Source organism: Micromonospora zingiberis, assembly GCF_004331455.1.
GTDB lineage: Bacteria > Actinomycetota > Actinomycetes > Mycobacteriales > Micromonosporaceae > Micromonospora > Micromonospora zingiberis.
Map to the genome: position 1 here is coordinate 1 of NZ_SJJR01000027.1, position 55,846 is coordinate 55,846.

Below are 55,846 nucleotides of genomic sequence, written 5' to 3' on the forward strand. Positions count from 1 at the left end.
GAGTGGAGTTCGGAGGTGTGCTGTTCCGGTCTGGGGCGCGGGGCGCGGGGCGCGGGGCGCGGGGCGCGGGGCGCGGGGCGCGGGGCGCGGGGCGCGGGGCGCGGGGCGCGGGGCGCGGGTCAGCGGCGGGCGGGACCGGCGGTGCGGTAGTGGGTCTTGTCGTCGGCGGCGAGGCTGAAGGTCTCGCGGCGCTCGGGCAGCGGGGCCACGACCAGGCCGGGACGGTCGACCAGACGGGTCGTGTCGGGCGGCACCGACAGGGTGGTGTCCTTGGTGGACCGCCAGCTGAGCACCACCAGCGGCCGTCCGGGCACCGGCAGTTCGTAGACCTGCAACGGATTGGTCCGGTCGGCGGGGGAGAGCACCACCGGGCCACCGTCGGCGGGCCGGTAGACCACGGCGGTCATGGTGCCGTCGGCGGTCTCCCAGGTCAGCTGCTCCAACTCGGCCGGCTCGCCGTCGTCGAGGGCGACCTCGCCGAGGGTACGGACGGCCAGCTTCGCCTTGGGCCAGGAGGCCGGTACCGAGGCCGGGGTGTCCCGGTCACCGACCCGTCGGGTGACGCTGGCGAACGGACCGTCCTCATCGGCCAGCTGACAGGTGTCGAGGTCGGTCAGCGCCCGCCGGCCCGATCCGCTCTCGTCGCGGACCAGCGGATACCGGGGGGCTGCGGTGCCGGTGCCGAGATCGAGCAGCCGGTCGGCGGCCCGGCCCCGGGGCAGCGAGGTGGTGGACCGCAGGGTGGCGGTCACCGTCACCGCCCGGCACTCCGGCACGTCGACCGGGCCGGTGAGTCCGTCGGTGACGGACATCGTGCGGCCGTTCGGCCCGACCAGGCGCCGGACCCGCTCGGAGGTGAAGTAACGGCGCCCGTCGGCGGCCTGCACCGGCAGTACGTCGGAGTAGACGAGGTAACCGGGATCGGTGTACTCGGTGGCGTGGCTGACCTGGTAGCCGTCGCCGTCGCCGGTGAGCTGGAGCAACCAGGAGGCGGCCTGCCCGGGCACCGAGGCGGCGACCAGGGCCAACGGTGCTCCGCCGACCTGACCGGAGTAGAGAATGCCGGACGACGGTACGTGCACCCGGTCGTCGATGGGGGAGCGCCATTCGCGTACCGCCCGGGTCACCGCGGCCGTCGCCGCCGGGTCCTCCGCCAACGAGCCACGCGGTGGCCAGACGGTCAGCGCACCGTCCATGCTGTCGTAGCCGACCCGTAGGTCCTGCGGCCGGCGCTCGGCGACGGGCCCGCAGGCGGTGACGGTGACCAACAGGGCCGACAGGCCGGTGGCCGTCAAGCCGCGCCAGCGGACTGGACCCACCTGTTACGCCCCCGATCGCATCGGTCGTCGTGTCGGAGGGCAATAGTACGAGATGTCCCGCCGATGCTTTTCTCCGCCTCACGCTGCGTCGCACCGGGGGCACACCGACCACAGGGGACGGCCCGTCAACTTTGGGGCTATTTCTCCACTCGGGTAGACTCCGCCGACTGTGACGCCTGCTGAGACCCGCGCCGCATTCCCGCCGAAATCCGACGTCACCCCAGGTCCGCCGGCTGAACCCGTCACTCTGGGTGAGGGTCTGCGGGGTACCGCCGCGTCCACCGGCGTCCCTGCGGACGCCCGTACGACGCCTGCGGCCACACCCCAGCCAACCCCAACGGCCCCGGCCCCGGCGGACGTGGATACGGCGGCCCCGGCTCCGGCGGACACGTCGCCGGTTACCGAGGCGCCGGGCAGTGGCGCCGCCGCGTCGACGAGCGCCGGGGCGGCTGACCGGGGCACCGGGTCGAGCCCGACCGCCGCAGCGGAATCGACTGTGGACAGTGGTGCGGCCGGGGACGGGTCGGATCAGACCGGGGCCGCTCCGAAGCGCCGCTTCCGGTGGACGCGCCGTCGGCTGGACCTGGCCGTCTTCGGTGGGTTCCTGCTCGTCGCGGTCTGGGTGACCAGCCAGATCTGGGTGGACCCGGCGGGCCGGGTCGCCTCGCTCTACAGCAGCGACCCGGCGCAGGTGCAGTTCTTCCTCGCCCACTCGGTACGGATCGTGCTGCACGGTGAGTTTCCGTTCTTCACCGAGCAGTTCAACTATCCCGACGGGGTCAACCTGATGGCCAACACGGCCATCCTGGCGCTGGGTATCCCGATGGTGCCGGTGACCCTGCTGTTCGGGCCGGCGGTCACGTTCGTGGTGCTGGTCACGATGGCCCTCGCCGGCACCGCGTCGGCCTGGTACTACGTGCTGTCCCGGCACGTGGTGAGCAACCGGCTGGCCGCCGTGGTGGGTGGTTGGTTCTGCGGCTTCTCCCCGGCGATGTTGTCGCACGCCAGTTGGCATCCGAACATCATCAGCCAGTTCCTGCTGCCGTTCATCGTCTGGCGGGTCATGGTGATCACCCGGTCGACCCGGCCGTACCGCGACGGGGCGCTGCTGGCCCTGCTGGTCACCGCGCAGGCGTTCATCAACGAGGAGATCCTGCTCTTCACCGCGATGGGCTGCGGGATCTTCCTGATCGCGGTGGTCGTCCAGCGTCCCGCGCTCTGGTCGACGGCCTGGCGTCCGCTGGGCAAGGCGGTGGCCACCTGCACCGTCATCGCCGGCTCGCTGCTGGCGTACCCGCTGTACATCCAGTTCGCCGGGCCGATGGCGTACCACGGGCTGAGTGACGCGGTGCGCGACTACGGCAACGACATCGCCGCGTACTTCGCCCCCGGCTCGCCGACCATCGGCGGCAACCAGCGGGCGAACGTCAACCTCGCGCCGAACTACTCGGAGGAGAACGCCTTCTTCGGCTGGAGCCTGGCGCTGATCGCCGTCGGCATCGTGCTCTGGCTGCGCCGGGAGGTGCTGGTCCGGGCGCTCGCCGCGACCGCCGCCTTCTACACCGTGCTCTCCCTCGGTGAGCGGATCACCTGGTGGGACCGGGAGTTGATCGTCGGGCCGTGGGAGTGGTTGGTCCGGTTGCCGCTGCTCGACGCGGTGGTGCCGACCCGGTTCGGCATGATCACCAGCGTGGTGGTGGCGGTCCTGCTGGCCCTGGCCATCGAACGCAGCCGGGCGTTGCCGTTGGACCGGCGGACCCTGCGTACGCTCACCGCCGGTGGGCTGGTCCTCGCGCTGCTGCCGATCGCGCCCATGCCGTTGCCGATGACCTCCCGGCCACCGGTGCCGGAGTTCATCACCTCCGACCGTTGGCGTGCCTACGTCGGGCCGGACCAGACGCTGGTGCCGATCCCGGTGCCGAGCATGGGCAACACCCACAGCATGCGCTGGGCCGCCGCCACCAACCTCGACTTCAAGATTCCCGGCGGCTACTTCCTCGCCCCGCGCAACGGCAACACCGGCGACCCGGGCCGCTTCGGTGGCCGGCCGAGCGGCATCGGCCGGCTGCTGGAGGAGGTCGCCACGACCGGTCGTACGCCCGAGTTGGACGACCGTCAGCGGCGCCGTTCGCTCGACGAGTTGCGCCACTGGCGGGCGGCGGTGCTGGTGCTGCCGGTAAGCCAGCCGCATTCCGAGCCGCTACGGCAGACCGTCGAGCAACTGGTCGGCCCGGCCCGCCTGGAACTGGATGTCTGGGTGTGGGACGTACGGACGTTGACCGACCGGACGGCCTGATGCCGTTCGGCACAGCCGAGCTCTCCGTGCAGGTCGCCACCCGCCGTCGGTCGCTGGCCGCCCGTGCCCCCGATGGGGCGGTGGTGGCCGGATACCTGGCGCTGGCCGCGTGGCTGACCAACCGGCAGTGGGACCGGCCGGACCGGATGTTCCATCAGGCCGGCGACCAGATCCTCTTCGAGTGGATGCTGGCCCGGACGGCGCGGGCCGTGGTGGCGGCGGAGAACCCGCTGTGGAGCGGCGCGTTGAACGTCCCCGACGGGGTGAACCTGATGGCCAACACCTCCGTGCTCGGGCTGGGCGTGCCGCTGACCCCGGTGACCCTGCTGTTCGGCTCGCAGGTGGCCTTCGTGGTGGCGGTGGTGGCGTGCCTTGCCGGCACCGCCACGGCCTGGTACGTGTTGCTGCGTCGGCGCCTGGTCCAGTCCCGGGTGGCCGCCGCGATCGGTGGACTGATCTGCGGCTTCGCCCCCGGCATGGTCGCCCAGGCCGGCGCGCACCTGCACATGGCCGCCCAGTTCCTGGTGCCGGTGATCCTGGCGCTGGTGTTCCGCCCCGCACCAGGTGACCGGGAGTGGCGGTACGGAATCCTGCTCGGGCTGGCCGTCACCTACCAGGCTTTTCTCGGTGAGGAGGTGCTGCTCTTCGTGGCACTGGCCGCCGGTGTGTTCGCCGTCGGATACGCGTTGGCCGATCGGGTGGCGGCCCGGCGACTCGCCCCGGCCACCGCCGGGCGGATCGTGGTCGGCGCGGTGGTGGCGGCAGTGCTGCTCGCGTACCCGTTGTGGTTCCAGTTCTTCGGCCCCGGCCACTACCGGGGAATGCCCTTCCACGCGTACGCCTACCAGCTCGACGCGGCGTCCTTCACGGCCATGGCGCGGCAGACCGTGCTCGGCGACGGCCGCCCACCGGCCCTGCTGGCGCCGAACCTGACCGAGGAGAACTCGTTCTTCGGGCCGGGGCTGCTGGTGCTGGCCGTGGTCGTCACGGCCTGGTGGTGGCGGCGACCGTTGGTGCGGGCGCTGGCCGGGTGTGGGGTGCTGTTCGCGCTGCTCTCCCTCGGCGCGCGGATCCGCCTGAACGGAGAGTCGACCGAACTGGCCGGACCGTACCGGCTGATCTCCGGGCTGCCGCTGCTCGACCACGTGGTGCCGGCCCGGTTCTCGCTGGTCTGCGTACCGGTGCTGGGCATCCTGGTGGCGCTGGCCGTGGACCGGGTCCGGCAGTCGCCCGCCATCCGTCCGGTGGTGCGGCTGCTCGGGGCTGGTGTGCTGGCCGCCGCGCTGCTGCCGCTGGCCCCGACCCCGATCCGCACCGTGCCGGTCGGGCCGGTGCCGGCGTTCGTGGCCGACGGGACCTTCCGGGCGTACGTGCCGGCCGGGCGGACCCTGGTGGCGGTGCCGCCGGTCACCAACCACGGCCGCAGCCCGGCCATGCTCTGGTCGGCCCGGACCGGGTTGGCCTTCACCGCCCCGGGTGGTTTCTTCATCGGCCCCCGCGCCGGGGACGACCCGACGGCCCGGTGGGGCGCCCCCGACCGGCCCACCTCGGTGCTGCTGCGCCGGGTGGCCGACACCGGTGAGCTGCCGTCGATCACCGATGCGGACCGCCGGCAGGCGGTCGCGGATCTGCGGCACTGGCGGGCCGCGGTGGTGGTGCAGGGCGACCTGCACCACGGCGACCCGGTGCGGCGTACGGTCGAGGCGCTGCTCGGACCCGCCCGGCAGCTCGACGGCGCGCTCGTCTGGGACGTTCGCCCGCTCGTCGGCTGAGGTCGTTAATAAGGGGCCCTTCCTCTACCGCAGGCGTTAATAAGGTGCCCTTCCTTACACCCGGTCGCGGACGTCCCAGAGCCAGACGTCGTCGACCTGCTGCGGCTCGCCGAGCAGGGCGGTCATCAGGTCACGCAGCACGGCCTCCTTGGGGTGGGCGCCGAGGACCACCACCGATGCCCGCCAGAAGCGCAGGTCCTCGACCGCCTGCCGGCGGTCCTCGTCGGTCAGCTCGGGCAGTTCACCCGCGTCCATGCTGCGGTAGATCAGCGTGCTGGTGTTCCGGTTCGGGGCGCCGAAGACGCCCTCGCCGTCGAGGTTGGGGCCGATGAAGTAGCCGGCCGGGATCGGGAACTGGTGCTGGGTCAGCGCGCTCCAGCGCAGCGTGGAGAGCCCGTGCACGTTGCTCGGGATGGGCACCGGCACCAGGGTCCGACCGTCCGGCACGTACGACCGCCAGGCGCCGGAGGTGATGAAGGTCGGCGGCGGGTCGACCGGCTCGGCCGGCAACGGGGTGGGGATCAGCGGCAGCACGGCCAGCGCGATGGCGGCGTACCCGATCGTCCGTTGCCAGCGGGGCCGCAGCGAGCGGGCGACGCCCGCCGAGGCCGGGGCGGTCGCCGACTCCGGGGCGCGGGGTGCCGGCACCGGCGGGCGACCCCGGCCGGCCACCGCGTCCCAGGCCAGCGCGAGCAGCACGCCGAGCGCCGCGGTGGTCACCAGCGTCAGCCGGGTCGGCATCATCATCTCGACCAGCGGCAGGTCCTCCGGAATGTACGACCACGGGCCGGGGATGCCGGTCAGCGCGCCGTTGAACCGGATCTCCGGTCCGAGTGACGCCACGGAGAAGAGCACCGCCAACACCGCGAGGATCCGGGCCACCAGCGACCGACGGACCAGCAGCGCCAGGGCGACCACGGACAGCAGCACCAGCGGCCAACCGAACCAGGTGTTCTGCTCGGTCAGCCCGATGGTCGCCTCCACCGCCTCGGTGCCGGCGATGGTGTCGCGGGGGAAGGTGACGAAGGCGACGACGTCCTCGCCCCAACTGTGGAACACCCCGCCCTGCAACCCCCGGTAGGACTGCGGGCCGTTGAACTGGAACCAGATCGGGTAGGCGGTGAGCAGCAGAGCCAGCCCACCGCCGACGCCCAGCCCGGCGGCGAACGCGCCGGCCCGCTCCCGGGCGGCGCGCGGCCGCATGATCGCGTACGCGATCACGATGACCAGGCAGGCCAGCGCCGTGAGCAGCAGCATCTCCTCGTTGATGAAGATCTGGTACGCCACCAGCAGGCCCAGCACCAGCCCGTTGCGCCGCCACCGGCCCGGCTCGGACAACCGGAACACCCGCACCACGATCAGCGGGAGCAGGAAGTTGGAGACGAAGTTGGGCTGGCCGTTGGCGTGGTGCACGATGCCGGGGGCGAAGCCGAGGAACCCGCCACCGATGAAGGCCGCGGCCCGCGAGCGCACCAGGTGCCGGGACAGCATCCAGTACGCGGTGCCGGCCGTGGCGGCCAGCGCACCGCCCAGGTAGAGCGCGTACACCACCTGGGGGCCGAGCAGCCAGGTCAGCGGGGCCAACGGCAGGGTCACCCCGAGCAGTGAGGTGTTGGCCATCATGTTCACCCCGTCCGGGGCGTTCTGCTGCGTACTGAACAGCGGGTTCTCCAGGTTGCGCACCGAGTACGCGCCGTGCGAGAAGAGCCACTCGAACCAACTGTGGTCGGTGGGCAGATGGGAGGAGACCCGGTTGTTCACGTCCACCCAGTAGTTGAGGCAGACGACGACACCGAGCAGCACGTAGGCTCCGATGGCCAGCAGGTCGGCGCGGGCCGGTCGGCGTCGGGGCGCTCGTGTCGTTGATTCCGCCTCGACGGTCGAAGAGACAGGATTCAGCGAGGGATTTACCACCGGCACAGCCACGACGGGCCATCGTACAGGCGCGTGTTGGCGGGCCGTGCAAGCGCGTACCTGGGGGAGGGCGAGCGTGGCCGCTCCTGGCGCTGGTGGGGCTGGTCGCCGCAGCAGCTCACTCCACTGTGCCGGTCGCCCATCAGGTCCGCTCAGCTCATGGCGGCCGGCAGGTGGACGATTCTGAGCTGGTGCTCTCCCTCTTTCGTCCGAACGGTGCGGTCGGCAACTGCCGGTGTCGGGAGGACCCGATCGTGTGCCGCCGCAAGGACGGCAAATTTCGGGCTGTGGCAGCTACGCGACTGACCGCAACTCTCCTGGGACGGCCGCTGCCTGCGGCGCTAGGCTCCGGTGACCAGCACGGTGCGTGGCGGAGAGGACGAGCGTGACGTTGATCGACCTCGGCGAGCTGACCGCGCCGACCGACCCGCAGCCGCCACGCCGGCGGCGTCGCAGCGGCAGCCGGCGCTGGCCGGTCGCGCTGGTGGCGTTGGTCGTGCTGGTGGCGCTGGCCGGCGCCGCACCCCCGGCCACGCGGGTGCACGCGACGGTGCCGGCCGGCCTGGGGTCCGAGCTGTTTTTCACCGAGGAGCACATCCTCACCGTCAGCCCGGCACCGGGAGTGACCGACGGCTCGCAGGAACTCACCGCGTACGCCCGGCCGAAGCGGGCCACCGTCGCGCCGCAGCGACTCACCCCACTGTGGCGGGTACCGGTGTCGCCGGGTATCCGGTTCTTCCGGGTGGCATCGGTCGCCGGCGGCGGACTGATCGTCGCCATGGTCCCGTCACAGAACATGGGCCGCGCCACCGAGACCATGCTGCTGGACGCCCGCACCGGTCGACAGCGCTGGCGGGTCGCCGGGTTCGGCATGCCCGACGCGTCGGATCGGGTGTTGCTCCAGACGTTCGCCCTGGACGAGCCGCACACGCTGCGCTCGGTCGAGTTGGCCACCGGCCGTGAGCTGTGGTCGACGACGGTGCCGCCGTCCTGGGTGGCGTACCACCAGCGCGGCGGGGTGGTCGAGGCCCTCGTGGTGTCCACGGACGCGGGGGGCGTCGACGTGCTCGACGCCCGAACCGGCAGGCTCCGCGACCGGCTACCCGCCACCGACGCGACCCCGGCCGGCTACCAGCAGTCCTCGGTGGTCGGCGACCTGCTGCTGGTGGTCCGCAACTCGCGGACCATCACCGCGTACGACATGGCCGGGCTGGTGCGTCGCTGGCAGACCACCGTGCCGCTGGCGGACTTCGTGAACCGCTGCGGCGCGCTGCTCTGCGCCAACGCCAACAACGGCGACACGTACGTCCTCGAACCGACCAGCGGGCAGGTGCGGTGGAGCACCAGTGAGGACGCCAACCTGTTGCGGGTGACGGAGACGGGGGCCCTGGCAGAGTTGCGCACCCGGACGGACGGTCCCGGGCTGGTCGCGCTCGACGCGGCAACCGGGCAGGTAGTGACCGAGTACGGCTCCTGGGAGGCGGTCGCCAGGTACGAGGAGGAGTCGCACTTGCTCGGCATCCACCTGGTGCGCGACGTGGGTGCCGTGCTGGCCCGGCTCGACCCGGCCGAGCCACAGCCCCGGCGCCTCGACCTGCTGACCGGCGTGATCGGCGGGTGCCAGAGCGGGTACGACCTGATCGCCTGCCTTCAGCAGGGCGACACCTTCGGGGTGTGGCAGCTGCCCGGCTGAGCAGTCACCAGGTGTCGTCCGGGGCCGCCCGTCGACTACTGCCCGGAGCGTGGCCCGCACCGAAGGTTTCCGGCAACACCGACCGGGGCGCTGGGTCGACTTGGCCGGCGGCGCTAGGTTGTCGAGTTGTCGTCGGCGGAAAGGGCTGGACATGCGGGTACTGGTGGTCGAGGACGAACGCAACCTCGCCGACGCGATCGCGCGTGGCCTGCGCAAGCGCGGCATGGCGGTGGACGTCGCGTACGACGGCGACAGCGGTCACGAGATGGCCTTCGTCACCCGCTACGACGTGGTGGTGCTCGACCGTGACCTGCCGGGGATACACGGTGACCAGATCTGCGCCGACCTGGCCGCCTCCGGCGCGCTGACCCGGGTGCTGATGCTCACCGCCAGCGGCACCGTCGCCGACCGGGTCGAGGGCTTGCAGCTCGGCGCCGACGACTACCTGCCCAAGCCGTTCGCCTTCGACGAGTTGGTGGCCCGGGTGCAGGCCCTGGGCCGGCGGGCCACCCCGGCGGCCCCGCCGGTGCTGGAACTGGCCGACCTGGTCGTCGACCCGGCCCGCCGTACCACCACCCGGGGTGGGGTGCCGGTGGAGCTGACCAACAAGGAGTTCGGCGTACTCTGCGAACTGCTCAAGGCGCGCGGTGCCGTGGTCTCCAGCGAAGAGCTGCTGGAGCGGGTCTGGGACGCCAACACCGACCCGTTCACCACAATCGTCCGGGTCACCGTGATGACCCTGCGCCGTAAGCTCGGCGATCCGCCGCTGATCGAGACCGTGGTGGGAGCGGGCTACCGTACCGCCGAGGTGCCGGCGTGACGGGCGCCTCGCGGCGCCGGCTCAGCCTGCGCCTGCGACCCACCCTGCGGCTGCGGCTGACCCTGCTCAACGGCGTGCTGCTGGTCGGTGCGGGCGCCATCCTGGTGCTGCTGGCCTGGCTGCTGGTCCGCGACGCGTTGCGGCCCACCGACGAACTGCTCCCGGGCACCACGGTGCTGCTGGCCGACGGGCGCTCCATGGACGCCGCCTCGTGGCAGCGGCAACTTGTCGACTCGGCCTCCGGGGAACTGCTGGCCAAGGGGCTGGCCGCGCTGCTGGCGATCGGCACCGTCGGGGTGGTCGGGGCGTACGCCGTCGCCGGTCGGGCGCTACGGCCGCTGCACCAGGTCACCGCGACCGCGCGTCGGCTCGGCGAAACCACGCTGGACCAGCGGATCTGCTACTCCGGGGCGGACGACGAGGTGGCCGAGCTGGCCGACACCTTCGACGAGATGCTGGACCGGATCGCCGCCGCCTTCGAGGCGCAGAAGCGGTTCGTCGCCAACGCCTCGCACGAGTTGCGTACGCCGCTGGCGGTGATGCGTACCGAGATCGACGTGACGCTCAGCGACGACGAGGCGGATGCCGCCGAGTACCGCCGGATGGCGACCGTGGTGCGCGACGCCTCCGAACGGGCCAACAGCCTGGTCGACGCGCTGCTGGTGCTGGCGCGCAGCGAGGCGCAGACGGGCCGGCGGCTCGGCCGGCGTACCGAATGTGACCTGGCTGGCGGCACCGTCAACGCGTTGTCCGCGGTCCGCCGCGAGGTGGAGCGGATCAAGCTGGACGTGCAGACCTCGCTGGAGCCGGCGCCGGTCGTCGGTGACCCCGGCCTGCTGGACCGGTTGGCCGGCAACCTGATCGAGAACGCGGTCCGCTACAACCACCTGCACGGCCGGCTCTGGGTACGGACCGGTTCGGACGGACAACGGTCCTGGCTGGTGGTCGGCAACACCGGGTTCGAGGTGGATCCGGCCGACGTGCCGGGGCTGTTCGAGCCGTTCCGGCGGGGCGGCCGGGAACGGACCGGGGCCCGCGGTTCGGGGCTCGGCCTGTCCATCGTCCGGGCGGTCTGCGATGCCCACGGCGGTACGGTGACCGCCGTGGCTCAGCCCGGCGGCGGCCTGGAGGTGACGGTCAACCTGCCGGCAGCCGACGCCGTGTCGGTGGCGGACACCGTGTCCCGCTGACCGAGCGCGGATCTTCCCGTCCGAGGCGTTGGTGTCATTTTTTGCGGCCCTGGCTCTGGCCCTGGCCCTGGCTCTGTCCTCTGACCGGTCCGGAGGGAATTGCACCTGTCGGCTGCTGGCGTGACCCTGCCACGGGCCGTCTCGGGATGCCGTGAAGGCTCGGCTGGTTTGCGGCGTGCGCTCTGTCCCCTCGTGACCCTCGCTCTGCCCGCGTCTGCGGCGGGACGGCGGGTATGGCTTCCTGTTGCAGGTGGTCGTGTGCCTGAGAGGTCCACGGGCCGGAGGTTTCGTAGGTGTCTGCCTGAGCGGAGATCGACACGCCGGAGGTCATGGCCTCTCGTCGTTGGTGGATGGGTGCCGGAGGGGGCACCCATGGGTCGCGCAGCGTGGCCTGTTGTTGCTGGAAGGGGTGGACCCCGCGGTTTGCCGTCCACGGGCCGGGGGTTATGACCTCTGATTGGTCGTAGGCGTCTGCCTGGGCGGAGATCGACACGCCGGAGGGCATGGCCTCTTGTTGTTGATGGCTGGGTGCCAGCGGCAACGGCCACCCGCCGGCCATCATGCCTTGTTGTTGTTCGGGGGTGTAGACCCCGGGGTTTGCCGTCCGGGTCTGCGCTGGGCCCTCGGGCTGGATGACGGGGGAGACCGGTGATAGCTGGGTCAGCTCAGGCGAGTCGGCCTCGTAGTGCGAATATTCAGTGGGGTACGACAAGAGCTGCGGGTCATTCCCGTACCGTTTCGCGGCCCAGTCAGCGAATTCGAAGGTGTTCGCGACATCCTGCAACTGTCGAGGGTCGGCGTAGAGTCGCTGTAAGCCACGGTCACCGGAGACGAGATACGCGGCGCCGATCGCCTTCTCGAGGCCGTGCCGCTCGTGTTCGCGCAGGTCGCCCCGGTCGAGGGTGTCCTGCCAGCTCTTGATCTGTTCTGCGGTGATGGGTTCCCGGGGCATCTGTGCCGCCTGGCCGGACCAGGGCGCCGCTTGTGCTGCTTGGTCAGACCAGGGCGCCGCTTGTGCTGCTTGGTCAGACCAGGGCGCCGCTTGTGCTGCTTGGTCAGACCAGGGCGCCGCTCGTGCCGCTTGGTCAGACCAGGGCGTCGAGTCGTAGCTGCTGTTCGGGGCCGGCGGGGCGGCCGCCTGCGCCCAGTTGTCGACCTGCTCCCCGGTCGGGGTCAGCCGAGGCTTGGGTGCCGACTCACTGACGTCGTTGCGACGCAACATTCGCCGCAACCAGTTCCAAGCTACGCGTAGCTGTCCGAACTGGCTCGCCCTCAGGTGATCGTTGACCAAATTCGCCGTGACGTTACGAGCATTCCTGATCTCGGTATTGGTCAGTGGCGGCACAGGACCGACCAGTCCGCGGCCGGTCCGGCGATTCGCGCGGTTTCTCTCGATCGCGATCCGGAGATCCCTGTCCAGTTCCTGCTGCGCGTCGCGTAGCCCACCGTTGGATACCTTGGAGGGCAGCCCCTGCATCCGTGTCCACATGACGTTCCCAACGTGGGAACGGGGCGCTTGGTTCAGGACTCCGGCTGGGTTTGGTGCGGCGCCGGGAAGTCCGGCTGCGGGTGGCGTGCTGGCCCGGACCGGCAGCTACGGTTGCGGGGGAGCCGGCGAACTATCCGCCCTCCGTACCGCGTTCGGCGAGGTGTTTGAGGGTGAGCAACTGCCGTCGGGCCATGACCAGGTCGCCGACGGACAACCCGAGCGCGACCACGCGATTGGTCCGCATCACGACCTTGAGCAGTAGCCGTGTGGCGCGGGGCCCCTGGGGCACCAGGACGTAGGACAAGCAGGCGTTCATGATCGTCCCCGTCAATTGTCTGCCGGGCTCGACCGAGAGGATTCTGCCCCGCTTGTGCCCCCCGACGGTGGTGAACGCCTCTCCCACCCGGGGCTCGGGGAGACCGACCAACTGCCGGGGAGAGCGCCGGCCGAGGTTGTCGATCCAGTCATAGGAGTACGGCGCCAGCCGTATCTGGGTGACCCACGGCCAGAGGACTGCGGCAGGCGCGTGCACCCGCACCCCTCGCCATGCCTGAAGTGTGGGTGAGACGACGAAGTCGTCACATGGATAGGTGCGCCGGACCTCGCTCTCGGTTACGCCCCACCGGTCACCGAGCATGCGTCCGGCCCCTGGGCTGCCCCAGCACCAGCGTGGTACGCAGGTCGAGGACGACGGTGCCGCCGAAGTCGTCGACGAGCCGGCCGAGCATGGTCAGTCCACGCTGTTGCTGTTGCGGCGACCGGGACAGGTATTCCCCGAAGCTGCGCACCAGGCCGAGATAGCGTTCCTTGTCGAGGGGCAGGTCGCGCCGGAAGACCTCCTTGCGTACGTTGACGAACTGCCCGTGGTCGACGATGTCCTGGTGGAACCAGTCCGTCGGCCGCTGCCGGACGGTGGGATCGATGGCGTGCAGCGCGGATTGGATCGCCGCTCGTTGCGCGGACTCGGTGTAGTCGAACCGGTGTCCGAAGATCGCCAGGGTGCCGCCGGGTGCGAGTGCCCGCCAGGCGTGCTCGTTGCGGGTGGCCGGGTCCATCCAGTGCCAGGCCGTGGCGCAGGCCAGCACGTCAACCCCACCGGCGGGTGGCGACCACTGTTCGAAGGTGCTGGCGCAGATCTCCAGGTCGGGAAAACGTGTGGCCAGCAACGCCGCCATCCGCGGATCGGGTTCGAGGCAGGTCAGCGGTGCGCCGATCCGGGTGAGTACCTCGGTCCCCTTGCCAGTGCCGGCGCCGATCTCGACCACCGAGGCTGGCGTGCCGCCGTGGTACGCGACGATCTCGTCGGCGATCCGGGGTGGATAGCCCGGTCGGACGGTTTCGTACAGGTCAGCTACCGGTCCGAAGACGTCCACCAGCTCACTCCTCGCAATCACGGTCGGTATGCGCTGCCGCGCCGAAACGCCATGGACGGCACGGGGCGTTCACCCGGTCGCCGCCGTGGCCCGCAGCGAGTCGATCGCGGCCTGACTGCCCTCGCTCAGATCCATGCCCAACGCCTGCAACATCACCACCAGCGCGCCGAGGGCCAGCGTGCCGCGCAACTCCTGCGGCCCGGCCGTGGACAACTGCTCAGCCTCGTCCAGAATCCCGCCGATCAACGCCCGGCAGCGCGCCGCGACCGCCTCGTCGGAGCGAGCAGCCGCGCAGGCCTGCAACCACAGGCCGGTGACGACGCCGTCGGCGATCAGCGCCCGGAACCCGGCGCGCATCGCCGGCAGCGGGTCATCCGGACACTCGACCGCCGTCTGCCGGAGCACCTGCCGGATGCGGGCCTCCATTTCGTCCAGACAGGCCAGGAAGAACTCGCGCTTGCTGCCGAACAGCCGGAAGACGTACGGCTGGGACACCCCCATCTGGTCGGCGACCTGCTGCACCGATGCCGTGGTCAGGCCATGGTCCGCGAAGACCCGCATGCCGATGTCGACCGCGTCGGCCCGTCGCCGTGGTGCCGTACTGCGCTGCGTTGCCACTCCGGTAGCCTTACATTAGTAACCACTTACATACAAGGCCGGCGGTTAGATGGAGGTCGCGCTCGATGATCCCGGCGCTGATCGTGTTTGGCCTGCTGTTCGGACGTTGGTGGCGGTCGGCGCTCATCGTCGCCGCTCTGGGGTGGCCGGTTCTGCTGGTCGTGAGCGGTGTGCTGGGCGTCGAGCCGGGGCTGCTCGGCGCCGCCGCGCTGGCCGTGGCCAACACCGCGGCCGGCGTGTTGATCCATCAGGGCGTCCTGCTGGTGATCCGCAAGCTGCGAGCGTCCTGACCGGCGCCGAGTGGGGGCAGCCCGCCACCGTCACCGGATAATCACTTGATCGCGGTGAGAGATTGGGCCCATGACTTCGAGAGTGCGCTGGATCGACTTCGACTGCGCCGATCCGTTCACCATGGCGATTTTCTGGTCCGAGGCGACCGGGCTGCGCCCCCATCCGGAGAACGCGCCGGGTGAGCCGGAGTGCGTGTTGCTGTCGGGCGCGGACATCGCCGAGGGCGGGATGCTCTTCCAACGGGTGCCGGAGGGCAAGACGGCGAAGAACCGGGTGCACCTTGATCTCCAACCGACCGACCGGACCCGCGACGAGGAGGTCGAACGGTTGCTCGGGCTGGGCGCGTCGCTGGTCGCCGACCATCGCAACCCGGACGGTACGGGGTGGGCGCTGCTCGCCGACCCGGAGGGCAACGAGTTCTGCGTGGAACGCAGCACGGCGGAGCGGGCCGCGACCGGCGGCTGACGGTTCTGGACGCCGGCTCCGACCGCGTGTGGCTCCCGCGTCAGCCCCGCAGCCGCGTCGCGTCCTGGCTTGGCGGGATGCCGAACTGGCGGCGGTACTCGCGGCTGAACTGCGAGAGGCTGCCGTAGCCGACGCGACGGCTGACCGCGGCGATGTCGTCGGCGTGCGCGGCGAGTTGCAGGCGGGCGTGCTGGAGCCGGATCTGTTTCTGGAACTGGATCGGGCTCATCGCGGTGACCGCGTGGAAGTTGCGGTGGAAGGCCGACACGCTCAATCCCGCCTGCTGCGCCACCTCCTCGACGCGGAACCGCTGCGTGTAGTTGTCCCGGATCCAGCGCACGGCCCGGGCGATGTGACTCAGGTTGCTGTCGGGCAGGCCGAGTTGGCGGACCAACGCGCCCTGGTCGCCGGTGACGAGCCGCCAGAGGATCTCGCGTTTGACCAGCGGCGCGAGCACCGGGATGTCGCGTGGCTGATCGAGCAGGCGGACGAGCCGGAGGACGGCGTCGAGGAGTTCCGTGGAGGCGGTGCTCACGGCGAGCCCGGCCGGCACGTCGGTGCCGACCCCCGACCGGTCACCGGGGGGCATCTGCCACAGCAGGTCGGCAACGGCGGCCGGGTCGAGGTTGAGACCGACGCCAAGGCCGGGCGCCTCCGGGCTGGCCTCGGTGAAGTGGCTGCTCACCGGCAGGTCGACCGAGGCGACGAGATACTGCCCAGCCCGGTACTGGTAGACCCGGTCACCCAGCGCCAGCCGTTTGGTGCCCTGGGCCACCAGGGCGAGCACCCTGCCGTAGATGGCCGGCGTCGGCGGATAGGGCGCATCCGCCCTGATGATCAGCACATCGTCGATGGCGGTCGTCAGGTCGGGTCGGGCGTGGCGGGCCAGCAGGCGGCGTAGCTCGTCGAGGGCCATACGGGTGATTAAACCCCTGCCACCTCGGCGGGCAGGACCAGGCGCGGTCGTTCGGGTCCCGGCCACGCCCCGGCCGAATCGGGCAGGATCAGGCCACACTTCGCGACTTCTGGGCAAGCCGCTGCCAGCCTCGGGCTGGTTCTATATGTCTTCCAGGGCGGGCGGTGTCTGAGGAGCAGAGGTGACCGACGATCGGTGCCGTACGCGGCGGATCGACCTGATGCGACGACCCGCCGGGCGCGGTCGTGGGGCATCGCGCCCCGGCGCCGTGAGGCGGACGTGACCGCCACCGGACTCGTCGGCCGCCACGCCGAGCTGGAGCAGCTCTCCGACTTCGTGACCAACGCGCGGAACCGCGGCGACGCGCGGCTGATCTGGGGCGAGCCCGGCGTCGGCAAGTCCGCCCTGATCGCCGCCGCCGCCGAGCTGGCTGCCGTGGCTCAGCTGCGGCTGCTGCGGGCCTCCGGATCCGAGTTCGAGGCCGACGTCAGCTACTCGTGCCTCAACCAGTTGCTCCTGCCGGTGCACGGCGACCTTGAGCGTCTTCCCGCCGGCCCCCGGGAGGCCCTGGCGGTGGCGCTCGGTTTCCGCGCCGGCCCGCCGCCGGACGCCCTGCTGGTCTGCAACGCCGCGCTGCTGCTGGTCAAGACGATCGCCGCCGACGTGCCGGTGGTGCTGCTCGTCGACGACATCCAGTGGATCGACCGGGCGAGTGCGGTCGTGCTCGGGTTCATCGCCCGGCGCCTGGACGGCTGTCGGGCTGGCCTGCTGGCGTCGGCCAGGACGGGCACGGCGAGCCTGCTCGACCCTCGGGGACTGGCCGAGATCGTCGTCCCGCCACTCGACGACGAGTCGGCTGGCCACCTGGTCGACGCCGGCTTTCCGCAGCTTCCACGGCGGATCCGGCAGCGGACGCTGGACCTCGCCCAGGGCAATCCGCTGGCCCTGATGGAGCTGCCGGCCAGCCTGGTGGGTGCCGTCGACCGTACGGCGGGACCCGAGGTGGTGCCGCTCAGCGACCGGCTGCAGGCGATGTTCGCCGCCCGCCTCGCCGAACTGCCGGCGCCGACCCGCCAACTGCTGCTGCGGGCGACGTTCGAGGGCACCGGTGACATCCGGGTGCTGCGCGCCGTACCCGCCGACCAACCTGGTCTCGCCGACCTCGCCCCGGCGGAGCGGGCGCAGCTCGTCCGGGTGGACGACGCCGCTGCCCGGATCGGGTTCCGGCACCCGCTGATCCGGTCGGCGATCGTGGCGATGTCGACCCACGAGGAGCGCCGGAGCGCGCACATCGCCCTCGCCGACGCACTGGGCGGGCAGCCGGAACGCCGGGCCTGGCACCTGGCGGCAGCCGCCGTGGGGCCGGACGAGGCGGTGGCGGCGCTGCTTGAGGACGCCGCGCACCGGGTGATGCTTCGAGGGGACGCGTTCGCCGCCGTCGCGGCGTTGGTCCGGGCCGCCGAGCTGAGCGTGACGAGTTCCGGTCGGGGCCGGCGCCTCGCCGAGGCCGCGTACATCGGCGCCGAGGCCAGCGGTGCCCTCGACGACGCCAAGACGTTGCTGACCGATGCCCGCCGGGCAGCGCCGGACGGCACCGGCTCCCTGCACGCGGCCAACGCGGCCGCCTTCCTGATGCTCAACGGCGACGGTGACGTGAACACCGCACACCGTCTCCTCGTCGGCGCCATCGACACCGGCGATCATGGCTACCGGGCCGAGGATCCGGCCCTGATCGAGGCCATGCACACCTTGCTGCTGTTGTGCTGGTACGGCACCGCCGAGGAGTACTGGAAGCCGTTCTACCAGATCCTGGGCCGGCTGCGACCACAGCCGCCCGACGTCCTCGCCCTGGCGAGCAGGACCTTTCCCGACCCCGTACGCACCGGGGCGTCGGCCCTGCCGCAGATCGACGCGATCCTCGCGTCGCTGCCCGACGAGGCCGATCCCACCCGGATCGTGCGGATCGGCACCGCGTCGGTCTACCTGGACCGGCTGCGCGACTGCCGAGAGTCCTCCTGGCGGCTCGTGCAGCACGGACGCAACGGGGGACCGCCCCGGCGACATCTCGGCGCCCTGATGCACCTGTGCCTGGACGGCTACCTCGTCGGCCGTTGGGACGAAGCCGAGGAACTCGCACGGGAGGGGCAGCGGGTCTGTGCCGCCAGCGGCTTCTCGTTCTTCGCCTGGTACTTCCGCTACAACCGGGCGCTGATCGCCGCCGGCCGGGGTCGCTTCGACGAGGCGTACGCCCTCGCCGACGAGATAAGCCACTGGGCGCTTCCCCGCGGTGTGACGGCCGCCGCACTGTTCGCCCACCATCCGCGTACCCTGGCCGCGCTGGGCCAGGGCGACTGGGACGCCGCCTTCCGTCATGCCGCCGCCATGAGTCCGCCCGGCGTGCTCGCCAGCCACGTGCCGCACTGCACCTGGGTGATGTTCGACCTGGTCGAGGCGGCGGTCCGGACCGGGCGAACGGTCGAGGCCAACGCCCACCTGGCGGCGATGCGCTCGGCCGATGTCGCCGCCCTGTCGCCCCGGATGGCGTTGATCGTGGCCGGCGCGGAGGCCCTCGTGGTCGAGGACGACGCGGCAGCGACGCGGCTGGAGGACCTGCTGGCCGGTCCCGAGGCGGCGCGGTGGCTGTTCGAGGCGTCCAGGATCCGGCTCGCCCTCGGTGAGAAACTGCGCCGGACCAGTTCGGCCTCGCGAGCCCGCCGGCAGCTGCTCGCCGCACGCGACGGATTCGCGGCCATGGCCGCGACACCGTGGCTCGACCGCACCCACGTCGAACTGCGCGCCACCAAGTACCGGCTCACCGACGTACCGTCCGGCGGTCCGTTCGCCCTGACCGCCCAGGAGGCCCAGATCGCCGAGCTGGCCGCCAGCGGTCTGACCAACAAGCAGATCGCCGAGCGCCTGTACCTGTCGCACCGCACCGTGGGCGCACACCTGTACCGGATCTTCCCCAAGCTCGGGGTCGCCTCGCGCGCCGGACTCAGGGACGCGCTGTCGACTGAGCCCCGGTAGGCCGGCTCGCGGCGCCTCGTCATGCCTCCGATGGTCGAACGCGCGTCCCCGCCGTACATCTGTCAAACGACCTAACCGTGGCGGCCGGTGCTCCCGTGCCCTGCTCGCGCAGTCGGGTCGGCTCGGACCCGATCCGGATCCGGCCGGCCACCGCTGACGCCGCCCGCCCGTTAGGTCGTCGCCGTCGGCGCTCCCGGCAAGTCGCAGACAGATGACTGATGAGCGCGACCCGGCCAAGCCGAACAGTGGAGGGCAACCGAATCGGCCCGGCCGAGCGAAACAGGATCAAGGAGACGTACGCCATGACTGTCAACCATGGATTCCACGCCGTCATGACAGCGCAGCCGGGCCGAGGTGACGAGCTGGTCGCACTGCTGCTCGCCGCACCGTCCCTGCCGCACGAGGACTGCCTGGTCTTCCTGGTCAGCCGCTCCGGCAGCAACCCGGACGTCGTCTCGGTGGCCGAGGGGTGGACCAGCCAGGAGGCGCACGCGAGGTTCTTCGCGGACGAAGCGGCGCAGGACTTCGTCGCGCAACTGCAACCGCTGCTGGCCGGCGAATCGCAGCTCACCGACGCCGTTCCCGTCGGTGGCAAACCCACCTTCTGAGCAGCCATCGCCATCATCTGAACCCGCGCAGGAGCCGACCATGACCCTGACCCGACCCGACATCGATCCCGAGCTGCGTGCCCTGCTCGCCGACATGCCGCTCTCCTCCCAGCTCAGCCCCGAACTGCTCGCGCAGATCCGGCAGCTGCCCAGCACCCCGGTCGACGCCCACCTGGCCGGTCGCGCCGTCGAGCGGCGCGAGGTCACCGTCGCCCGCCCGGACGGCGCCCAGATCCCGTTGTCGATCCTCAGTCCGCTACGGGCGGAAGTCACCGCCGGGGCGCCCTGCGTCTACTGGATTCACGGCGGTGGCATGGTCATGGGGGACCGCTTCTCCCAGATCGACATCCCGCTGGAATGGCTCGACCGCCTCGGCGCAGTCGTGGTCACCGTGGACTACCGGCTGGCACCCGAGGCGACCGGCACGACCCTGGTCGACGACTGCTACCACGGGCTGCTCTGGACCGTCGAGAACGCCGAGCAGCTGGGCATCGACCCCGCCCGCCTCGTCGTCGCCGGGATCAGCGCCGGTGGTGGCCTCGCCGCCGGCGTCACGCTGATGGCCCGGGACCGGGGCACCCCGGACATCGCCGCGCAGATGCTCATCTGCCCGATGCTCGACCACCGCAACACCACCACGTCGAGCCGGCAGTACTCCGCCGAACCAGGGGTGTGGACCCGCGAGATGAACGAGTTCGGGTGGCGCTCGGTGCTCGGCGACCTTCAGGACGCCGAGGTGCCGGGCCACGTCTCGCCCGCCACGGCCGAGAATCTCGGCGGCCTACCGACCACCTACGTCGACGCGGGTACGGCGGAGGTCTTCCGCGACGAGGACGTCGCCTACGCCAGCCGCATCTGGGCCGCCGGTGGCCAGGCCGAACTACACATCTGGGCCGGTGGGTGCCACGGCTTCGACGCCCTCTTCCCCCGCGCCCGCGTCTCCGCCGCGGCCCGCCGCACCCGCCTCGACTGGTTGACCCGCGTGTTGACCACCCTGCCCGGCGGTCAGCCCGACGCCCTGGCCACGCCGTCCAGCGAGCCCCGCGCAGTGGAAGCGGGCGTCGCGTCATGACCGCCCTCGCCGCCACTCAGACCAACCCGACCGCCGCGCCGGCAAACGACGACCGCGCCGCGTTCCTGCGCGAGTTCCTCCGCGCCCCATTCACGGTCGCCGCCCTGACCCCCAGCGGCCGGCCGCTGTCCGAGGCGGTCACCGCGACGGTGCCACACACCGGGGAGCCGCTGGTCGTGGAACTCGGTCCCGGCACCGGCGCGTTCACGGCCGCCATCCAGCGGCGCCTCGCCGGCCGTGGGCGGCACCTGGCCATCGAGATCAACGCCCGATTCGCCGACCGGCTGGCCGCCCGCTACCCCGGGGTCGACCTCGCCGTCGCCGACGCCGGCAGCCTGACCGACCTACTCGCGCAACGTGGCCACGGACCGGCGGACGTGATCGTCAGCGGGCTGCCGTGGGCGGCGTTCACGCCGGACCGCCAGGACGATCTGCTCGACGCGGTGACCGCCAACCTCACCCCGGACGGCGTCTTCACCACCTTCGCGTACACCCACACCCGGTGGGCCCCGCCGGCCCTGCGGCTGCGGCGTACGCTGCGCGCCCGCTTCGAGGAGGTCGTGCAGGGCCGGACGGTGTGGGCCAACCTGCCACCGGCCTCCGTCTACTACTGCCGCCGACCCCGCACGGAAGGGTGAGTCAAACCATGAAGGTCGCCATCGTCAGCGGTGCCAGCTCCGGGATCGGCCAGAGCACCGCCATCCAACTCGCCCGACGCGGGACCGGAGTGATCCTGACCTATCACGGCAACCAGCAGGGCGCGGTGGACACCGTCGCGATCATCGAGAAGGAGGGCGGTACGGCCGTCGCGCTGCCGCTGGACGTCGGCGACACCGTGGCCTTCGCACCCTTCCGCGAAGCCGTCGCGGCCACCCTCGGCGACCGGTGGCAGCGGGACACCTTCGACTTCCTCGTCAACAACGCCGGATTCGGCCACCTGGCGATGTTCGAGGACACCACCGAGGACAGCTTCGACACGTTGGTGCGGGTCCTGCTCAAGGGCCCGTACTTCCTGACCCAGACGCTGCTGCCGCTGTTGGCCGACGGCGGCGCGATCGTCAACACCACGAGTAATTCGGCGACGCGCTCCGGCCTGGAGCCCGGCTATTCCGCGTACGGCAGCCTCAAGGGTGCCCTGGTGGTGCTGACCCGCTACCTGGCCAAGGAGCTGAGCCCGCGGGGTATCCGCGTCAACTCCGTATCGCCCGGCGCCACCCGTACCCGCATCGCCGACAACGCCTTCGAACGCTTCCCCGAGGTGATCCCGGGCATCGCGGCGAAGACTGCTCTGGGCCGGCTCGGCGAGCCCGACGACATCGGCATGGTCATCGCGGCCCTGCTCGCCGAGGAGTGCCGCTGGATCACCGCCGAGGACATCGAAGTCTCCGGTGGCTACAACCTCTGAGCGCCCGAACGGCCAACGGTAAAGGTCGCTCGACACCGAACATTCCGGATCGAGCTCAGGCCACCGCTGGCCGGTCCGGCAGACGATCGCGGTGACCGCCCAGCTGGGCGGCCACCGCGATCAAGTGCTGTCCGGGTCGGACTCAGCCGGCCAGGCTGGCCACCCCGCGAGGCAGGAACCGCTGGCCGGTCACCCGCTCGCTGGCGCCGGTCCGGTCCAGGTACGGCGTGACGCCGCCCAGGTGGAACGGCCAGCCGGCGCCGAGGATCATGCACAGGTCGATGTCCTGTGCCTCGGCGACGACGCCCTCGTCCAGCATCAGCCGGATCTCCTGGGCCAGCGCGTCCAGCGCGTTGCGGCGTACCTCGTCCTCGGTGAGCGGCTGGTCGCCGACGACCAGCAGCTTCGCCACCTCGGCGTTGATCTCGTCGTCGACGACGATCGGCTGGCCGGAGTCGGCGATCCGCTTGAGGTTCTCACTGACACCGAACCGGTCGGGGAACGCCGCGTGCAGGGTGCCGCCGACGTGGTACGCCACGGCCGGGCCGACCAGCTGGAGCAGGGCGAGCGGGCGCATGGGCAGGCCCAGCGGGTCCAGCGCGCGGTTCGCCACCTCCAGCGGGGTGCCCGCGTCGACGGCGGCGAAAACCGTACCGAGGAAGCGGGTGAGCAGCCGGTTGACCACGAACGCCGGGGCGTCGGAGACCAACACGCTGGACTTCTTCAGCTGCTTGCCGACCGCGAACGCGGTGGCCAGCGTGGCGTCGTCGGTCCGCTCGCCCCGGACGATCTCCAACAGCGGCAGTACGGCGACCGGGTTGAAGAAGTGGAAGCCGACCACCCGTTCCGGATGTGCCAGTTCCGCCGCCATCGCGGTGATCGACAGCGAACTGGTGTTGGTGGCCAGCACCGCCTCCGGCTTGACGATCTTCTCCAGCTCGGCCCAGACCTGCTTCTTGACGTCCAGGTCCTCGAAGACGGCCTCGATGACGAAGTCGGCATCCGCGAAGGCGCTCTTGTCGACCGAGCCGCTCACCAGGCCGTACAGCCTGGCCGCCGTGCCCTTGTCCATCCGGCCCTTGCTGACGGCCTTCTCGATCTGGGTGTGTACGTAGCCCACGCCCTTGTCGACGCGAGCCTGATCCAGGTCGGTCATGACGACCGGCACCTGGAGCCGGCGGGCGAAGAGCAACGCCAGCTGGCTGGCCATCAGGCCGGCACCGACGATGCCCACCTTGGTCACCGGGCGCGCCAGCGCCTTGTCCGGCGCGCCGGCCGGCCGCTTGGCCCGCCGCTGCACCAGGTCGAAGGCGTACAGGCCGCTGCGCAGTTCCTCGGAGAAGACCAGGTCGGCCAGGGCCTCGTCCTCGGCGGCGGTGCCGGTGGCGAAATCGGCGTCCTTCGCCGTCTCCAGCAGGTCCAGCGCCCGGTACGCGGCCGGGACCGCGCCGTGCAGCCGCTGGTCCAGGGTCTGCCGGGCGAAGTAGAGCACGCCCGCCCACATGTCCTTGTCGACCTCGGGCCGGGTCACGGTGACCTCGCCCCGGACGACACCGGCGGCCCACTCCAGGGACCGCTCCAGGAAGTCGGCCGGCTCCAGCAGCACGTCGGCGATGCCCAGCTCGGCGGCCTGCTTCGGCTTGAGCATCTTGTTCTGCATCAACGGGTTCTGGATGATCACCTGGGTGGCCGCCGGGATGCCGATCAGGTTCGGCAGCAACTGGGTGCCGCCCCAACCCGGGATCAGACCCAGCGACACCTCCGGCAGCGCCAGCGCGGCGGCGCCCGCCGACAGCGTCCGGTAGTGGCAGTGCAGGGCCAGTTCCAGACCACCGCCCATCGCCGCGCCGTTGACGAAGGCGAAGGTGGGGACGTCGCTGTCCTTGAGCCGGGCGAAGACCCGGTGACCGAGCCGGCCGATCTCCAGCGCCTGCGCCCGGTCGGCCAGCAGCGGCAGGCCGGTGATGTCCGCGCCGACGCAGAAGATGTACGGCTTGCCGGTGACCGCGATGAACGCCGGCTCGGCGGCCAGCGCGGCGCTGATCGCCTCGTCCAGGCTGGTCAGCCCGGCCGGGCCGAAGGTGTTCGGCTTGGTGTGGTCGAATCCGTTGTCCAGGGTGATAAGGGCCGCCGGGCGGTCCAGCCCCGGCACGTTCACCTGGCGCAGCAGGGCCCGGGTGACCACCTCGTTCGGTGCGGCGAGCGCGCTCACTTGTTGCCCTCCCAGTGCGGGTTCTCCCAGATGACCGTGCCGCCCATGCCGATGCCGATGCACATCGCGGTGAGCCCGTAGCGGACCTCGGGGTGCTCGGCGAACTGCCGGGCAAGCTGGGTCATCAGCCGTACGCCCGAGGAGGCGAGCGGGTGACCGATGGCGATCGCGCCACCCCACTGGTTGACCCGCGGGTCGTCGTCGGCGATGCCGAAGTGGTCGAGGAAGGCGAGCACCTGCACGGCGAACGCCTCGTTCAGCTCGAACAGGCCGATGTCGTCGATGCTCAGTCCGGCGATCCGCAGCGCCTTCTCGGTCGACGGGATCGGGCCGACGCCCATCACCTCGGGCTCGACGCCGACGAAGCCGTACGACACCAGCCGCATCGCGATCGGCAGGCCCAACTCGCGGGCGACCTCCTCGGCGACCAGCAGGCTGGCGGTGGCGCCGTCGTTCAGGCCGGCCGCGTTGCCCGCGGTGACCTTGCCGTGCGGGCGGAACGGGGTCTTCAGGCTGCCCAGCTTCTCCAGCGAGGTGTCCCGGGGCGCCTCGTCCGCCGTGGCCAGGCCCCAGCCGCCCTCCTCGTCGCGGATGGCCACCGGCACCAGGTCGTCCTGGAGCTTGCCGTTGGCGTACGCCTTCGCGGTCTTCTGCTGTGAGGCCAGCGCGAACGCGTCGGTCCGCTGCTTGGTGATGTGCGGCACCCGGTCGTGCAGGTTCTCCGCAGTAGCGCCCATGACCAGCGCGGACGGGTCGACCAGCTGCTCCGCGACGATGCGCGGGTTCGGGTCGACGCCCTCACCCATCGGGTGCCGGCCCATGTGCTCGACGCCACCGGCGATCGCGACGTCGTACGCGCCCACCGCGATGCCACTGGCGACGGTGGTCACGGCGGTCATCGCCCCGGCGCACATCCGGTCGATGGCGAAGCCGGGGACACTCTTCGGCAGGCCCGCGAGCAGGGCCGCCGTACGGCCGATGGTCAGGCCCTGGTCACCGATCTGGGTGGTGGCGGCGATGGCGACCTCCTCGACCCGTTCCGGCGGCAGTTGCGGGTTGCGGCGCAGCAGTTCGCGGATGCATCGGATCACCAGGTCGTCGGCGCGGGTGTTGGCGTACATGCCACCCGCCTTGCCGAACGGGGTACGGACGCCGTCGACGAAGACGACATCCCGAACTTCACGGGGCACTGGAGCCTCCTAGCCGGCACTGGCGTTTCCCAACACATTACCCGCCAGTAACAACCCCCGCCCCACCCCACCCTGTGGCCCACCCCACACCCACCCCACCCCCAGGCCCCCGGGCCCCCAGGCCCCCGGGCCCCCAGGCCCCCGGGCCCCCAGGCCCCCGGGCCCCCGGGCCGGCCCCAGGCCCTCGGCCCTCGGCCCCGGGCCTGGCGCCCACGCCGCGTTGATCAAGAGGTTTGCGTCAGGCGCACGGCGTGTCGCCGACGCAAACCTCTTGATCAACGCGGCGGGCGCGGTCGGGCGGGGCGGGCGCGGTCGGGCGGGTGGGCGGGGGCGGGCCCGGAGGTCGGGGTGGGTGGGGAGGGGTGGGGGTCGCGGAGGGCGGGGGTGGGGTGGGTTAGGGGGTGGGTGGGGTGGGGAGGAGGGCTTCGGCGAGGGTGGGGAGGAGGAGGGAGATCTGCCACTCGCGGGCGTTGAGGGTACGGAGGGCCTCGGCCACCGTACTTTCGGTGATCTCCTCTGGGGGCTGCCAGGCCAGCCGGCGGATGCTGTCGGGGGAGATCAGGTTCTCCGGTGGCAGGTTGTGCTCGCCGGCGAGCCGCAACACCAGTTCGCGGGAGCGGGTCAGCCGGGCGGCGGCGGCCGGGTCCCGTTCGGCCCAGCGGTGCGGTGGTGGTGGGCCCTCCACCGCCGGCGTCACCGGCAGCGCGTCGTCGGCGAGCTGTCGCGCGTCGTCCAGCGCCGCCAGCCAGGTGCGGGCCAGCCGGCGTACCGACCGACCACCGAAGCCGGGCAGGGTGAGTAGCGTCTTCTCGTCCTTCGGGTCCAGTTCGGCCGCCGCGACGATGGCCGAGTCGGGCAGTACCCGGCCCGGTGCCGAGTCCCGGCGGGCGGCGATCTGGTCGCGGGCGTACCACAGGGAGCGGACCCGGGCCTGCGCCCGCGCGCCGCGGACCCGATGGATGCCGGAGGTACGCCGCCACGGCTCGGCCCGCACCCGGGGCGGGCGGGCGCCGGTACGCACCAGCGCGGCGAACTCCTCCGCCGCCCACTGGGACTTGCCCTGCCGGGTCAGCTCGGCGTCGAGTGCGTCGCGCAGGTCGGTCAGCAGCTCGACGTCGAGGGCGGCATAGGTCAGCCAGGATTCCGGCAGCGGCCGGCTGGACCAGTCCGCCGCCGAATGGTGCTTCTCCAGGCTGTAGCCGAGCAGCTGCTCGGTGAGCGCGGCCAGGCCCACCCGTTCGAATCCGGCGAGCCGGGCGGCCAACTCGGTGTCGAACAGCCGGCGCGGGTGCAGTCCCAGCTCGGCGAGGCAGGGCAGGTCCTGGTTGGCCGCGTGTAGCACCCACTCGGCCTCGGCGATCGCCGCGTCGAGGGCGCTCAGGTCGGGCAGGGGCAGCGGGTCGATCAGCGCGGTTCCGGCGCCGCCGCGGCGCAGTTGCACGAGGTACGCCCGCTGGCTGTAGCGGTAGCCGGAGGCGCGTTCGGCGTCCAGGGCCACCGGCCCGCTGCCGGCCGCGAATCGGGCCACCACCTCGGCGAGTCGCTCCGGCACGGTCACCGGCTCGGGGGTGCCCTCACGGGGTGCGGTCAGCGGCACGGACTCGCTGCTGGTGGGTTCGGTCCCCGCGTCCGACGGCTCCGGCCGCGCCGACGGCGGGTTATGCGTGTCGTTTCCCGTACGGCTTGCGGCGGCCCGACGGCGCAGGGGTGGTTCGTCGGTCACCTGACAACCCTAGTGCGAGAGCGGATCGCACGGCGCGCACCCGGCTTCGCCGCGTGTCGACTCAGCCCGCCGTGGCGGCCCGGCGTTCCGGCAGGGCGGTGACGCCGGGGGGCGGCAGGCCGGCTGTGGAGGCGAGCAGGGTGCACCAGGCGTACATGTGTGAGGTGAGGTCGACGTCGGTCGGGGTCCACGAGGCGCGGATCTCGATGTCGGCGGTGGCGGGTGGGCCGGCCAGGTCCCCGAACCGGTTCGACATGGTTTGGGTGATGGTGCCGCCGATCGCCCGGTATCCCGCCTCCTGGGCGTCCAGGGCGTCGGTGAGCCACGTCCAGCCGACCCCCGGCAGCAGCGGATCGGCGGCCAGGTCGGCCTCCAGCTCGGCGGTCACGTACGTGACCAGCCGCAGGGTGCCCTGCCACGCCTCGTGTCCGGCCGGGTCGTGCAGCAGGATCAGCCGGCCGGTGGCGACCTCGTCGCCGTCGCGCAGCACCGACGCGGCCAGTGCGAAGGCGTACGGCGCGAGCCGTTGCGGTGCGCCCACCTCCTCCAGGCAGATCTCCGGCCGGGGCGTTGCCGATCGGAGCCCGGTGACCGCGCGGGCGAAGGTGTCCGGAAGCGCGATCGGGGGGGCCATGTCCGCAGCCTAAGCCGCCGCCCGCTTCCCCGCCGTGACGGCACGCCGACGATCGACTCGCCGATGATCGTCCGCCGGTCTCCCATCGGGCCGCGGGGTTCAATCGAGCCTTGGTGTTATCGGGTCTTGCGGTTAATAAGGGGCCCCTGCTCTACCGGAGGCGTAAACAAGGGGCCCTTCCTTTCAAGAGGTCGGGGGCGTGGCACGATGGCCGCGATGACCACCGACACCACGGGCGGCGCCGCCCGAGACGACGTATCCCGCCCCGGCGGGCCCGCCGACTCGCCCTTCGTGCGGGCGTGTCGTCGCCGGTCCGTCCCACACACCCCGGTCTGGTTCATGCGGCAGGCCGGCCGGTCGTTGCCGGAGTACCGCGAGATCCGGGCCAACGTGGCGATGCTGGAGTCCTGCCGCCGGCCCGAGCTGGTCACCGAGATCACCCTCCAGCCGGTCCGCCGGCACAACGTGGACGCGGCGATCCTGTTCAGCGACATCGTGGTGCCGGTCGCCGCCGCCGGGGTCGACCTGGACATCGTGCCGGGCACCGGGCCGGTGGTGGCCGAGCCGGTGCGTACCGCCGCCGACGTGCAGCGGATCCGGCCGATCGGCCGCGACGACGTCCCGTACGTGGACGAGGCCGTCCGGATGCTGGTCAAGGAGTTGGGCGACACTCCGCTGATCGGCTTCGCCGGTGCCCCGTTCACCCTGGCCAGCTACCTGGTCGAGGGTGGGCCGTCGCGTACCCACGCGAAGACCAAGGCGCTGATGTACGGCGACCCCGAGCTGTGGCACGCCCTGGCGGGCCGGCTTGCCGAGATGACCCTGGCCTTCCTGCGGGTGCAGATCGAGGCCGGCGTCTCCGCCGTGCAACTCTTCGACTCCTGGGCCGGTGCGCTCTCCGAGGCCGACTACCGCCGCTTCGTGCTGCCCCACTCGACGGCCGTGCTGGCCGGGCTGGCCGACGCGGGCGTACCCCGGATCCACTTCGGGGTGGGCACCGCCGAGCTGCTCGGTGCGATGGGCGAGGCCGGTGCCGACGTGGTCGGCGTCGACTGGCGTACCCCGCTGAACGTGGCGACCGGCCGGATCGGGCCGGACAAGGCGGTGCAGGGCAACCTCGACCCGTGCCTGCTGCTGGCCCCGTGGCCGGTGATCGAGGCCGAGGTGCGCCGCATCCTCGACGAGGGGCGGGCCGCGCCGGGGCACGTGTTCAACCTCGGCCACGGCGTGTTGCCGGAGACCGATCCGGAGGTGTTGACCCGGGTGGTCGCGCTGGTGCACGAACTTTCCACCCGACCCGCCGAGGGGGCCTGACCGCGATGCCGACGCGGTGGCGGGTGGCGGTGGTCGGTGGCGGCATCGCCGGCCTGGCCGCCGCGGTCCGGTTGCGCGACCGCGCCCCCTCCGGCACCGAGATCACCGTGTACGAGCGGTCCGGCGCGCTCGGCGGCAAGCTGCGTACCGGTGAGCTGGCCGGCGGGCCGGTGGAGTTCGGCGCGGAGTCGTTCCTGATGCGTGACCCGGCCGGCGGCGAGTCGGCGGCCGTGGCCCTGATCCGTCGGCTGGGCCTGGCCGGGCGGATCGTGCACCCCACCGTCGGGCAGGCGGCACTGGCCGTCGACGGCGAGTTGCGGCCGATCCCGGGCGGCACGCTGGTGGGCGTACCCGGTGATCTGGACCGGGTGGCGACGGTGGCCCGGCCGACGCCCGAGGCCGACCACGACGGCGGCCGTCCGCTGCTCGGCTCCACCGACGACGTCTCCGTCGGCGCGCTGGTCCGCGCCCGGTTCGGCGACGAGGTGGTCGACCGGCTGGTCGACCCGATGCTCGGCGGTGTGTACGCCGGTCGCGCCGACGACCTGTCCCTGGCCACCACCATGCCGGCGCTGGCCCGCGCCGCCCGTACCGAGCACACCCTGCTCGGCGCGGTCCGGGCGGCGCAGGCCGCCGCGCCCCGCGCCCCCGGCGAGCCGGTCTTCGGCACTCTCGACGGTGGGCTCAGCTGCCTGGTCGAGGCCGCCGCGACGGCCAGCGGGGCGAGCGTTCGCCGCAACGCCACGGTCCGCGAACTCACCCCGACCGGCAGCGGTTGGCGGTTGATCGTCGGGCCGACCCGCGATCCGGAGCACGTCGACGTCGACGCGGTGGTGCTGGCCGTGCCGGCCCGGCCGGCGGCCCGGCTGCTCACCGGCGTCGCCGATGCGGTGGCGGCGGGCATCGGCGGGCTGGACTACGCCAGCGTCGCGCTGGTCACCCTGGCGTTGCCCGAGCCGGCGCTGCCGCAGCTCTCCGGGTTCCTGGTGCCCGGCACCGAGGGGCTGCTGATCAAGGCATCCACCTTCTTCACCAGCAAGTGGGGGCACCTGCGCCGGCCGGACGGCCTGGCTCTGGTGCGCGCCTCGGTCGGCCGGTACGGCGACGAGGCCCAGCTCCAGCGCCCCGACGAGGACCTGGCCGCCACCGTGCACCGGGAACTGTCCGCGGTGCTCGACACGCCGTTACCCGCCCCGGTCGCCGGGCACGTGCAGCGGTGGGGCGGCGCGTTGCCGCAGTACACCCCGGGGCACCTGGATCGGGTGGCCGAGGCGCGGGTCGCGCTGCGGTCGACGCATCCGACGCTGACCCTGGCCGGGGCCGGCTACGACGGCGTGGGCATCCCGGTCTGCGTCCGCTCTGGCGAGACGGCGGCCGAGGAGATCATCACAGCACTGGGAGGATCGGGGAGATGACCGAGGAGCAGAGCAACGCGGCCCGGCTGCGGGAGCTCAACGCCACCATCCGCTACACCATGTGGTCGGTGTTCCGGGCCAGCGCGCCGCTGCCGTCGCTGCGCGACAACGTCACCGGCGAGGTCGAGTCGCTGATCGAGGAGTTGGCCGGCAAGGACGTGGTGGTCCGGGGCACGTACGACGTGGCCGGGCTGCGCGCCGACGCCGATCTGATGATCTGGTGGCACTCCTCGTCCAGCGACGACCTCCAGGACGCGTACCTGCGGTTCCGGCGGACCACCCTGGGGCGGGCGATGACCCCGGTCTGGTCGCAGATGGCGTTGCACCGCCCGGCCGAGTTCAACAAGAGCCACATCCCGGCCTTCCTCGCCGGTGAGCAGGCCCGCGCCTACCTGTGCGTCTACCCGTTCGTCCGGTCGTACGACTGGTATCTGCTGCCCGACGCCGAGCGCCGGGAACTGCTCGCCGAGCATGGCCAGCAGGCCCGGGGCTACCCGGACGTACGCGCCAACACGGTGGCCTCGTTCGCGCTCGGCGACTACGAGTGGATGCTCGCCTTCGAGGCCGACGAGCTGCACCGGATCGTGGACCTGATGCGTGACCTGCGCGCCTCGCGGGCCCGTCTGCACGTACGCGAAGAGGTGCCGTTCTACACCGGCCGCCGCCGCTCGATCGCCGACATCATCTCCGCCCTGGCGTGAAAGGAAGGGCACCTTCTTAACGCCTCGTGCATAGCAAGGGCCCCCTTTTAACGCACCCCCGACCGCGCCGCAACACGCGCCGATCGCGCGCCGCAACACGCGCCGGAACACGCGCCGGAACACGCGCCGATCGCGCCGAACGCGGGGCGGAATGCGGCCGGGCGGGGTCGCGCCCGAGGGAGAAGGGCGCGACCCCGCTCGGGGATCAGGTGGTCGCCGTACAGGTCAGGGTCGGTGTACTGGTAGCGGAGCCCGAGCCCAGGAAGCCGAACGTGGTGCTGGCTCCGGCGCCGAGGCTGCCGTTGTAACTGACGTTGGTGGCGGTCACCGCCGAGCCGCTGGAGCTGACGGTGGCGTTCCACGCCTGGCTGACCTGTTGGCCGTTGGCGTACGTCCAGGTCACTCGCCAGCCCCGGATCGCCGCGTTGCCCGCGGTCACCTGCACCTCACCCTGGAAACCACCGGACCAGGTCGAGGTGACCCGGTACGTCGCCGCGCAGGCACCGGCCGGCGGCGGGTTGGTCGGCGGCGGGGTGGTGGGCGGCGGAGTCGTGGGCGGGGGAGTGGTCGGCGGCGGCGTGGTGGGCGGCGGCGTGGTGCCACCACCGAACTGCACGTCGCTGCAGATGTAGTACGACTGGTCGAAGTGGCTGGCCTGCCAGATGGTGTAGATGATGTGTCGGCCGGTGCGGCCCGGCGCGTTCACCGGGATCTCGATGGACACCCCGTCCACCTCGCGCTGCCACTGGGAGGCCGGGGTGTTGCCGATCTGTCCGACGAGTTCCAGGTCGGACCAGGCCAGCGCCCTGGTCGTCGGGTCGTAGCCCTGCCGGGTCGCGTACACCCGGATGTAGTCGGCACCGTGACTGGCCTGGTCGAAGAACTTGAGCCGGAAGTTGTTGGCGACCTGGGTGGTCCGCCAGGCGCCGACCGCGTCCATCGCGTTGTAGCGCCCGCTCTCGGTACGACCGCCGGAGCAGAGTTGGCCGTTCGGGATGGCGCCCTGGTGGTTGCCGGCCACGCCCTCGCGGAACAGGCCGTTCCAGTTCCACATGGCGCTCGGGTTGGCCTGCCAGGCCTGCCAGCACATCGGGTCTTCGGTGGCCATCCGCGGGTTCTGGAAGTCACCGCCCCAGCGCTGCCAGCAGCCGTAGTTGCGGGACGCGGGGTTGACCACCGAGCCGTGCGCGAAGGCGGGGTTGACCAGGGCGGTGGTGAGTACCAGCATGGCGGCGGCCGCGGTGGCGAGCAGCCCGGCCAGGCGGGATGGTTTGAGTAGCTTGGACATGGAGCCCCCAGGGGGAGTCGTCGGAATGCGACATCGCCCGAACGCCCGGGAGTTGCCTCTCCCGCGCCGGCCCGCGTGGCAGTGTTGTGCTGGCTCCGAGCGGAAGAATGGCACAAAACATCGCCATCCGTCAATTGCCCTGGTTGCTGGTCAGCGGTTCCGGCGCATCGGGGTGTGCGGGATGCCGTCCTCGACGTACTCGGGTCCGCTGACGGTGAACCCGTGGCGGGCGTAGAAGCCGACCAGATGCGACTGCGCGTCCAGCACGCACGGCCGGTCACCGATCTCGGCGAGCGCCGCGTGCATCAACCGACCGGCGTGTCCGCCGCCGCGCGCCGTCGGGGCCACCACCACCCGTCCGATCCTGGCCACTCCGCCGGGGTCGGCCAGGATCCGCAGGTACGCCAGGGGAGCGCCGTCGTGCGCCAGCCAGAGGTGCCGGGTGCCGGGTTCGACGTCCCGCCCGTCGATTTCCGGGTACGCGCATTCCTGCTCGACCACGAACACGTCGATGCGCAGCCGGAGCAGGTCGTGAAAGGTACGGGCGTCCAGGTCGGCGAAGCCGGCGACCCGCAGTTGCGTGCTCGGCATCCCGCCAGGTTAGGTCGTGGCGCCGTGCCGGCCCGGCCCGGGTGGGTGGGTCTGCGCGCCGGTCAGGCGGGGCGGGCGCCGACCGCGTCGCGGATCTGGGCGCCCTGCTCGGCTTCCACGGCTCGGGCACAGTGGCCGCAGCAGAAGAAGCGCCCGGACACCTCCACCCCGTGTCCGACGATCTTCACCTGGCAGTGTTCACAGATCGGCGCCAGCTTGTGCGCGGCGCACTCGAAGCTGTCGAAGGTGTGCACGTCGCCGCTGACCGTGTGTACCTCGAAGGCCAGCCAGTAGTCGTTGCCGCAGACCTCGCACGTCGCCACGACGTATCCCTCCGGTAGTCGGTGTTTTCCCCAGCGTGCGGCAGACCGGCGGGCCGGGTCGGGTGGAACCGGGGTGGGTCGCCCGGACGGGGCGGCGTGTCGCCGCCGCGTGTCGGCCGTTGTACCGGGTGACCTGGCCGGAGGCGGCGGCCCGGCCGCCGCCCTCCGGTGGGTACGCGAACCGGGAGGAAGATGATGATCAAGCGCAACCGACTCTTCGGCAGTCAGACCCGGGTCACCTTCTGTCTGCCCCGGGACAGCCCGCCGGGCACGGTCAGTGTGGTCGGCTCCTTCAACGGCTGGCGCCCCGGCGAGCATGTGCTGGTGGCCCGGCGCAACGGCACCCGGACGGTGACCGTACGGCTCGGGCCGGGGCAGCACCGCTTCCGTTACCTGGCCACCGGCGGGTTGTGGTTCGACGACGAGTCCGCCGACCGGGTGGACGATCAGGGCGGCCTGCTGGTGCTCTGAGGGACCGCCTTTTATCGACAGTGGTCTTTACTGTTAACAAGGTTTAAATTATGTTGGTGGCACCTCACCAGGCAACACGCCGCAAAGGAGCTGCCGCCATGCGTCGAAGAATCACCCTTCCTCTCGTCGCCACGGGTGCCATGGTCGCCACCCTGGCCGTCGCCGCCCCGGCCCAGGCCCACGGTTACGTCTCGTCACCGCCCAGCCGCCAGGCCCTCTGCGCCCAGAGCCGGGTGCCCGACTGCGGGCAGATCCGGTGGGAGCCGCAGAGCGTGGAAGGCCCCAAGGGGCTGCGCAACTGCCACGCCAACATCGCGCACTTCGCCGTCCTCAACGACGACAACCGGGGCTGGCCCGCCACCTCGGTCGGCACCACGGTGACCTTCACCTGGGTCAACACCGCCCAGCACGCCACCCGCGACTGGGAGTACTTCATCGGCAACACCCGGATCGCGGTGTTCTCCGGCGGCGGGCGCCAGCCGGGTCCCACCGTCTCGCACAGCGTCAACCTGGCCGGCTACTCCGGCCGCCAGAAGCTGCTGGCCGTGTGGAACATCGCCGACACCGCCAACGCCTTCTACTCCTGCGTCGACCTCCAGATCGGCGGGGGCGGCAACCCGACGCCCAGCCCCAGCCCGACCAGCCCGCCGGGACCGTCGCCCACCCCGACGGCCACCCCGACCACCAACCCGCCGGCCGGCGGCACCTGGACCGCAGGTCGCGCGTACGCCGTCGGGGACCAGGTCACCTACGGCGGGCGTACGTACCGCTGCCGGCAGGCGCACACCGCCATCGCCGGTTGGGAGCCGCCGAACGTACCGGCGCTGTGGAGCCTGGTCTGACCAGCGGAAGGTGCGGTCGGGCCCGGCCCGCGCCGCACCTTTCGTGGACCCACCGCCGGGTCGCGCTGGCCCCCACCGTCGCGCTGGCCCTCGCCGTCGTGCTGTCCGCCGCCGGGTGCGGCGGGGCGTCGGCACCGACCATCGGTGGTACCCCGACACCACCCGCCGTGGAGACGCCGGCCCCCGTCTCCGGTCCGCCGGCAGCCGCCGAGATGACCGGCATCGACCTGCTGTTCCTCTCGATGATCGCCGGGCACACCGAGCAGACCCTCCAGATCGTCCGGCTGGCCCACGACCGGCTCGCCGACCCCGAACTGCGTACCCTGGTCGCCGCCATCGAGGCGACCGAGTCCGACGAACTGGTCACCGTGCGGGGCTGGTTGGCGCAGGCCGGGCGCAGCGCCCGCGCCGACGACCACGCCGGCCACGGCACCGGCCCGGACCAACTGGCCCGGCTGCGCGACGCCCCGGACGGCGCGGTCGACCCGGTGCTGATCGAGGTGCTCGGCGCGCACCAGCAGGGCGCCGCCGACCTGGCCCGGGCGCATCTGGCAGCCGGCACCGACGAGCGGGTACGCGACCTGGCCCGACGCATCGAGCAGTCCCGTACCGCCCAGGTCGCGCTACTCGCCGCCCGCCCCACGTCGCCGGCCTGACCGGCGTGCCTCGGGCGGTGCCGGCCCGCCGTCGGAGCCGGCCGGCTCGAGGAGGCCGAGATGACCGGCGTGGCTCAGGCGGTGCTGGGGTCCAGGCGGATGGAGAGCGAGTTCACGCAGTGCCGGGTGTCCTTCGGCGTGAACCCCTCCCCGTGGAAGACATGCCCCAGGTGGCTGTCGCAGCGGGCGCAGCGGATCTCGACGCGCCGCATGCCGAGGGAGTTGTCCTCGATTTCCCTGATCGCGCCGGGGATGGCGTCGTCGAAGCTCGGCCACCCGCAGTGCGAGTCGAACTTGGTGTCGCTCGGGTACAACTCGGCACCGCAGGCCCGGCAGCGGTACATGCCGGGGGTCTTGGTGTCCACGTACTCGCCGGTCCACGCCGGCTCCGTGCCGTGCTCGCGCAGCACCCGGAACTCCTCGGGGCTGAGCCGGACCCGCCACTCGTCCTCGGTGCGGGGCAACTCGCTGTCGGGAAGACTCACGTGCCAACGGTACGTCGAACGTCGGACCCATCGCATATGGTCGCGAAATGGCAGGCACGAAGGGAGCAACCGAGGAGATCGAGGTCGCCGGACACACCGTACGACTGTCCAGCCCAGACCGGGTGATCTTCCCGAAGCGCGGCTTCACCAAGGCCGACGTCTTCCATTACTACCTGGGCGTCGGCGACGGCATTATGCGTGCCCTGCGCGAGCGGCCGACCACCCTGCAACGCTTCCCCGACGGCGTCGAGGGGGAGGCGTTCTACCAGAAGCGGGTGCCGACCCGAGGGGTGCCGCCGTGGGTGCGTACCGCCGAGATCAGTTTCCCCAGCGGGCGCACGGCGGCGGAGCTCTGCCCGGCGGACCTGGCCCCCGTGGCCTGGGCGGCGCAGATGGGCACCATCGTGTTCCACCCGTGGCCGGTGCGCGGCGCCGCCCCCGACCACCCCGACGAGCTGCGCGTCGACCTAGACCCGCAGCCCGGCACCGACTTCGCCCACGCGGCCACCGCCGCCACCGAGCTGCGCGCCATCCTCGACGAGCTGGGCGTGCCCGGCTGGCCGAAGACCTCCGGCGGCCGGGGCGTGCACGTCTACCTGCGCATCCAGCCGCGCTGGAGCTTCGTCGAGGTGCGCCGGGCCACCATCGCGCTGGGCCGGGAGTTGGCCCGTCGCCGCCCCGAGCTGGTCACCACCGCCTGGTGGAAGGAGGAACGCGGCGAGCGGGTCTTCGTCGACTACAACCAGACGGCCCGGGACCGCACCATCGCCTGCGCCTACTCGCTGCGGGCCAACGCCCGGGCCACCGTCTCCACCCCGGTCACCTGGGACGAGCTGCCCGACGTCGACCCCGACGACTTCGACCTGCGTACCGTGCCGCAACGGCTGGCCGATCGGGGCGACCCGCACGCCGGCATCGACGACGCCGGCTGGGACATCACCCCGCTGTTGGAGTGGGCCGAGCGGGACGCCGCAGCCGGCGAGGGCGACCTGCCGTACCCACCGGACCATCCGAAGATGCCCGGCGAACCCAAGCGGGTCCAACCCTCCCGGGACCGCGACCGCCCCCGCTGAGTCGTCCACCGCCGGCTCCGCCGGGCGCCGGCTTCACCGCGCGTCGTACGACGGGCGCAGGGCGACCGCCAGCCGCTCGTACCACGACTCGCGCTCGGTGCCGGCGAACTCGGGGTGGTGGTCGATGAACTCGTCCCAGTCGACGCCGAGCAAGTGGAGCGTGTCCGGGCCGAAGTCGACCACGTTGAACTTGCCCGGTTCGGTGGCCAGCGCCTCCTGGACCCGCTGCCAGGAGACGGTGACCCGCTCGGCGAGCAGGACCGCGTCGTACAGGTCCTTGCCCTGCGGGTAGCAGTCGGTGGCGAGCCAGAGCAGCTTCCACACCAGCGACTGCTCCGGCCCGACCGCGTTGACGACCACCGGGGCGTGGCCCGGAGCCACCGGCACGCCGGTCGGCTCGGGTGGCTCGGGCAGCGTCTCGTTGAAGACCGCGTCGAGCTGGATGGTGCCCGGCGGCAGGCCCGGCGCGTACCAGGGAAACATCAGCCGCCGACCCGGCGCCCGCTCGTACGTCCAGATGTGCGCGGTGCTCACCTCGTCGGCGGCGACCCGCACCCCCTCGCGGGTGGCCGGTTGCCGCCGCACCTCGGCGACGATGCCGGTGAACAGTTCGTCGGCCCGCCCGTCGGTGATCATCAGCTCGGGTGGCGTCACCACGAAGTCCAGGTCACCGGGCTCCCGGGCCTGGTCACCGAACCAGCCCCGCATCAGTACGCTGCCGCGCAGCACCAACTGCGCACCCCACTCCGAGTACGCCACCGCCGAGAGCACCTGGTGCATCGCCACCCGCCGGGCGGCCCGCCAACGCGCCCCCAGCGTCGGGTCGGCGAAGTCCGGGTCACCGGCGACGAAGCCGCGCGCGAAGTTCTTCAGCGCCGGGTCGAACGCCCTCCGCTGCCGTACCCCCGGCCCCTGGGTCAGCGGCCGGAACACCGGCGGATAGTCCTCGTTGCCGCGCGCCGGTGCCCGCAACTGTTCGGCGAACTCCTCGACCCACGATCGCTGCCCGCTCATCGTTCCCCCGTACCGAGCCAACCGTCGTCCAGGCCCACGTTGTCGTCGTGGACCACGTACTCCTCCTCGACGCCGAGCACCGGGTGCCCCCGCCCGTCCAGCACCGCGCGCAGCCGCGCCAACCACGTCCGCGCGGTGGGCTGACCCACCCGGTGGCACCGCTGGGTGACGAACCGCTCGTGCCGTCCGTCCGGGCGGTGCCGCCGGGCGTTACGCGACAGGTGCGCGCCGTACGGCTCGACCGCCTCGGCCAACCCGACCAGGTCCTCGGCGTCGAGCAGCAGCTTCACGTGATGCTCGAAGTAACGTCCCGCCGGCTCGCGGCGGGCCGCCTCGTCGTCGGCCGGCAGGTCCGCGTTCCACGGCGCCGCCTCGATTTTCGTACGCAACACCCGCAGCCCTTCGGCGCGCAGCGCCTCCGCCCGCTCGGCGGCCCGGACCCGCTGGCCGGCGAGGTCGCCGTGACCGGTGAGGGTGAACATCGGCTGCGTCGGCTGGGCGCCCCGGGCCAACGCGATCTCGGTGAACTTCATCGCCAGCCGTGTCCCGACCTCGGCGAGGTGCCGGTGGCCCGCCCCGGTCGCCGCGACCGTCAGATGGATGTCGAAGTCGCCACGGAACGACGGTTCGGCCTCGATCATGCGGCGATGCTAATGGAGTGCGGTTCGGCCCCCCAGATCCTAGCCGCGGATCTTGGTACGAAACGGCCCCCATGGAGGCCGTCTCGTATCAAGATCCGCGAGACAGAACCTAGCCGCGGCGGTTGCCCCTGAGGGTGGCGATGAAGGTACGCCACTGGGACGGGGCGAACCGCAGGGCCGGACCGCCAGCGTCCTTGCTGTCCCGCACCCCCACCATGCCGGCCAGCCCACCCGCCACCTCAACACAGTTGCCCTGATCGCTGCTGTAGCTTGCCTTTCGCCAGGTTGCGCCGTTCGGATCAGTCATCATGCCGCTCCTTGATTCGTCGCAGGAGTGCCTGGGATTCCTCGCTGTCCAGCGCAGTTGCGCTGAGCTGATTCCACCCCTCGGCGTATGCCCGGACCTCGTCCAGACGGTCAAGGTACAGCGCACCGGTGAGGCTTTCGTGGTAGACGGTGGTGGGCTCGGCTGAGCGGGCGCCCTTCACCGGGAAGTCGAGAATGACGAAGCTTCCGGCGACGACGGCGCGATTGAGCCTGGCACCGAGCGGAGCGATCCGAATCGTCACGTTGGGCAGTTCGGTGGCCGCGAGCAGCCTGCCAATCTGCCGGGACATGCCGGGCACGCCCTTGTGTAGAAGGCCCTCGTCCAGAATCACATCCAGCATGGGCGCGGGCGGGCGCTGCCTCGTGAGAATCCGTTGCCGTTTCAGTCGCAACTCAACGAGCATTGCGACCTCGTCATCGCTGATGTCGGGCCGGCACCGGGCGATTTCCTCGGTGTACTCGGGAGTCTGTAGCAACCCCGGTATCAAGCTCTGCTCGTAGGTGCGGATGCGGGAGGCGGCGGATTCTAGGCCGACGTACAACTGGAACCACCTCGGGATCACCTCGCCGTAGGCGTGGTACCAGCCCTTGCTCTTGGACTCCCTGGCGAGGCTGACCAGCACCTCGGACATCTCCGGAGTGGCCTCGTACAGCCGGCACATCTGCTCGACGTCGAGCGCGCGGATCGGGGTCTGGCCGGACTCGATGCGGTACATCTTGGCCCGCGACCATTCGAGATCCGAGGCGGCGGCTTCCAAATTGATCCCGGCCTGTTCTCGGGTCTGTCGGAGCAGTCGGCCAAGTTCGCGGCGGGGCACCGTCGAGCCTGCTTCGGTCATCGGCCCTCCTGGCTGTCTCATCCTGAAGCGTCGTCGGGCTTGCCGTGCGACGGCTCGTACGCCATCAGCGCGAAAGCTCGTCTCTGGGTGACTGTCTCACGCAGATCGTTGCCGGTGTGGTTGCCACTCCCGCATGGTTTCTGTCGAAAGGGTTGGCTGCTGAGGAGGTTCAGGCATGTGCCGATGGAACGGCCCCGTCGAATCACGGGATCGGCGATGAGTGGGGAGCAGGGATTGTGGTCCGTCGAGGTGGCGGACCTGCCCGAAATCGAGGTGGACAGCCAGCCGGAACTGCTGGTCCTGGTAACCGAGGAAGATGGGCCGATCGGGTGGGCCATCGTCTTTCCCGAAGGTGACTTCTGGCTGATCCGCAATTCCGCGCGGACCATGACCCACGGTTCGAGCCTTTCGGTGCTGACCACCTTCTGGGCCAGCATCTTCGACTGCGAGGTCGGGCGCCCCCGCCTGGCCGAGACGCCGGCTGGTTGACCGGCGGTCAGAGGCCGAGCTTCATGCCCTCGTGGCTGGCGACGAAGCCGAGACCCAGATAGAACCGGTGCGCGTCGTGGCGGCTCTTGTCGGTGGTGAGCTGCACCAGGCCGCAGCCACGCAGCCGAGCCTGGTCGATCGCCCAGGTCATCATCGACCGGCCCAGACCCTGCCCACGCTGGTCGGAGCGGATCCGTACCGCCTCCACCAGCTGCCGCTCGGCGCCGTGCCGCCCCAGCCCCGGAATGTAGGTGAGCTGCATGCACCCCACCACCTCGCCGTCGACCTCGGCGACGACGAGCTGGTTACGCGGGTCGGTGGTGATGTCCGCGAACGCCTTCTCGTACGTGGCGTCGACCTCCCCGACATCGCGGGTACGCCCCAGCACGTCGTCGGCGAGCAGGTCGAGCACGGCCGGCAGGTCCGCCCGGACCGCGTCCCGAAAGATCAGGTCGCTCATCCCGCGAGCGTCCCACACCAGCCCGAACCAATATGCCCCCACCACCACCCGCCCCACCACGCGCCTACTCACACGCCCCTTCCGCGCCGCCCGCCCCCTTCCGCGCCGCCCGGCCCACCCTTCCGCGCCGCCCGCACGCCCCTCCGCGTGCCGTCATGCCCGCCCGCCCTCCCGCGTGCCGACAGGCCCGCCCCTTCCGCGTCGATCTTGCACTTCTGGTCGGGGCGAAGGCTGTCTTTTCGGGCATTCCGGCGACCGAAAGTGCAAGATCGACGGGGCGAGGTGGGGGCGAGCCGGGGCGGGGTGAGGTGGGGCGAGCCGGGCTGGGATGAGCCGTGCACGAGGTGGAGCGAGTCGGGCCGGGCTGGGGTTGGGTCGGGGGACGACACGGGGGACGAAGAAGGGCCGACCCCGGGTGGGGGTCGGCCCTTGTTGGTGGTGTGGGTTAGCTGGTGGCGGTGTAGCCGCGGGTGGCGATCCAGTTGGCGAGGTTGGTGGTGGTGATCCAGTAGGAGGCGGTGTCGGGGTTGGCGGAGTCGGCGATTTTGACGGTGTTGCCGTTGTCGCGGTAGCCGACGACGCTGATGTAGTGGCCGCCTTCGAAGCTGTGGGTGGTGCCGTTGGTGTCGGTGGTGGTGCCGGCGATGTTGGCGACGACTGCGCGGCCGTTGTCGATGGTGGTGGTGATGTCGTCGCGGAGTTTGTCGGTCTGCTTGGGGTCGGCCTTGGGTGCGGAGATTTCTACCGACTTGTAGACGTTTTGGCCGGTTTCCTTGTTGAGGATGGGGGTGATGTCGTTGATGGAGTTGGTGCCGGCTTCGGTGGTGCCCATTTCCTTGGCCATGGCGTCCATGTCGATGTTCTTGCCTTGGACGGAGAGGGCGTTGCGGGCGGCGGCGGGGCCGCAGTAGTAGAAGTTGGGCTGGGCTTCGTAGCGGACGTCGAGCTGCCGTTCGTCGTTGGGCTTGCGGTCGGCCACGGCGGCGGTCTGCACGCCAGGTGCGGCGTGGGCGGCGATGGCGGGGCCGGCGATGCCTCCGGCGGTGGCGGCAGCGGCGGCGATGGTGAGGGCGGTCTTACGCAGCATGGTGGTACGCATGATGAGTTCACGCCTTCCGTTCGGGGGTGTGCGGCACGGATCAACCTGCTGGGATCGCGGTGCCACATCAGGGGAAAAGAACGCCCTGGCAGGGGGGTGCTCGGGCGTTCGGAGGGTGTAACGATCCCGGCCGGCCCGGCATTCCGGGGCCCAGGTTCCGGGGCTGGCCCGCTCGGCGTACGTGAAGCGCCTGCGGTATGCCATGTTCAACGACCCGGGGTCGGCCATCATTCCGTCACCGGGGCCGGCGATCCGGACATCGCGCGCCATACCGGATCATCGGAGCAGTCGTCGTCGGCCGTCGAGGCGTTCAACGCCGATATACCCGATTCGCCGGTCCCGGCCGGCGAACCCAAGCGAACCCTCCGGTCAGTCGGTGCCGAGGTTGCTCACGGTGCCGAACAGCGCAATGGTGTGCTCGGTGTCGCATTCGGGTGGTACCGGCGGATGCAGCCTGGTCGGCGGAGCTTCGGTCGGCGTGGTGTCCCCATAACCCCCGCTGCCGGAGATGTGGTCGCCGACGGCTATCGCGCCGACCTCAGGCACATGTACGCCATCTGTGCCGTCGGTGCGCAGCGTGACCGTGGGCGGCCAGACCACCACGTGTGACCGTAGCTGGGCGTCCCGCATGACCAGGCAACCGCCGTCGCCGATCGCCAGCTGACCGCGCAGCGCCGCCAGAAGATGCACTTCGGTGGCTGCGACCAGCGTCTGGAAGCCGTCCCCCGTGAGGATCCTGCCGCCAACGCTGCTCGGGTCGGCGACCAGCTCGGAGGTCGACGTGGTCGCCGGAGCATCTCCGGCCAGTTCACGGTCGCCGGCACAGCCGACCAGGGCCATCAGTAGGGCGGCGGTGAGCGCGGCAACGGCCTGCCGCGGATCAACCAGCCGATCACCCTCAAGGGCGACAGCGATCCGAACCATGCGGCCAGTAAAACCGGTGCAAACCGGTCGCGCAATCCTGCTCTGCCGCGTGTTTCCGCTGGTCAACCCGATGCATCTCGTGGCGCTCCGGCCTGCGGCTGGTCGCCCTGAACCCCGGCCACGTGCTCGTGCGCTAGGTTCTGTCTCGCGGATCTTGGTACAAAACGGCCCCCATCAGGGCCGTCCCGTACCAAGATCCGCGGCTAGGAGAGGGCGGCCGACCAGCGTGGTTGGACTGCGGCGTGGACGAGCAACGCAGCCAGCGGCCACAACGGCGCAGGCACTGGCGCGACCAGGCGGCCAGGTACGACGTGCCCACTCCCACGACTTGCTGGAGGGCTCGGCCAGCGACACGCCGACCTATCTGTCCGACTGGTCGGGCAACGGCCATGACCTGACCATCACCGGCCCGTACGGCTGGACGCGGGATCGGGCCTTCAGCCGGGACGGCGCCCTGAAGCTGGAGCTCGCGAACGACTCGTGCGGGCAGACGGCCGGCCCGGTGCTGCGTACGGACGCCTCGTTCACGGTGGCCGCGTGGGTGATGCTGGAGTCGACCACCGGCCAGCATGTGGTCGTGTCGCAGGCCGCCAAGAAGCGAGGTGGCTTCCACCTCGAATACCACCCCGACGCCGACCGTTGGCAGTTCGGACTGCCGTCGAAGGGCCAGGGTGCCGCCGTACGCTGGCACACCGTCGCCTCGCAGCAGCCGCCGGAGCTCGGCAGGTGGACGCACCTCGCGGGGGTGTACGACGCCGCCGCCGGCAAGGTGCGCCTCTACGTCGACGGCGTGCCGCAGGGGGAGGCCGATGGCCCGCGCACTCCGTGGATGGCGGACGGGCCCACGCTGATCGGCTGCACCGGCACCACCAAGGGACGCCGGTCGGCGCCGCTCGGCGGTGCCGTCGATGACGTACGCCTGTGGTCGTTCACCGTCCACCCGGACCGTCTTCGCGACCTCGCCGCAGCCTGAGGACTTCCTTCATGGCCGGGCCACCCATCGGATGCCCGGCCATGATCGTGCGGTGCGGCTGTCAGCGACGCTTACCCCTGCCCAACAGCAGGAACCCCACGAGAATCTGCGCGGGGCGTCGCCGTACTCAGTGGCAGTGTGACGCCTGTGCGTCCTGGACCGGCGTGGCCTGCGGGCGGGTCCACTGCGCGGTCGGCCGGCCGTCCCTGCGCCAGAAGCTGTACGTGGCGTCCTGCGGCCAGCCTTCGGGGGAGTCCTCCCAGACCTCCTGGCGGCCGTAGGCGGTCATGTCGAGCAGCTTGAGTGAGCCCATGATCGCCTCGACGCCGCGGCCGGTCGTCTCGTAGGTGAGGAAGACCCGGTCGCCCTGGCGCAGGTAGCAGGCGATGGCGCCGCTGTCGGCGAAGGCCGGCTCATCGACGCCGTACGTCGAATACCAGGGGTGGGTGTAGCCCATGAACTCCCGGTACGGTGCGATCTCCTCGAACGGCCCCTCGCAGAAGACGGCGAACGTGATGCCGCGTTCCTCAAGGTAGACCGCGTTGTGGAAGTTCCAGATGCTGATCGTGCAGCCCTCGCACTGCTCCTCGTACGGCTTGCCGAGGTGCCACATGTGCTTGTAGACCACCAGTTGGTCGCGGCCCTCGAAGATGTCGAGCAGCGAGGTCAGGCCCCGCTCACCGGCGAGCTTGACGGGCTTGATCTCGGTCATCGGCAGACGGCGGCGAGCGGCGGCGATCGCGTCACCCTCGCGGGTGTGGGCCTTCTCGCGGGGGAGGAGAGCGTCCCGCTCCCGAAGCCAGGTTTCGCGGTCGACGATGGGCGGGACGGGGCTGCTGTCGATGCTCTCCATGCTGGTACTTTAAACATAGTTGGTGCTCGTGTGAAGAGACTCGTGCACCGTGTCAAGAGGGCGGCTACCGATGCCTGTCAAGCGGACCTACGCCCATCTCGGTGACGCCTGCCGGGCGGCGAACGCCCTCGACCTGGTCGGCGACCGCTGGGCGCTGATCGTCGTACGCGAACTGATCCTCGGGCCCAAACGCTTCGTGGACCTGCACGAGGCGGCTCGTGGCATCACCCCGGCCGTGCTCAGCGACCGGCTCAGGTCGCTACAGCAGGCCGGCATCGTCGAGCAGGTGACGCTCACCGATCTCGCGCGCACCCGCGCGTACGTCGCCACCGAGTGGGGTCGTGGGCTGGAGACCGTCCTGGCGGCCCTCGGGCAGTGGTATTTCGCCGGCCCGGCCCCGGACACCCACGGCGGCATGACCCCCGACGCGACGATCCTCGCCATGCGCGCCATGGCGCCGCCCGCCCCCACCGACCTGCCGCCGACCGCCCTTCACCTGTACGACGCCCGCCGGCCCGACCCGCCGCTGCGCCAATACCACCTGACCGCCGTCGACCAGGTCCTGAAGATCCGCGCCGGAGCCGCCCAGGAACCGGCGGTCACCGTGACCACCGAGTCGACGGTCTGGAGCGAGGTGCTCTTCGGCGGCCTGCCCCTCGCCGACGCCGAGCGCGACGGGGCCCTCCGCGTCGACGGCGACCGGCACACGATCGAACGGGTCGTCGGGCTGTACGCCGCTTCGGCGTAACTCGGCGTGTTCGCCCGGCGCTAACGCGCCGGGCAGCGCTTCCCTTCGGCTGGCACGGTGAGGTCGATCAGGTAGGCGTCGACGGCTTCGGTGATGCACGGGGTCTGTGGGTACGCCGTGTGCCCCTCGCCCTCCCAGGTGAGCACCCGGCCGACGCCGAGCATCTCGGCCAGCGCCGGGGTCTGCTCGTACGGCGTGGCCGGGTCGCCGGTGGTGCCGACGACCAGGATCGGCGGTGCACCATCGGCGCGGCCGGTGGGGTAGGGGTCGCTGCCGCCGGGCCACTCGGTGCAGGAGATCAGGCCGTTGGCCAGGGCGGGGCCGAACAGCGGGTACTGCGCCCGCCACTGGGACTGCAACTGGCGGATCCGGTCCAGGCCGGGCCGTTCCTCCTCGTCGGCGCAGTTGATCGCCGAGTTGGCGTCGAACAGGTTGCTGTAGTGGCCGTTCTCGTCGCGGTCGGTGTAGTTGTCGGCGAGACGGAACACGCCCTCCGGATTGCCCGCCTCCAGTTGGTCGATGGCCCGGGCCAACTCCTGCCAGCCGGTTTCCGTGTAGAGCGACGAGATGACCGCGTAGAAGACCCAGCCGGCGGTGGCTTCCCGACCGTCGGCGGAGCGGGCCGGGGACACCTTGGCCTTGTCGATGGCGGAGATGACCGCCGCGCGGGCGTCCGGGGCGATCGGGCAGCGGGCGGCGTTGGCCGCGCACCACCGGGTGAAGTTGTCGAAGGCCCGCTCGAAGCCCTTGGCCTGGCTCTCCGAACCTTCGACCAGACTCTGCCGGGGGTCGACCGCGCCGTCGAGCACCAGCGCCCGGACCCGCTGCGGGAACAGTTGGGCGTACGTGGCGCCGAGCAGCGTGCCGTACGAGTAGCCCAGGTAGCTGAGCTTGTCGTCGCCGACGGCCGCGCGGATCGCGTCCATGTCCCGGGCAGCCTGCTCGGTGCCGTACAGCGGCAGTTGGTCGCCGTACTTGTCGCCGCAGCCCTGGCCGATGCGCTTGGCGAGGGTGACGAGCCCGTCGAAGGACTCCTGGCTCTCCGGGTCGGGGTCGTAGCCGAAGACGGCGTCGAGGTCGGCGTCGGAGATGCACTTCACCGGGCTGGACCGGGCCACCCCGCGCGGGTCGAAGCCGACGATGTCGAAGCGCTCCAGGATGCTGTCGGGCAGGCCGCCGTACTGCTCGCCGAAGGAGAGGTAGACGGCGGTGTCGACGCCCGAGCCGCCGGGGCCGCCCGGGTTGACCAGCAGCGAACCGATCCGGTCGCGCTGCTTGGTGGAACGGGCCCGGATCAGGGCGATCTCGAAGGTCTGGCCAGCGCCGGGACCGGCCGTGGCGCCGCTACCACCGGCCCAGTCGCGCGGAACCTGGATCCGGGTGCACTCGTACCGCATCTGCGGTGCGCCCCGCCCGACCACCTCGTCGGCCACCTCGGGGCAGGCCTGCCAGGTCGGCGCCGTGCCCGGCGCGGCGGCCTCCGGCTCGGCGTCGGTGCGCGGGGCGAACGACGGCAGGGTGCAACCGGCGGCGACGACTGCGGCGACGGTCAGACCGGCCAGGGTGAGCCGCCGGCGACGGGTCCGGTCGGGAGTACGGGTCACGAGTGAGCCTCCGTGATCGGGGTCGACGGCCGGGTCAGTCGGACCCCACCGTCACCGCTGGGTCGCCCCGCAGGACCTGGTCCACGTCGAACCGCACCGGCCGGTCAAGTTGATCGTATCGGCAGGAGCGCGGGTCGCGGTCGGGCCGCCAGCGGACGAAGCGCGCGGTGTGCCGGAACCGGTCACCCTCCATCGCGTCGTACGCCACCTCGACCACCAGTTCGGGGCGCAGCGGCTCCCATTCCAGGTTTTTCGTGCCGGTCCACCGGCTGACCCCGCCGGGGATGCGTTGGCCGCGCTCGTGGTCGCCGTGCACCCACGGGTGCTCGCCCCCGATGTCGCGGTAGGGGGCCAACTCCTCCAGCAACTCGGCGCGGCGGGCCATGGTGAACGAGGCGCTCACCCCGATGTGGTGCAACACCCCGGCGTCGTCGTAGAGGCCGAGCAGCAGCGAGCCGACCACCGGGCCGGACTTGTGCCAGCGGAACCCGGCGACCACCGCGTCGGCGGTGCGGGCGTGCTTGACCTTGAACATGAGCCGCTTGCCCGGCTCGTACGGCAGGTCGGCGGGCTTGGCGATCAGGCCGTCGAGCCCTGCCCCCTCGAACACGTCGAACCAGCGGCGGGCGGTGTCGGCGTCGGTGGTGATCTGGGTGACGTGCACCGGGGGTCGCACCCCAGCCAGCGCCTGCTCCAACCGGGCACGGCGGGCCGGGTAGGGCACGTCGAGCAGGCTCTCGCCGTCGAGGGCGAGCAGGTCGAAGGCGACGAAGTCGGCCGGGGTGGTGTCGGCGAGCAGCTTCACCCGGGACGCGGCCGGATGGATGCGCTGGGCCAACAACTCGAAGTCGAGCCGGGGCGCCGCGTCCGGGCCGTCGCGGCGGATCACGATCAGCTCGCCGTCGACCGCGCAGCGCGCCGGCAGCTGCCGGCGGGCCTGCTCGACCACCTCGGGAAAATAGCGGGTCATCGTCTTGCCGCCCCGGCTGGCCAGCTCCACCTCGTCACCGTCGCGGAAGACGATGCAGCGGAAACCGTCCCACTTGGGCTCGTACGTCATCCCCGGCCCGGTCGGAATCGACGCGACGCTGCGCGCCAGCATCGGCTCCACCGGCGGATTGATCGGCAGGTCCACGGCGTCAGTCAACCAGACGCCACCGACACCGGTGAGGCAGATCACTGCTGGCCGGTGGGCGGCGTGTCCGCCGACGGGCCGTCGCAGCTCGCCTGGCCGCTTCGTAAAACCGCAGGTCAGAGCTACTTTCGCGGGGTGCCGGAGTGGGTGTGCGGGTGCTGCGGACGGTGGCGGGTCAGCGTCGAGACGATCCGGGGCCGGCAGGTCTACCGGCTGGTGCACCGCTATCCCCGGCGCTTCGGTGGCGGCGACAACGTGCTCGGTGAGGTGGGCACGGTGGCCGAGTTGGCGGCGTTGCTGCGGCAGTGGAGCCCATTGACTCTGGCCGATCTGCGGGAGGCTGGCTGAGGCCGCGCCGGGCGGCGCTTCGGAATCTCCGTTGCCCGGGTCGAGTGATCCGGGCTGATTGTTGTGGCGGCCCAAGCAGGCCGCGATTGGTCGTCTGAATCGGCATCTTCCGATGGCCGTACGGCCAAGATTTTCCGTGCAGTTCACGCAAAAGCCATCAAATTCACCGACGTCTGTTGCGGCCAGGTGTCATGGCCGGTGACTTCAGCCGACCGTGCTGTTAGCGTCAGCCAGCCGCTGTCCGGTAGGGCGAGAACCTACCGGCGCTCGTGCGTCGGCAGCCGAGCCCGCCTGAGCGTGGTGCTGCCCGTCGTAACACGGGCGCCAGAACCGCCTCGCGCTCTGGCAGTGGTACACGGGGATGTGGTGGGCTGGTGATCGGCGAACTGGCATGCGTAGGTCGAGGGCCGCGCAGTGTCAACGGTTCGGCGACCGATCCGTTGACGGACCCGTGGCCAGCGCCGACCGCTTGAGGAAAAGGTATGATCAGATGCCGATGCTGAGCATCGTTCTTCCCGTTTACCGGGTGCAGGCCTACCTTCGCGAATGCCTTGACTCGATCCTGCAGCAGCCGTTTCAAGACGTCGAGGTGATTGCCGTCGACGACTGCTCACCGGACCACTGTGGAGCGATTCTCGACGAGTATGCCGCTAGGGACAGTCGACTTCAGGTTGTGCACCTGACCGAGAACGTCGGCCTTGGCGAGGCTCGTAACGTCGGGATGCGCCATGTGACTGGCGAATATGTCTGGTTCGTGGACAGTGACGACTGGATCGCTCCTGGAGCGTTGGCCGCGGTGGCCGACCGGCTGCGTTCCGTGCGGCCGGACGTGCTGGCGGTGGACTACGCCAAAGTGTGGTGGAACAACCAGAGTCGCCGCAGCAAGCTGTCGCAACTGGTCCGGGCCGAAGCGTTGCCGAAGGTGTTCACGCTGGCTGAGCACCCCAACATGATCAAACTTTTCCACGTCGCCTGGAACAAGATCTTCCGGCGCGAGTTCCTGGTGCAGAACAAGATCACATTCCCGCCCGGCCTGTACGAGGACGTTCCGGTCGGCTTCCCGGTACTCATCCTGGCGGACCGGATCACCGTCCTCGACCGGGTGTGCATCTACTACCGCCAGCGGCGGCAGGGCGCGATCACCTCCACGCCCGGCTACCGGCACTTCGAGGTCTTCGACCAGTACGACCGGCTCTTCTCCCACCTGGACAGCATCGGAGAGCGGGCGGAGCCATTCCGGAGCCTGGTCTTCGAGCGCATGATGTACCAGTGCCTGCTCGTCCTGGAGAACCCGGACCGGGTCGCGCGGTCCCACCAGCGTGAGTTCTTCGCCGCCCTGGCCAAGGCATTCAACCGACACCTTCCGGCGCAGGGATACACGAGGCCGCAGGGCCGGGAGCGGGTCAAGCATCTGCTCGTCGCCCGTCGGGCGTACACCGTCTGGCTGTTCATGCGGATGGTCTTTGGCCTGCGCCGGAAGGTGGAGGCCAAGGTCAACCAGGTGAAGCGCAAGGTCCGGCTGCGCAGCCGGCTGCGCATGCGGTACTACCGCTTCCAGTTGCGCCGGCCGATGGACGAGAATCTCGCCGTCTTCTCCACGTACTGGGGGAAGGGGTACGGCTGCAACCCGCGCGCGGTGTACGAGAAGATGACCGAGCTGGCACCCGCTGTCCGTGGGGTGTGGGAGGTCAAGCCGGGCGAGGAGGGATCCGTGCCGCCCGGTGTCGAGACGGTGACCATCGGTACGCTGCGGCACTACCAGGTGCTAGCCCGGGCCAAGTACCTGGTGTCCAACGTGAACTACCCGGGCTGGGTGGTCAAGCGGCCCGGTGCGGTGCATCTGTCGACGAATCACGGCACTCCCGTGAAGGCGATGGGCGTGGACCAGTTGAAGTTCCCCGCCGGCATCAAGGGCATGAACATGAACTGGTTGCTGAAGCGCTGCGATCGATGGACCTACAGCATCAGCCCGAACGCCTACACGACTGAGATCTGGGAGCGGGCCTATCCGTGTGGCTACGAGACCCTGGAGGTCGGCTACCCGCGAAACGACGCGCTCGCCAACGCCACCGAGCAGGACGTCGCCGAGGCGCGTGAGCGGCTCGGACTGAAGCCGGGTCAGCTGGCGGTGGCGTACCTGCCGACGTATCGCGACTACGAGTTCGGCAGCGACGCGCTGTTGAACGTCGGGCGGTTCGCTGACCAGCTGTCGCCCGAGACCATGCTGCTGGTTCGGGTGCACCACTTCGACCGCACCATCGTGGGCGGTGACCACCCCCGCGTAATCGATCTCTGCGACTACTCCCGGGTGGAGGACATCTACCTGGCCGCCGACGTGCTGATCACCGACTACTCCTCGGTCATGTTCGACTATGCGGTGCTGGACCGGCCGCTCGTGATCTTCGCGGCGGACTGGGACGCCTACCGGGCCAATCGTGGGGCATACCTCGACGTCTTCGCCGAAGGACCGGGTGCCACGGCCCGCACCGAGGAGGAACTGGTCGACCTGTTCCGCTCCGGAGCGGTGTTCGGCGACCAGGCGACGAGCGCCCGGCAGTTGTTCCGCAAGCGCTTCTGCTACCTGGACGATGGGCGCGCCTCCGAGCGGGTCGTCCGCCGGGTGTTCCTCAACGAACCCGTACCGGCGCCGCCGGAGACGGGCGCGGTGCCGGTGGTACCGGCCGAGCAGTTGCAGGAACTGCGCAGCGTCGAGGACGACTCGCAGCTGCCGGACCCGCCCACCGTCGACGACGAGGCGAACCTGTCCGACGCACCTGACGCGCTGGTAGGCCGCTGATCTGTGTATCGGTTGCGGCGCCGGTCCTCCTGGGCCGGCGCCGCCGCCGTTGCGGGCCCGCGTCGACCCCGTTCGGCCCGACATCGGGCGGCTGGTCAGAACCGGGCGAAGGAACGGATCGGCATGCGCGGGCCGAACCTCGGGGCGTGGATACCCGCGACTTCCAACAGCCGGCAGACCCGGCCCCGGTGTCCCCGGAACGGCTCCAGCAGCTCCAGCATCCGGGCATCGTCGGCGCGCGGTTCGCCGGCCAGCGCCCAGGCCACCGTGTTCGGTACGTGGTAGTCGCCGACGCTGACCGCGTCCGCGTCCCCGTACGCCACCCGGACGACTTCGGCGGCGGTCCACGGGCCGATCCCGCTGATCGCCATCAACCTGCGGGTGGCCGCTGGCGCATCCGCACAGCGCTCCAGCCGGTCGGCGACGGCAGCGGCACGGCGCAGCGTGTCAGCGCGGCGCTGCTCCACCCCGAACGGGTGGAAACCCCAGTACGGCATGGCCGCCACGGCCGCCGGCTCAGGCGGCAGTAGCAGTGGCTGCATCGGCCCCGGCGCCGTCTCCGCGAAGTGACGGACGATCGCCGCGTACGCCCGGTAAGCCTCCTTACCGGTGACCTTCTGTTCGAGGATCGCCCGCAGCACCCGCGGAAAGACCAGCCCGGTGGCGGGCATCCGCAGCCCGGTGTGCTGTACGGCCAGCCGCTCCAGCAACGGGTGGGCGGCGGCGAGTTCCGCGAACCCGGTCAGGTCGTCACGTAGGCCCGCTATCGCGTCGGCCTGGTCGACGACCCACCCGGCACCCGGCCCGTACCCGTCGGCCTGTAGCCCGCCACCCACGGGGCGTAGTGCCAGGGTCGCCGGGCCGGCGGGCGTACGGGCGGCCCACCAGAAGGTGTCGGCGGTGATCCGGGCGCACGGATCGTACCGACTGAAAAGTAGCGGCTGGACCGACGCGGCCAGCCGGTAGTCCGCAGGTGGTCGCAACACCCGGCGCGCGGCGGGCTCGGTCCTGCTCACGGGCCTACTCTGCCACCTTCGGCGGGCGCCCGGCGAAACCACCCCGACGTGCGGAACGGACCCCTCACACGACGGTGGCCGGTCGTACCCCCTGCGGGGCGCGACCGGCCATCCGGCGTTGTCAGATCAGTACGTGTAGTCGGAGTCCGAGCTGTCCGACTTGGTCTTCGACGGCGGCTCGACGGCCTTCGGGGTGCCCTTGGGCAGGCACTCCAGGTTCTTGCTGCCGTCCGGGTTCACCACGAACCAGGTGCCGCCGACGCCCTGGCCCTTCCACTGACCCGGCTTCTTGTCGCCGATGTAGGTGTAGAGCGGCCAGCCGTCCAGGGTGATCTGGCGGGTGCCGTCCGGCCGGGTGATGGTGCCGACCGCGTCGTCGGAGACGCCCTTGAGCTTCGGGTTGCCGTCGGTCAGCGCCGGCGGCCACACCTCGGCGCACTGGTCCTCGCAGTTGGTGGCCGGCGGGTCGTTGCTGTCCCGGTCGAAGCGGTACAGCAGGAAGCCGTCCTGGTTGACGACCGCGCTGCCCATCCGGGGGAACTTCTTGCCGGTCAGGCTCTCGGTCAGCTCGACACCGTCGGGCAGGGGGGCGTCGGTTTCGGCTTCCGCGCCCGGCGACGCCGAGGCGCTCGGCTCGGCAGTGGCGCTGGCCTCGGGGTCCGCGGTCGCCGAGGGGTCGGCCGCAGCGACGGCGACCGGCTCTGCGGCGCCGGGGTCCGCTCCGTTGTAGCCCGCGGGCGCGCAGGCCGTAAGTGCGACCATGGCGCTCGCCACAACGACGGTCCGCTTCAACTTTGCCACGTGCCCTCCTCATACTTGACAAGTCACCGAGAAGTACGGGGAGAGGGCTGTCAAGGTTGAAGCCAAAACGGTGGCTCATTTCACAAGTGGCGGATTGAACCGAAATCCACCGCTGTCCGTGTATGGGCGTACCCCGCTGGCGCAGACGCAGCAAGGCCCGCCTCGACCGAGGCGGGCCTTGCTGCACTGACGTGGGTCAGCCGGTGGGCACCGTCACCAGCGGCGTACCCACACCCTTGCCGTCGACCTCCTGCACCTGGAAGTGCTTCACGTCGTCCAACTTGGACGCGGTGGCGGCGGCGAGGGCCAACTGTTGCGGGTTGCTGTTGGTGCCGTAGCCGCCCGGCGGAACGGACCAGCTGGAGATGACCTCGGTGCTGGCATCCTCGCGCACCACCACCAGACGGCACTCCCGTGGACCGGGCAGCCGACCCAGGGTGAAGGCGACGTTGGTGCCGAAGTCCTTCGAGACGAGGAAGAACGTCGCCTTCACCCCGGTGTTCGGGTCGGTGACGTTGACCTGCTTACCCTCCTGCAGGTTACCGCCGGTCCCCGGGTCACCGGAGTTGCCCGGCCGGGTGCTCGGCGGATCCAACGGAGCCGTGGGCGGCCCGGCGATCGGCGGCGCGGTGCCACCGTCGGACAGGTTGCTGAAGACCACCCCGGTTATCCCACCGAAAACCACCACGGCCGCGGCGGTCGCGAGGATCTGCCGGAATCGCGCCTTGCGGCGGTGCGTACGCATCGCCACCAGCGTCCGGTCCAGCAGCACCGGGTTCGAGTGGGTCTGCTCCAGCGCCGTCACCGACTCCTCGTCGATGTCGGAGAGCAGCCCGACCACCGGCACCATCGTCTCCAACTCGGCGGCACACGCCCAGCAGGTGGCGAGGTGTTCCTCGAACCGTTCCATGTCCTGTTCGTCCAGCACGCCGAGCGCGTACGCGGCGACGTCCATGTGGTCTACCCGGCTCATTCCGTCACCCCCCTTTCCTGCAGAGCTGTGCGCAGGGCGCGCAGCGCGTAGTAAACCCGTGACTTCGCGGTGCCCAGTGGTAGGCCGAGCTCCTCGGCCGCCTCCGGCACCGTACGTCCTCGAAAGTACGTCGCCACCAGGATCTCCCGGTGCGACTGGCTCAACGTTCGCAGCGCGTCGGCCACCGTCATCGAGCGCAGCACCCGGTCTGTGCTGTCCGACTCGGCGAACGCGGTCAGGTCCCGGTCGTACGTCTCGGCCGGCCGGGCCTGTTCACTGCGGTGCTCGTCGATGGCGATGCGCCGAGCCACGGTCACCAGCCAGGGCCGTAGCGACCCCTGCCCCTGCGTGCCCAGCCGGTGGGCGTTGCGCCAGGCCCGCAGCAGGGTCTCCTGGACGATGTCTTCGGCCCGCTGCCGATCACCGCCGGTCAGTCGCATCACGAACATCAGCAACGGACCGGCGTGTTCCGCGTAGAGCGTGCGGATCAACTGGTCGGAGTGGGCGGCCTCGGTGGTCGTCGCCTGATGGCGGCCAGGGGCGGGTCGCGGCGTCACCGGGCTATTCTGGCGAGACGCCGCACGCGAGTCGACCCCGTTGGTGGACGTGGTCGGCCGCGACTGGGATCGGGCGGACATCCAGTCCACCCGCACCCGCTCGCCGTGCCAACCGGCCGCCAGTGCGTGCATGCAGACCTCCGGTTGTCCATGGACAGAAGCCGTCCCCCCACGGGCATGGCTGCCGATTGATACGCATGGCCCAGCCGAACAGATCAACGTCGGACGGAAAAAATTCCTGGCGGCGGTGGTGTGGAGTCGGTGGCGTGCTCGTCGTGGACCACCGGAGCGCCCCCGACGAAGCGGTCCAGGTCGGTCCCGGCGAGCACCCGACCCGGAAACCAGTCACCGGCGGCCCGCCGGGTCAGCTCCGCCACCGGTGGCTCCTGACGGCCGGCGACCAGCACCAGGTTGCCGTAGCGGCGGCCCCGCAGCACCGCGGCGTCGGTGACCAGGCAGGCCCGAGGCAGCACGGTACGCACGGTGGCGACCTGCCCACGGGCGTAACGCAGTGGTGGGCCGTCGGCGAGATTGGCCAGGTACCAGCCGCCCGGCCGCAGTACCCGGGCGGCCTCGGCGGCGTACTCGACCGAGGTCAGCCGGGCAGGTGTGCGGGCACCGGCGAACACGTCGGCGACCACCACGTCGTAGCTGGCGTCGCGGGTGCCGGCCAGCGCCGTGCGGGCATCGCCCACCCGGACCTTCAGTCGCGGGTCGGCCCGCCACGGCAGCGCCCGCCGGACCAGGTCGACCAGGGCGCCGTCCACTTCGACCACCCGCTGGGTCGAACCGGCACGGGTGGCGGCGACGTAACGGGGGAGCGTCAGCGCGCCGCCGCCCAGGTGCAACACCCGCAGCGGTGTGCCGGCGGGTGCGATCAGATCGAGCGCGGCGGCCAGCCGGCGGACGTACTCGAACTCCAGGTGGGTCGGATCGGTCAGGTCCACATGCGACTGCGGGGCGCCGTCCAGCGACAGCGTCCACGAGCCGGGGCGGTCCGGATCCGAGGTCAGCTCGGCGAGCCCGGTGTCGACCTGTTCGGTGTGCCGGTCCGGGTCGCGG

54 protein-coding genes (1 of these 54 cut by a window edge) are annotated in these 55,846 nt (G+C 71.2%); 24 read left to right on the forward strand and 30 right to left on the reverse strand.

Going from position 1 to position 55,846, the window contains the following annotated elements; genetic code table 11:
* Window positions 1-119: 119 nt before the first annotated feature.
* Window positions 120-1,295 carry a hypothetical protein gene (locus E0H26_RS26395; RefSeq protein WP_240742393.1) on the reverse strand — a complete coding sequence of 392 codons (1,176 nt, stop codon included), beginning with the start codon at window positions 1,293-1,295 and terminating at the stop codon, window positions 120-122.
* A 520-nt stretch (window positions 1,296-1,815) separates the two neighbouring features.
* Between E0H26_RS26395 and E0H26_RS26400 the strand changes: the two genes are divergently transcribed.
* Together E0H26_RS26400 and E0H26_RS26405 are read left to right on the forward strand one after the other, a co-directional pair.
* Window positions 1,816-3,615, forward strand: coding sequence for a DUF6311 domain-containing protein (locus E0H26_RS26400; protein WP_131308471.1), 1,800 nt, complete (start codon window positions 1,816-1,818; stop codon window positions 3,613-3,615).
* Window positions 3,615-5,387: a DUF6311 domain-containing protein gene (locus tag E0H26_RS26405; RefSeq protein WP_240742394.1), complete on the forward strand. Its 1,773-nt coding sequence runs from the start codon at window positions 3,615-3,617 to the stop codon at window positions 5,385-5,387. Before E0H26_RS26400 ends, E0H26_RS26405 begins: the two co-directional genes overlap by 1 nt.
* Before the next feature lie 54 nt (window positions 5,388-5,441).
* On the opposite strand, the gene E0H26_RS26410 is transcribed toward E0H26_RS26405, so the two are convergent.
* Window positions 5,442-7,313 carry a DUF6311 domain-containing protein gene (locus E0H26_RS26410; RefSeq protein WP_131308477.1) on the reverse strand — a complete coding sequence of 624 codons (1,872 nt, stop codon included), beginning with the start codon at window positions 7,311-7,313 and terminating at the stop codon, window positions 5,442-5,444.
* 373 nt (window positions 7,314-7,686) lie between these two features.
* On the opposite strand from E0H26_RS26410, the gene E0H26_RS26415 reads away from it, so the two are divergent.
* From E0H26_RS26415 to E0H26_RS26425, 3 genes are all read left to right on the forward strand, one after another.
* Window positions 7,687-8,994 carry an outer membrane protein assembly factor BamB family protein gene (locus E0H26_RS26415; protein WP_131308480.1) on the forward strand — a complete coding sequence of 436 codons (1,308 nt, stop codon included), beginning with the start codon at window positions 7,687-7,689 and terminating at the stop codon, window positions 8,992-8,994.
* Between the two features lie 151 nt (window positions 8,995-9,145).
* Window positions 9,146-9,814: a response regulator transcription factor gene (locus E0H26_RS26420; protein ID WP_131308483.1), complete on the forward strand. Its 669-nt coding sequence runs from the start codon at window positions 9,146-9,148 to the stop codon at window positions 9,812-9,814.
* Window positions 9,811-11,004, forward strand: a complete 1,194-nt coding sequence (locus E0H26_RS26425; protein ID WP_240742395.1) for a sensor histidine kinase — start codon at window positions 9,811-9,813, stop codon at window positions 11,002-11,004. Before E0H26_RS26420 ends, E0H26_RS26425 begins: the two co-directional genes overlap by 4 nt.
* Before the next feature lie 34 nt (window positions 11,005-11,038).
* Here the strand turns inward: E0H26_RS26425 and E0H26_RS29460 are convergent, their stop codons facing one another.
* The 4 genes from E0H26_RS29460 to E0H26_RS26445 all read right to left on the reverse strand — a co-directional run bounded on the left by E0H26_RS29460 (window position 11,039) and on the right by E0H26_RS26445 (window position 14,484).
* The gene (locus tag E0H26_RS29460) at window positions 11,039-12,481 is read right to left on the reverse strand and encodes a hypothetical protein (RefSeq protein WP_165521991.1); all 1,443 of its coding nucleotides are present in this window, start codon (window positions 12,479-12,481) and stop codon (window positions 11,039-11,041) included.
* Between the two features lie 142 nt (window positions 12,482-12,623).
* Window positions 12,624-13,025, reverse strand: coding sequence for a polyketide cyclase (locus E0H26_RS26435; protein ID WP_240742396.1), 402 nt, complete (start codon window positions 13,023-13,025; stop codon window positions 12,624-12,626).
* A gap of 94 nt (window positions 13,026-13,119) precedes the next feature.
* Window positions 13,120-13,866 carry a class I SAM-dependent methyltransferase gene (locus E0H26_RS26440; RefSeq protein ID WP_165521992.1) on the reverse strand — a complete coding sequence of 249 codons (747 nt, stop codon included), beginning with the start codon at window positions 13,864-13,866 and terminating at the stop codon, window positions 13,120-13,122.
* Window positions 13,867-13,935: 69 nt separating this feature from the next.
* The gene (locus E0H26_RS26445; protein WP_131308497.1) at window positions 13,936-14,484 is read right to left on the reverse strand and encodes a TetR/AcrR family transcriptional regulator; all 549 of its coding nucleotides are present in this window, start codon (window positions 14,482-14,484) and stop codon (window positions 13,936-13,938) included.
* Window positions 14,485-14,549: 65 nt separating this feature from the next.
* Between E0H26_RS26445 and E0H26_RS26450 the strand changes: the two genes are divergently transcribed.
* Together E0H26_RS26450 and E0H26_RS26455 are read left to right on the forward strand one after the other, a co-directional pair.
* Window positions 14,550-14,774 (forward strand): hypothetical protein, encoded by a 225-nt coding sequence (locus E0H26_RS26450; RefSeq protein WP_131308500.1) that lies wholly within the window; start codon window positions 14,550-14,552, stop codon window positions 14,772-14,774.
* A 70-nt stretch (window positions 14,775-14,844) separates the two neighbouring features.
* Entirely contained in the window at window positions 14,845-15,240 is a 396-nt protein-coding gene (locus E0H26_RS26455) for a VOC family protein (protein WP_131308502.1), read from the forward strand.
* Between the two features lie 40 nt (window positions 15,241-15,280).
* On the opposite strand, the gene E0H26_RS26460 is transcribed toward E0H26_RS26455, so the two are convergent.
* Complete coding sequence (locus E0H26_RS26460; RefSeq protein WP_131308506.1) at window positions 15,281-16,156, reverse strand: AraC family transcriptional regulator; 876 nt, start codon at window positions 16,154-16,156, stop codon at window positions 15,281-15,283.
* 279 nt (window positions 16,157-16,435) lie between these two features.
* Between E0H26_RS26460 and E0H26_RS26465 the strand changes: the two genes are divergently transcribed.
* The 5 genes from E0H26_RS26465 (at window position 16,436) to E0H26_RS26485 (ending at window position 22,268) form a co-directional block, all read left to right on the forward strand.
* Complete coding sequence (locus E0H26_RS26465) at window positions 16,436-19,183, forward strand: AAA family ATPase (RefSeq protein ID WP_206025376.1); 2,748 nt, start codon at window positions 16,436-16,438, stop codon at window positions 19,181-19,183.
* A 302-nt stretch (window positions 19,184-19,485) separates the two neighbouring features.
* Window positions 19,486-19,791, forward strand: coding sequence for a putative quinol monooxygenase (locus tag E0H26_RS26470; RefSeq protein WP_131308509.1), 306 nt, complete (start codon window positions 19,486-19,488; stop codon window positions 19,789-19,791).
* 40 nt (window positions 19,792-19,831) lie between these two features.
* A complete protein-coding gene (locus tag E0H26_RS26475; protein ID WP_131308512.1) occupies window positions 19,832-20,863 on the forward strand; it encodes an alpha/beta hydrolase in 1,032 nt (343 codons plus the stop codon).
* Window positions 20,860-21,501, forward strand: a complete 642-nt coding sequence (locus E0H26_RS26480) for a class I SAM-dependent methyltransferase (protein ID WP_131308515.1) — start codon at window positions 20,860-20,862, stop codon at window positions 21,499-21,501. Before E0H26_RS26475 ends, E0H26_RS26480 begins: the two co-directional genes overlap by 4 nt.
* An 8-nt stretch (window positions 21,502-21,509) precedes the next feature.
* Window positions 21,510-22,268 (forward strand): SDR family NAD(P)-dependent oxidoreductase, encoded by a 759-nt coding sequence (locus E0H26_RS26485; RefSeq protein ID WP_131308518.1) that lies wholly within the window; start codon window positions 21,510-21,512, stop codon window positions 22,266-22,268.
* 142 nt (window positions 22,269-22,410) lie between these two features.
* On the opposite strand, the gene E0H26_RS26490 is transcribed toward E0H26_RS26485, so the two are convergent.
* The 4 genes from E0H26_RS26490 to E0H26_RS26510 form a co-directional block, all read right to left on the reverse strand.
* The gene (locus tag E0H26_RS26490; RefSeq protein WP_131308521.1) at window positions 22,411-24,480 is read right to left on the reverse strand and encodes a 3-hydroxyacyl-CoA dehydrogenase NAD-binding domain-containing protein; all 2,070 of its coding nucleotides are present in this window, start codon (window positions 24,478-24,480) and stop codon (window positions 22,411-22,413) included.
* Window positions 24,477-25,670 (reverse strand): thiolase family protein, encoded by a 1,194-nt coding sequence (locus E0H26_RS26495; RefSeq protein WP_131308524.1) that lies wholly within the window; start codon window positions 25,668-25,670, stop codon window positions 24,477-24,479. The genes E0H26_RS26490 and E0H26_RS26495 overlap by 4 nt, the downstream gene beginning before the upstream one ends.
* Before the next feature lie 394 nt (window positions 25,671-26,064).
* Window positions 26,065-27,393: a ribonuclease D gene (locus tag E0H26_RS26505; RefSeq protein ID WP_131308527.1), complete on the reverse strand. Its 1,329-nt coding sequence runs from the start codon at window positions 27,391-27,393 to the stop codon at window positions 26,065-26,067.
* Window positions 27,394-27,454: 61 nt separating this feature from the next.
* Complete coding sequence (locus E0H26_RS26510; RefSeq protein ID WP_131308530.1) at window positions 27,455-28,027, reverse strand: DUF3000 domain-containing protein; 573 nt, start codon at window positions 28,025-28,027, stop codon at window positions 27,455-27,457.
* Window positions 28,028-28,234: 207 nt separating this feature from the next.
* Here E0H26_RS26510 and hemE point away from each other — a divergent pair, with 207 nt between their 5' ends.
* From hemE to hemQ, 3 genes are read left to right on the forward strand one after another with little or no spacing between them, the layout of a single operon-like run.
* Window positions 28,235-29,341, forward strand: coding sequence for a uroporphyrinogen decarboxylase (gene hemE, locus E0H26_RS26515; RefSeq protein ID WP_131308533.1), 1,107 nt, complete (start codon window positions 28,235-28,237; stop codon window positions 29,339-29,341).
* A 5-nt stretch (window positions 29,342-29,346) separates the two neighbouring features.
* Window positions 29,347-30,756, forward strand: a complete 1,410-nt coding sequence (gene hemG / locus E0H26_RS26520) for a protoporphyrinogen oxidase (RefSeq protein WP_131308536.1) — start codon at window positions 29,347-29,349, stop codon at window positions 30,754-30,756.
* Window positions 30,753-31,457, forward strand: coding sequence for a hydrogen peroxide-dependent heme synthase (gene hemQ / locus E0H26_RS26525; protein ID WP_131308539.1), 705 nt, complete (start codon window positions 30,753-30,755; stop codon window positions 31,455-31,457). The genes hemG and hemQ overlap by 4 nt, the downstream gene beginning before the upstream one ends.
* Before the next feature lie 205 nt (window positions 31,458-31,662).
* Here hemQ and E0H26_RS26530 read toward each other — a convergent pair whose 3' ends face one another.
* The 3 genes from E0H26_RS26530 to E0H26_RS26540 form a co-directional block, all read right to left on the reverse strand.
* Window positions 31,663-32,745: a lytic polysaccharide monooxygenase auxiliary activity family 9 protein gene (locus E0H26_RS26530; RefSeq protein ID WP_131308542.1), complete on the reverse strand. Its 1,083-nt coding sequence runs from the start codon at window positions 32,743-32,745 to the stop codon at window positions 31,663-31,665.
* A gap of 150 nt (window positions 32,746-32,895) precedes the next feature.
* Window positions 32,896-33,336 (reverse strand): GNAT family N-acetyltransferase, encoded by a 441-nt coding sequence (locus tag E0H26_RS26535; RefSeq protein ID WP_131308544.1) that lies wholly within the window; start codon window positions 33,334-33,336, stop codon window positions 32,896-32,898.
* 62 nt (window positions 33,337-33,398) lie between these two features.
* Complete coding sequence (locus E0H26_RS26540; RefSeq protein WP_131308547.1) at window positions 33,399-33,659, reverse strand: Prokaryotic metallothionein; 261 nt, start codon at window positions 33,657-33,659, stop codon at window positions 33,399-33,401.
* Between the two features lie 195 nt (window positions 33,660-33,854).
* Between E0H26_RS26540 and E0H26_RS26545 the strand changes: the two genes are divergently transcribed.
* From E0H26_RS26545 to E0H26_RS26555, 3 genes are all read left to right on the forward strand, one after another.
* Window positions 33,855-34,130, forward strand: a complete 276-nt coding sequence (locus E0H26_RS26545; RefSeq protein WP_131308550.1) for an isoamylase early set domain-containing protein — start codon at window positions 33,855-33,857, stop codon at window positions 34,128-34,130.
* A gap of 98 nt (window positions 34,131-34,228) precedes the next feature.
* Window positions 34,229-34,972, forward strand: coding sequence for a lytic polysaccharide monooxygenase (locus E0H26_RS26550; protein WP_131308553.1), 744 nt, complete (start codon window positions 34,229-34,231; stop codon window positions 34,970-34,972).
* Entirely contained in the window at window positions 34,957-35,628 is a 672-nt protein-coding gene (locus E0H26_RS26555) for a DUF305 domain-containing protein (protein ID WP_240742397.1), read from the forward strand. Before E0H26_RS26550 ends, E0H26_RS26555 begins: the two co-directional genes overlap by 16 nt.
* Before the next feature lie 74 nt (window positions 35,629-35,702).
* On the opposite strand, the gene msrB is transcribed toward E0H26_RS26555, so the two are convergent.
* Window positions 35,703-36,113 (reverse strand): peptide-methionine (R)-S-oxide reductase MsrB, encoded by a 411-nt coding sequence (gene msrB, locus E0H26_RS26560; RefSeq protein WP_131308556.1) that lies wholly within the window; start codon window positions 36,111-36,113, stop codon window positions 35,703-35,705.
* 47 nt (window positions 36,114-36,160) lie between these two features.
* On the opposite strand from msrB, the gene ligD reads away from it, so the two are divergent.
* Window positions 36,161-37,186: a non-homologous end-joining DNA ligase gene (ligD, locus tag E0H26_RS26565; protein ID WP_131308559.1), complete on the forward strand. Its 1,026-nt coding sequence runs from the start codon at window positions 36,161-36,163 to the stop codon at window positions 37,184-37,186.
* Window positions 37,187-37,219: 33 nt separating this feature from the next.
* Here ligD and E0H26_RS26570 read toward each other — a convergent pair whose 3' ends face one another.
* The 4 genes from E0H26_RS26570 to E0H26_RS26585 all read right to left on the reverse strand — a co-directional run bounded on the left by E0H26_RS26570 (window position 37,220) and on the right by E0H26_RS26585 (window position 40,007).
* Window positions 37,220-38,200, reverse strand: a complete 981-nt coding sequence (locus E0H26_RS26570; RefSeq protein ID WP_131308562.1) for a nucleotidyl transferase AbiEii/AbiGii toxin family protein — start codon at window positions 38,198-38,200, stop codon at window positions 37,220-37,222.
* On the reverse strand, window positions 38,197-38,841 hold the full coding sequence (locus E0H26_RS26575; RefSeq protein WP_131308564.1) for a hypothetical protein: 645 nt from the start codon (window positions 38,839-38,841) through the stop codon (window positions 38,197-38,199). The genes E0H26_RS26570 and E0H26_RS26575 overlap by 4 nt, the downstream gene beginning before the upstream one ends.
* A gap of 109 nt (window positions 38,842-38,950) precedes the next feature.
* On the reverse strand, window positions 38,951-39,148 hold the full coding sequence (locus tag E0H26_RS26580) for a DUF397 domain-containing protein (RefSeq protein WP_131308567.1): 198 nt from the start codon (window positions 39,146-39,148) through the stop codon (window positions 38,951-38,953).
* Window positions 39,141-40,007, reverse strand: a complete 867-nt coding sequence (locus tag E0H26_RS26585) for a helix-turn-helix domain-containing protein (protein WP_131308569.1) — start codon at window positions 40,005-40,007, stop codon at window positions 39,141-39,143. The genes E0H26_RS26580 and E0H26_RS26585 overlap by 8 nt, the downstream gene beginning before the upstream one ends.
* A 216-nt stretch (window positions 40,008-40,223) precedes the next feature.
* Between E0H26_RS26585 and E0H26_RS26590 the strand changes: the two genes are divergently transcribed.
* On the forward strand, window positions 40,224-40,496 hold the full coding sequence (locus E0H26_RS26590) for a hypothetical protein (RefSeq protein ID WP_131308572.1): 273 nt from the start codon (window positions 40,224-40,226) through the stop codon (window positions 40,494-40,496).
* 7 nt (window positions 40,497-40,503) lie between these two features.
* Here the strand turns inward: E0H26_RS26590 and E0H26_RS26595 are convergent, their stop codons facing one another.
* From E0H26_RS26595 to E0H26_RS26605, 3 genes are all read right to left on the reverse strand, one after another.
* Window positions 40,504-40,956, reverse strand: coding sequence for a GNAT family N-acetyltransferase (locus E0H26_RS26595; RefSeq protein WP_131308638.1), 453 nt, complete (start codon window positions 40,954-40,956; stop codon window positions 40,504-40,506).
* 445 nt (window positions 40,957-41,401) lie between these two features.
* On the reverse strand, window positions 41,402-42,055 hold the full coding sequence (locus tag E0H26_RS26600; RefSeq protein ID WP_131308576.1) for a C39 family peptidase: 654 nt from the start codon (window positions 42,053-42,055) through the stop codon (window positions 41,402-41,404).
* Window positions 42,056-42,424: 369 nt separating this feature from the next.
* Entirely contained in the window at window positions 42,425-42,979 is a 555-nt protein-coding gene (locus tag E0H26_RS26605) for a hypothetical protein (protein ID WP_131308579.1), read from the reverse strand.
* 328 nt (window positions 42,980-43,307) lie between these two features.
* Between E0H26_RS26605 and E0H26_RS26610 the strand changes: the two genes are divergently transcribed.
* Window positions 43,308-43,952 carry a LamG domain-containing protein gene (locus tag E0H26_RS26610; protein WP_165521993.1) on the forward strand — a complete coding sequence of 215 codons (645 nt, stop codon included), beginning with the start codon at window positions 43,308-43,310 and terminating at the stop codon, window positions 43,950-43,952.
* 127 nt (window positions 43,953-44,079) lie between these two features.
* On the opposite strand, the gene E0H26_RS26615 is transcribed toward E0H26_RS26610, so the two are convergent.
* Window positions 44,080-44,805, reverse strand: coding sequence for a DUF899 family protein (locus tag E0H26_RS26615; protein ID WP_131308585.1), 726 nt, complete (start codon window positions 44,803-44,805; stop codon window positions 44,080-44,082).
* A gap of 70 nt (window positions 44,806-44,875) precedes the next feature.
* Here E0H26_RS26615 and E0H26_RS26620 point away from each other — a divergent pair, with 70 nt between their 5' ends.
* Window positions 44,876-45,553 carry a winged helix-turn-helix transcriptional regulator gene (locus tag E0H26_RS26620; RefSeq protein ID WP_131308588.1) on the forward strand — a complete coding sequence of 226 codons (678 nt, stop codon included), beginning with the start codon at window positions 44,876-44,878 and terminating at the stop codon, window positions 45,551-45,553.
* Between the two features lie 20 nt (window positions 45,554-45,573).
* Here the strand turns inward: E0H26_RS26620 and E0H26_RS26625 are convergent, their stop codons facing one another.
* The gene (locus tag E0H26_RS26625) at window positions 45,574-47,157 is read right to left on the reverse strand and encodes an alpha/beta hydrolase (protein ID WP_131308591.1); all 1,584 of its coding nucleotides are present in this window, start codon (window positions 47,155-47,157) and stop codon (window positions 45,574-45,576) included.
* 34 nt (window positions 47,158-47,191) lie between these two features.
* A complete protein-coding gene (locus tag E0H26_RS26630; protein ID WP_131308641.1) occupies window positions 47,192-48,292 on the reverse strand; it encodes an ATP-dependent DNA ligase in 1,101 nt (366 codons plus the stop codon).
* A gap of 135 nt (window positions 48,293-48,427) precedes the next feature.
* On the opposite strand from E0H26_RS26630, the gene E0H26_RS26635 reads away from it, so the two are divergent.
* Window positions 48,428-48,640 (forward strand): hypothetical protein, encoded by a 213-nt coding sequence (locus tag E0H26_RS26635; RefSeq protein WP_131308594.1) that lies wholly within the window; start codon window positions 48,428-48,430, stop codon window positions 48,638-48,640.
* Between the two features lie 490 nt (window positions 48,641-49,130).
* Window positions 49,131-51,437 (forward strand): bifunctional glycosyltransferase/CDP-glycerol:glycerophosphate glycerophosphotransferase, encoded by a 2,307-nt coding sequence (locus E0H26_RS26640; RefSeq protein WP_131308597.1) that lies wholly within the window; start codon window positions 49,131-49,133, stop codon window positions 51,435-51,437.
* A 95-nt stretch (window positions 51,438-51,532) separates the two neighbouring features.
* On the opposite strand, the gene E0H26_RS26645 is transcribed toward E0H26_RS26640, so the two are convergent.
* The 5 genes from E0H26_RS26645 to E0H26_RS26665 all read right to left on the reverse strand — a co-directional run.
* Entirely contained in the window at window positions 51,533-52,453 is a 921-nt protein-coding gene (locus E0H26_RS26645; RefSeq protein WP_131308600.1) for a DNA-3-methyladenine glycosylase family protein, read from the reverse strand.
* Between the two features lie 126 nt (window positions 52,454-52,579).
* Window positions 52,580-53,254 carry a COG4315 family predicted lipoprotein gene (locus tag E0H26_RS26650; protein ID WP_131308603.1) on the reverse strand — a complete coding sequence of 225 codons (675 nt, stop codon included), beginning with the start codon at window positions 53,252-53,254 and terminating at the stop codon, window positions 52,580-52,582.
* A gap of 196 nt (window positions 53,255-53,450) precedes the next feature.
* Window positions 53,451-54,227: a zf-HC2 domain-containing protein gene (locus E0H26_RS26655; RefSeq protein ID WP_131308606.1), complete on the reverse strand. Its 777-nt coding sequence runs from the start codon at window positions 54,225-54,227 to the stop codon at window positions 53,451-53,453.
* Entirely contained in the window at window positions 54,224-54,916 is a 693-nt protein-coding gene (locus E0H26_RS26660) for a sigma-70 family RNA polymerase sigma factor (protein WP_131308609.1), read from the reverse strand. Before E0H26_RS26660 ends, E0H26_RS26655 begins: the two co-directional genes overlap by 4 nt.
* 83 nt (window positions 54,917-54,999) lie before the next feature.
* Window positions 55,000-55,846: the 3' portion of a spermidine synthase gene (locus E0H26_RS26665; RefSeq protein WP_131308612.1), read on the reverse strand. 11 nt of this gene lie beyond the right edge of the window; the window shows 847 of its 858 coding nt (coding positions 12-858); its start codon lies off the right edge, out of view; the stop codon is at window positions 55,000-55,002.

Excerpts from the sequence above, each read along its gene's own strand:
- E0H26_RS26405 (WP_240742394.1), top strand. The coding sequence starts at position 3,615 with ATGCCGTTCGGCACAGCCGAGCTCTCCGTGCAGGTCGCCACCCGCCGT.
- E0H26_RS26420 (WP_131308483.1), top strand. The coding sequence starts at position 9,146 with ATGCGGGTACTGGTGGTCGAGGACGAACGCAACCTCGCCGACGCGATC.
- E0H26_RS29460 (WP_165521991.1), bottom strand. The coding sequence starts at position 12,481 with ATGCAGGGGCTGCCCTCCAAGGTATCCAACGGTGGGCTACGCGACGCG.
- E0H26_RS26450 (WP_131308500.1), top strand. The coding sequence starts at position 14,550 with ATGATCCCGGCGCTGATCGTGTTTGGCCTGCTGTTCGGACGTTGGTGG.
- E0H26_RS26455 (WP_131308502.1), top strand. The coding sequence starts at position 14,845 with ATGACTTCGAGAGTGCGCTGGATCGACTTCGACTGCGCCGATCCGTTC.
- E0H26_RS26460 (WP_131308506.1), bottom strand. The coding sequence starts at position 16,156 with ATGGCCCTCGACGAGCTACGCCGCCTGCTGGCCCGCCACGCCCGACCC.
- E0H26_RS26470 (WP_131308509.1), top strand. The coding sequence starts at position 19,486 with ATGACTGTCAACCATGGATTCCACGCCGTCATGACAGCGCAGCCGGGC.
- E0H26_RS26475 (WP_131308512.1), top strand. The coding sequence starts at position 19,832 with ATGACCCTGACCCGACCCGACATCGATCCCGAGCTGCGTGCCCTGCTC.
- E0H26_RS26480 (WP_131308515.1), top strand. The coding sequence starts at position 20,860 with ATGACCGCCCTCGCCGCCACTCAGACCAACCCGACCGCCGCGCCGGCA.
- E0H26_RS26485 (WP_131308518.1), top strand. The coding sequence starts at position 21,510 with ATGAAGGTCGCCATCGTCAGCGGTGCCAGCTCCGGGATCGGCCAGAGC.
- E0H26_RS26510 (WP_131308530.1), bottom strand. The coding sequence starts at position 28,027 with ATGGCCCCCCCGATCGCGCTTCCGGACACCTTCGCCCGCGCGGTCACC.
- hemE (WP_131308533.1), top strand. The coding sequence starts at position 28,235 with ATGGCCGCGATGACCACCGACACCACGGGCGGCGCCGCCCGAGACGAC.
- hemG (WP_131308536.1), top strand. The coding sequence starts at position 29,347 with ATGCCGACGCGGTGGCGGGTGGCGGTGGTCGGTGGCGGCATCGCCGGC.
- hemQ (WP_131308539.1), top strand. The coding sequence starts at position 30,753 with ATGACCGAGGAGCAGAGCAACGCGGCCCGGCTGCGGGAGCTCAACGCC.
- E0H26_RS26530 (WP_131308542.1), bottom strand. The coding sequence starts at position 32,745 with ATGTCCAAGCTACTCAAACCATCCCGCCTGGCCGGGCTGCTCGCCACC.
- E0H26_RS26535 (WP_131308544.1), bottom strand. The coding sequence starts at position 33,336 with ATGCCGAGCACGCAACTGCGGGTCGCCGGCTTCGCCGACCTGGACGCC.
- E0H26_RS26545 (WP_131308550.1), top strand. The coding sequence starts at position 33,855 with ATGATCAAGCGCAACCGACTCTTCGGCAGTCAGACCCGGGTCACCTTC.
- E0H26_RS26550 (WP_131308553.1), top strand. The coding sequence starts at position 34,229 with ATGCGTCGAAGAATCACCCTTCCTCTCGTCGCCACGGGTGCCATGGTC.
- ligD (WP_131308559.1), top strand. The coding sequence starts at position 36,161 with ATGGCAGGCACGAAGGGAGCAACCGAGGAGATCGAGGTCGCCGGACAC.
- E0H26_RS26570 (WP_131308562.1), bottom strand. The coding sequence starts at position 38,200 with ATGAGCGGGCAGCGATCGTGGGTCGAGGAGTTCGCCGAACAGTTGCGG.
- E0H26_RS26575 (WP_131308564.1), bottom strand. The coding sequence starts at position 38,841 with ATGATCGAGGCCGAACCGTCGTTCCGTGGCGACTTCGACATCCATCTG.
- E0H26_RS26580 (WP_131308567.1), bottom strand. The coding sequence starts at position 39,148 with ATGACTGATCCGAACGGCGCAACCTGGCGAAAGGCAAGCTACAGCAGC.
- E0H26_RS26585 (WP_131308569.1), bottom strand. The coding sequence starts at position 40,007 with ATGACCGAAGCAGGCTCGACGGTGCCCCGCCGCGAACTTGGCCGACTG.
- E0H26_RS26590 (WP_131308572.1), top strand. The coding sequence starts at position 40,224 with ATGAGTGGGGAGCAGGGATTGTGGTCCGTCGAGGTGGCGGACCTGCCC.
- E0H26_RS26595 (WP_131308638.1), bottom strand. The coding sequence starts at position 40,956 with ATGAGCGACCTGATCTTTCGGGACGCGGTCCGGGCGGACCTGCCGGCC.
- E0H26_RS26600 (WP_131308576.1), bottom strand. The coding sequence starts at position 42,055 with ATGCGTACCACCATGCTGCGTAAGACCGCCCTCACCATCGCCGCCGCT.
- E0H26_RS26605 (WP_131308579.1), bottom strand. The coding sequence starts at position 42,979 with ATGGTTCGGATCGCTGTCGCCCTTGAGGGTGATCGGCTGGTTGATCCG.
- E0H26_RS26615 (WP_131308585.1), bottom strand. The coding sequence starts at position 44,805 with ATGGAGAGCATCGACAGCAGCCCCGTCCCGCCCATCGTCGACCGCGAA.
- E0H26_RS26620 (WP_131308588.1), top strand. The coding sequence starts at position 44,876 with ATGCCTGTCAAGCGGACCTACGCCCATCTCGGTGACGCCTGCCGGGCG.
- E0H26_RS26640 (WP_131308597.1), top strand. The coding sequence starts at position 49,131 with ATGCCGATGCTGAGCATCGTTCTTCCCGTTTACCGGGTGCAGGCCTAC.
- E0H26_RS26655 (WP_131308606.1), bottom strand. The coding sequence starts at position 54,227 with ATGAGCCGGGTAGACCACATGGACGTCGCCGCGTACGCGCTCGGCGTG.
- E0H26_RS26660 (WP_131308609.1), bottom strand. The coding sequence starts at position 54,916 with ATGCACGCACTGGCGGCCGGTTGGCACGGCGAGCGGGTGCGGGTGGAC.